General features: G+C 75.1%; 61 protein-coding genes (1 of these 61 only partly in view). 22 read left to right on the plus strand and 39 right to left on the minus strand.

Annotated elements, in window-relative coordinates; all coding sequences use genetic code 11:
* Both HLA93_RS10450 and HLA93_RS10455 read right to left on the minus strand, forming a co-directional pair.
* Nucleotides 1-203, minus strand: a 203-nt coding sequence (locus tag HLA93_RS10450) for a hypothetical protein (protein WP_439957978.1), incomplete at its 3' end; no start/stop codon positions are given.
* Between the two features lie 162 nt (nucleotides 204-365).
* On the minus strand, nucleotides 366-914 hold the full coding sequence (locus tag HLA93_RS10455) for an AAA family ATPase (RefSeq protein ID WP_222194342.1): 549 nt from the start codon (nucleotides 912-914) through the stop codon (nucleotides 366-368).
* Nucleotides 915-986: 72 nt separating this feature from the next.
* Between HLA93_RS10455 and HLA93_RS10460 the strand changes: the two genes are divergently transcribed.
* On the plus strand, nucleotides 987-1,856 hold the full coding sequence (locus HLA93_RS10460) for an aminoglycoside phosphotransferase family protein (protein ID WP_222194343.1): 870 nt from the start codon (nucleotides 987-989) through the stop codon (nucleotides 1,854-1,856).
* Here HLA93_RS10460 and HLA93_RS10465 read toward each other — a convergent pair.
* On the minus strand, nucleotides 1,853-2,569 hold the full coding sequence (locus HLA93_RS10465) for a demethylmenaquinone methyltransferase (protein ID WP_222194344.1): 717 nt from the start codon (nucleotides 2,567-2,569) through the stop codon (nucleotides 1,853-1,855). The genes HLA93_RS10460 and HLA93_RS10465 overlap by 4 nt on opposite strands.
* Before the next feature lie 38 nt (nucleotides 2,570-2,607).
* On the opposite strand from HLA93_RS10465, the gene HLA93_RS10470 reads away from it, so the two are divergent.
* Together HLA93_RS10470 and HLA93_RS21510 are read left to right on the plus strand one after the other, a co-directional pair.
* Nucleotides 2,608-3,879, plus strand: a complete 1,272-nt coding sequence (locus HLA93_RS10470) for an isochorismate synthase (RefSeq protein WP_222194345.1) — start codon at nucleotides 2,608-2,610, stop codon at nucleotides 3,877-3,879.
* 133 nt (nucleotides 3,880-4,012) lie between these two features.
* A complete protein-coding gene (locus HLA93_RS21510) occupies nucleotides 4,013-6,691 on the plus strand; it encodes a putative bifunctional diguanylate cyclase/phosphodiesterase (protein WP_222194346.1) in 2,679 nt (892 codons plus the stop codon).
* Here the strand turns inward: HLA93_RS21510 and menD are convergent.
* Entirely contained in the window at nucleotides 6,688-8,472 is a 1,785-nt protein-coding gene (menD, locus tag HLA93_RS10480; protein WP_222194347.1) for a 2-succinyl-5-enolpyruvyl-6-hydroxy-3-cyclohexene-1-carboxylic-acid synthase, read from the minus strand. The genes HLA93_RS21510 and menD overlap by 4 nt on opposite strands.
* Nucleotides 8,469-9,428, minus strand: coding sequence for an o-succinylbenzoate synthase (locus HLA93_RS10485; protein WP_308128052.1), 960 nt, complete (start codon nucleotides 9,426-9,428; stop codon nucleotides 8,469-8,471). Before HLA93_RS10485 ends, menD begins: the two co-directional genes overlap by 4 nt.
* Before the next feature lie 115 nt (nucleotides 9,429-9,543).
* Between HLA93_RS10485 and HLA93_RS10490 the strand changes: the two genes are divergently transcribed.
* The 4 genes from HLA93_RS10490 to HLA93_RS10505 are packed head-to-tail and all read left to right on the plus strand — an operon-like array spanning nucleotide 9,544 to nucleotide 12,864.
* Entirely contained in the window at nucleotides 9,544-10,239 is a 696-nt protein-coding gene (locus HLA93_RS10490) for a CDP-alcohol phosphatidyltransferase family protein (protein WP_222194348.1), read from the plus strand.
* A complete protein-coding gene (locus HLA93_RS10495; RefSeq protein ID WP_222194349.1) occupies nucleotides 10,232-10,789 on the plus strand; it encodes a hypothetical protein in 558 nt (185 codons plus the stop codon). Before HLA93_RS10490 ends, HLA93_RS10495 begins: the two co-directional genes overlap by 8 nt.
* 48 nt (nucleotides 10,790-10,837) lie before the next feature.
* On the plus strand, nucleotides 10,838-11,995 hold the full coding sequence (gene menE / locus HLA93_RS10500; protein WP_308128053.1) for an o-succinylbenzoate--CoA ligase: 1,158 nt from the start codon (nucleotides 10,838-10,840) through the stop codon (nucleotides 11,993-11,995).
* Nucleotides 11,995-12,864: a 1,4-dihydroxy-2-naphthoate polyprenyltransferase gene (locus HLA93_RS10505; RefSeq protein ID WP_222194350.1), complete on the plus strand. Its 870-nt coding sequence runs from the start codon at nucleotides 11,995-11,997 to the stop codon at nucleotides 12,862-12,864. Before menE ends, HLA93_RS10505 begins: the two co-directional genes overlap by 1 nt.
* 60 nt (nucleotides 12,865-12,924) lie before the next feature.
* On the opposite strand, the gene HLA93_RS20930 is transcribed toward HLA93_RS10505, so the two are convergent.
* Both HLA93_RS20930 and HLA93_RS21515 read right to left on the minus strand, forming a co-directional pair.
* Nucleotides 12,925-13,263, minus strand: coding sequence for a DUF4229 domain-containing protein (locus HLA93_RS20930; protein ID WP_222194351.1), 339 nt, complete (start codon nucleotides 13,261-13,263; stop codon nucleotides 12,925-12,927).
* Nucleotides 13,256-13,684, minus strand: a complete 429-nt coding sequence (locus tag HLA93_RS21515; RefSeq protein WP_222194352.1) for an Lrp/AsnC family transcriptional regulator — start codon at nucleotides 13,682-13,684, stop codon at nucleotides 13,256-13,258. Before HLA93_RS21515 ends, HLA93_RS20930 begins: the two co-directional genes overlap by 8 nt.
* Nucleotides 13,685-13,813: 129 nt before the next feature.
* Between HLA93_RS21515 and HLA93_RS10520 the strand changes: the two genes are divergently transcribed.
* Nucleotides 13,814-14,071, plus strand: a complete 258-nt coding sequence (locus HLA93_RS10520; protein WP_308128054.1) for a hypothetical protein — start codon at nucleotides 13,814-13,816, stop codon at nucleotides 14,069-14,071.
* Between the two features lie 171 nt (nucleotides 14,072-14,242).
* On the opposite strand, the gene HLA93_RS10525 is transcribed toward HLA93_RS10520, so the two are convergent.
* The 15 genes from HLA93_RS10525 to HLA93_RS10595 all read right to left on the minus strand — a co-directional run bounded on the left by HLA93_RS10525 (nucleotide 14,243) and on the right by HLA93_RS10595 (nucleotide 29,008).
* A complete protein-coding gene (locus HLA93_RS10525) occupies nucleotides 14,243-14,584 on the minus strand; it encodes a hypothetical protein (protein WP_222194353.1) in 342 nt (113 codons plus the stop codon).
* A gap of 135 nt (nucleotides 14,585-14,719) precedes the next feature.
* A complete protein-coding gene (gene ccsB / locus HLA93_RS10530; RefSeq protein ID WP_222194354.1) occupies nucleotides 14,720-15,691 on the minus strand; it encodes a c-type cytochrome biogenesis protein CcsB in 972 nt (323 codons plus the stop codon).
* Nucleotides 15,688-17,310 carry a cytochrome c biogenesis protein ResB gene (resB, locus tag HLA93_RS10535; RefSeq protein ID WP_222194355.1) on the minus strand — a complete coding sequence of 541 codons (1,623 nt, stop codon included), beginning with the start codon at nucleotides 17,308-17,310 and terminating at the stop codon, nucleotides 15,688-15,690. The genes ccsB and resB overlap by 4 nt, the downstream gene beginning before the upstream one ends.
* Nucleotides 17,307-18,140: a cytochrome c biogenesis CcdA family protein gene (locus HLA93_RS10540; protein WP_222194356.1), complete on the minus strand. Its 834-nt coding sequence runs from the start codon at nucleotides 18,138-18,140 to the stop codon at nucleotides 17,307-17,309. Before HLA93_RS10540 ends, resB begins: the two co-directional genes overlap by 4 nt.
* A gap of 3 nt (nucleotides 18,141-18,143) precedes the next feature.
* Nucleotides 18,144-18,719, minus strand: coding sequence for a TlpA family protein disulfide reductase (locus HLA93_RS10545; protein WP_308128055.1), 576 nt, complete (start codon nucleotides 18,717-18,719; stop codon nucleotides 18,144-18,146).
* The gene (locus HLA93_RS10550) at nucleotides 18,712-19,347 is read right to left on the minus strand and encodes a histidine phosphatase family protein (RefSeq protein WP_222194357.1); all 636 of its coding nucleotides are present in this window, start codon (nucleotides 19,345-19,347) and stop codon (nucleotides 18,712-18,714) included. Before HLA93_RS10550 ends, HLA93_RS10545 begins: the two co-directional genes overlap by 8 nt.
* Nucleotides 19,344-20,711, minus strand: coding sequence for a glutamate-1-semialdehyde 2,1-aminomutase (gene hemL / locus HLA93_RS10555; protein ID WP_222194358.1), 1,368 nt, complete (start codon nucleotides 20,709-20,711; stop codon nucleotides 19,344-19,346). Before hemL ends, HLA93_RS10550 begins: the two co-directional genes overlap by 4 nt.
* A complete protein-coding gene (locus tag HLA93_RS10560; RefSeq protein WP_222194359.1) occupies nucleotides 20,708-21,220 on the minus strand; it encodes a hypothetical protein in 513 nt (170 codons plus the stop codon). Before HLA93_RS10560 ends, hemL begins: the two co-directional genes overlap by 4 nt.
* A 13-nt stretch (nucleotides 21,221-21,233) precedes the next feature.
* The gene (gene hemB / locus HLA93_RS10565) at nucleotides 21,234-22,232 is read right to left on the minus strand and encodes a porphobilinogen synthase (protein WP_222194360.1); all 999 of its coding nucleotides are present in this window, start codon (nucleotides 22,230-22,232) and stop codon (nucleotides 21,234-21,236) included.
* Nucleotides 22,229-23,788 (minus strand): uroporphyrinogen-III synthase, encoded by a 1,560-nt coding sequence (locus tag HLA93_RS10570; protein ID WP_222194361.1) that lies wholly within the window; start codon nucleotides 23,786-23,788, stop codon nucleotides 22,229-22,231. The genes hemB and HLA93_RS10570 overlap by 4 nt, the downstream gene beginning before the upstream one ends.
* A gap of 115 nt (nucleotides 23,789-23,903) precedes the next feature.
* Entirely contained in the window at nucleotides 23,904-24,842 is a 939-nt protein-coding gene (gene hemC / locus HLA93_RS10575; protein WP_222194362.1) for a hydroxymethylbilane synthase, read from the minus strand.
* On the minus strand, nucleotides 24,839-26,245 hold the full coding sequence (locus HLA93_RS10580) for a glutamyl-tRNA reductase (RefSeq protein WP_222194363.1): 1,407 nt from the start codon (nucleotides 26,243-26,245) through the stop codon (nucleotides 24,839-24,841). The genes hemC and HLA93_RS10580 overlap by 4 nt, the downstream gene beginning before the upstream one ends.
* A complete protein-coding gene (locus HLA93_RS10585) occupies nucleotides 26,242-26,934 on the minus strand; it encodes a redox-sensing transcriptional repressor Rex (protein WP_222194364.1) in 693 nt (230 codons plus the stop codon). The genes HLA93_RS10580 and HLA93_RS10585 overlap by 4 nt, the downstream gene beginning before the upstream one ends.
* Before the next feature lie 207 nt (nucleotides 26,935-27,141).
* On the minus strand, nucleotides 27,142-27,396 hold the full coding sequence (locus tag HLA93_RS10590) for a glutaredoxin family protein (protein ID WP_222194365.1): 255 nt from the start codon (nucleotides 27,394-27,396) through the stop codon (nucleotides 27,142-27,144).
* Nucleotides 27,389-29,008, minus strand: a complete 1,620-nt coding sequence (locus HLA93_RS10595; RefSeq protein WP_308128056.1) for an AMP-binding protein — start codon at nucleotides 29,006-29,008, stop codon at nucleotides 27,389-27,391. Before HLA93_RS10595 ends, HLA93_RS10590 begins: the two co-directional genes overlap by 8 nt.
* A gap of 360 nt (nucleotides 29,009-29,368) precedes the next feature.
* On the opposite strand from HLA93_RS10595, the gene HLA93_RS10600 reads away from it, so the two are divergent.
* The 3 genes from HLA93_RS10600 to HLA93_RS10610 all read left to right on the plus strand — a co-directional run bounded on the left by HLA93_RS10600 (nucleotide 29,369) and on the right by HLA93_RS10610 (nucleotide 31,265).
* Nucleotides 29,369-29,944, plus strand: coding sequence for a sigma-70 family RNA polymerase sigma factor (locus tag HLA93_RS10600; protein ID WP_246626399.1), 576 nt, complete (start codon nucleotides 29,369-29,371; stop codon nucleotides 29,942-29,944).
* Between the two features lie 104 nt (nucleotides 29,945-30,048).
* Complete coding sequence (locus tag HLA93_RS10605; protein ID WP_222194368.1) at nucleotides 30,049-30,960, plus strand: HAD family hydrolase; 912 nt, start codon at nucleotides 30,049-30,051, stop codon at nucleotides 30,958-30,960.
* A 17-nt stretch (nucleotides 30,961-30,977) separates the two neighbouring features.
* Nucleotides 30,978-31,265 carry a hypothetical protein gene (locus HLA93_RS10610; protein ID WP_222194369.1) on the plus strand — a complete coding sequence of 96 codons (288 nt, stop codon included), beginning with the start codon at nucleotides 30,978-30,980 and terminating at the stop codon, nucleotides 31,263-31,265.
* A gap of 5 nt (nucleotides 31,266-31,270) precedes the next feature.
* Here the strand turns inward: HLA93_RS10610 and HLA93_RS10615 are convergent, their stop codons facing one another.
* From HLA93_RS10615 to proC, 5 genes are all read right to left on the minus strand, one after another.
* Nucleotides 31,271-32,176, minus strand: coding sequence for a lysophospholipid acyltransferase family protein (locus HLA93_RS10615; RefSeq protein WP_222194370.1), 906 nt, complete (start codon nucleotides 32,174-32,176; stop codon nucleotides 31,271-31,273).
* Nucleotides 32,169-33,287: an NAD-dependent epimerase/dehydratase family protein gene (locus tag HLA93_RS10620; RefSeq protein WP_222194371.1), complete on the minus strand. Its 1,119-nt coding sequence runs from the start codon at nucleotides 33,285-33,287 to the stop codon at nucleotides 32,169-32,171. The genes HLA93_RS10615 and HLA93_RS10620 overlap by 8 nt, the downstream gene beginning before the upstream one ends.
* A gap of 10 nt (nucleotides 33,288-33,297) precedes the next feature.
* Nucleotides 33,298-33,396 (minus strand): 30S ribosomal protein bS22, encoded by a 99-nt coding sequence (locus HLA93_RS10625; protein WP_012854759.1) that lies wholly within the window; start codon nucleotides 33,394-33,396, stop codon nucleotides 33,298-33,300.
* A 269-nt stretch (nucleotides 33,397-33,665) separates the two neighbouring features.
* Nucleotides 33,666-34,004, minus strand: a complete 339-nt coding sequence (locus tag HLA93_RS22520; RefSeq protein WP_281425289.1) for a helix-turn-helix domain-containing protein — start codon at nucleotides 34,002-34,004, stop codon at nucleotides 33,666-33,668.
* Between the two features lie 360 nt (nucleotides 34,005-34,364).
* Nucleotides 34,365-35,198: a pyrroline-5-carboxylate reductase gene (gene proC / locus HLA93_RS10635; protein WP_222194372.1), complete on the minus strand. Its 834-nt coding sequence runs from the start codon at nucleotides 35,196-35,198 to the stop codon at nucleotides 34,365-34,367.
* A 58-nt stretch (nucleotides 35,199-35,256) separates the two neighbouring features.
* Between proC and HLA93_RS10640 the strand changes: the two genes are divergently transcribed.
* Nucleotides 35,257-35,802 (plus strand): type 1 glutamine amidotransferase domain-containing protein, encoded by a 546-nt coding sequence (locus tag HLA93_RS10640; RefSeq protein WP_222194373.1) that lies wholly within the window; start codon nucleotides 35,257-35,259, stop codon nucleotides 35,800-35,802.
* Nucleotides 35,803-35,817: 15 nt separating this feature from the next.
* On the opposite strand, the gene HLA93_RS10645 is transcribed toward HLA93_RS10640, so the two are convergent.
* Nucleotides 35,818-36,834 carry a hypothetical protein gene (locus HLA93_RS10645; protein ID WP_222194374.1) on the minus strand — a complete coding sequence of 339 codons (1,017 nt, stop codon included), beginning with the start codon at nucleotides 36,832-36,834 and terminating at the stop codon, nucleotides 35,818-35,820.
* Entirely contained in the window at nucleotides 36,834-37,778 is a 945-nt protein-coding gene (locus tag HLA93_RS10650) for a Ppx/GppA phosphatase family protein (protein WP_222194375.1), read from the minus strand. The genes HLA93_RS10645 and HLA93_RS10650 overlap by 1 nt, the downstream gene beginning before the upstream one ends.
* 39 nt (nucleotides 37,779-37,817) lie before the next feature.
* Between HLA93_RS10650 and HLA93_RS10655 the strand changes: the two genes are divergently transcribed.
* The gene (locus HLA93_RS10655) at nucleotides 37,818-38,657 is read left to right on the plus strand and encodes a hypothetical protein (protein WP_222194376.1); all 840 of its coding nucleotides are present in this window, start codon (nucleotides 37,818-37,820) and stop codon (nucleotides 38,655-38,657) included.
* Here the strand turns inward: HLA93_RS10655 and HLA93_RS10660 are convergent.
* Nucleotides 38,553-39,635: a helix-turn-helix domain-containing protein gene (locus HLA93_RS10660; RefSeq protein WP_222194377.1), complete on the minus strand. Its 1,083-nt coding sequence runs from the start codon at nucleotides 39,633-39,635 to the stop codon at nucleotides 38,553-38,555. The two genes, HLA93_RS10655 and HLA93_RS10660, sit on opposite strands and share 105 nt — an antisense overlap.
* An 81-nt stretch (nucleotides 39,636-39,716) precedes the next feature.
* Here HLA93_RS10660 and HLA93_RS10665 point away from each other — a divergent pair, with 81 nt between their 5' ends.
* Nucleotides 39,717-39,968 carry a hypothetical protein gene (locus HLA93_RS10665; RefSeq protein ID WP_222194378.1) on the plus strand — a complete coding sequence of 84 codons (252 nt, stop codon included), beginning with the start codon at nucleotides 39,717-39,719 and terminating at the stop codon, nucleotides 39,966-39,968.
* Nucleotides 39,969-39,978: 10 nt separating this feature from the next.
* Nucleotides 39,979-40,197 (plus strand): DUF3072 domain-containing protein, encoded by a 219-nt coding sequence (locus HLA93_RS10670; protein WP_222194379.1) that lies wholly within the window; start codon nucleotides 39,979-39,981, stop codon nucleotides 40,195-40,197.
* Nucleotides 40,198-40,436: 239 nt separating this feature from the next.
* Here HLA93_RS10670 and HLA93_RS10675 read toward each other — a convergent pair whose 3' ends face one another.
* Entirely contained in the window at nucleotides 40,437-41,117 is a 681-nt protein-coding gene (locus HLA93_RS10675; RefSeq protein WP_222194380.1) for a response regulator transcription factor, read from the minus strand.
* Nucleotides 41,114-42,433, minus strand: coding sequence for a sensor histidine kinase (locus tag HLA93_RS10680; protein ID WP_246626400.1), 1,320 nt, complete (start codon nucleotides 42,431-42,433; stop codon nucleotides 41,114-41,116). Before HLA93_RS10680 ends, HLA93_RS10675 begins: the two co-directional genes overlap by 4 nt.
* 227 nt (nucleotides 42,434-42,660) lie before the next feature.
* Between HLA93_RS10680 and phoU the strand changes: the two genes are divergently transcribed.
* Entirely contained in the window at nucleotides 42,661-43,323 is a 663-nt protein-coding gene (gene phoU / locus HLA93_RS10685; protein ID WP_222194381.1) for a phosphate signaling complex protein PhoU, read from the plus strand.
* 83 nt (nucleotides 43,324-43,406) lie between these two features.
* Here the strand turns inward: phoU and HLA93_RS10690 are convergent, their stop codons facing one another.
* The 5 genes from HLA93_RS10690 to mshA form a co-directional block, all read right to left on the minus strand.
* The gene (locus HLA93_RS10690) at nucleotides 43,407-44,171 is read right to left on the minus strand and encodes a phosphoglyceromutase (protein WP_222194382.1); all 765 of its coding nucleotides are present in this window, start codon (nucleotides 44,169-44,171) and stop codon (nucleotides 43,407-43,409) included.
* Nucleotides 44,172-44,228: 57 nt separating this feature from the next.
* The gene (locus tag HLA93_RS10695; protein ID WP_222194383.1) at nucleotides 44,229-45,491 is read right to left on the minus strand and encodes an aminotransferase class I/II-fold pyridoxal phosphate-dependent enzyme; all 1,263 of its coding nucleotides are present in this window, start codon (nucleotides 45,489-45,491) and stop codon (nucleotides 44,229-44,231) included.
* 238 nt (nucleotides 45,492-45,729) lie between these two features.
* Nucleotides 45,730-47,292, minus strand: a complete 1,563-nt coding sequence (locus HLA93_RS10700) for an MFS transporter (RefSeq protein ID WP_222194384.1) — start codon at nucleotides 47,290-47,292, stop codon at nucleotides 45,730-45,732.
* Nucleotides 47,289-47,813 carry a YbjN domain-containing protein gene (locus HLA93_RS10705; RefSeq protein ID WP_222194385.1) on the minus strand — a complete coding sequence of 175 codons (525 nt, stop codon included), beginning with the start codon at nucleotides 47,811-47,813 and terminating at the stop codon, nucleotides 47,289-47,291. Before HLA93_RS10705 ends, HLA93_RS10700 begins: the two co-directional genes overlap by 4 nt.
* Nucleotides 47,810-49,180 (minus strand): D-inositol-3-phosphate glycosyltransferase, encoded by a 1,371-nt coding sequence (gene mshA / locus HLA93_RS10710; protein ID WP_308128057.1) that lies wholly within the window; start codon nucleotides 49,178-49,180, stop codon nucleotides 47,810-47,812. Before mshA ends, HLA93_RS10705 begins: the two co-directional genes overlap by 4 nt.
* Before the next feature lie 118 nt (nucleotides 49,181-49,298).
* Between mshA and HLA93_RS10715 the strand changes: the two genes are divergently transcribed.
* The 3 genes from HLA93_RS10715 to HLA93_RS10725 all read left to right on the plus strand — a co-directional run bounded on the left by HLA93_RS10715 (nucleotide 49,299) and on the right by HLA93_RS10725 (nucleotide 51,260).
* Entirely contained in the window at nucleotides 49,299-50,096 is a 798-nt protein-coding gene (locus tag HLA93_RS10715) for an SDR family oxidoreductase (protein WP_222194386.1), read from the plus strand.
* 224 nt (nucleotides 50,097-50,320) lie between these two features.
* Nucleotides 50,321-50,794 carry a GNAT family N-acetyltransferase gene (locus HLA93_RS10720; RefSeq protein ID WP_222194387.1) on the plus strand — a complete coding sequence of 158 codons (474 nt, stop codon included), beginning with the start codon at nucleotides 50,321-50,323 and terminating at the stop codon, nucleotides 50,792-50,794.
* 16 nt (nucleotides 50,795-50,810) lie between these two features.
* Nucleotides 50,811-51,260: a DUF3995 domain-containing protein gene (locus HLA93_RS10725; RefSeq protein WP_246626452.1), complete on the plus strand. Its 450-nt coding sequence runs from the start codon at nucleotides 50,811-50,813 to the stop codon at nucleotides 51,258-51,260.
* A 4-nt stretch (nucleotides 51,261-51,264) separates the two neighbouring features.
* On the opposite strand, the gene HLA93_RS10730 is transcribed toward HLA93_RS10725, so the two are convergent.
* Nucleotides 51,265-51,549 carry a hypothetical protein gene (locus HLA93_RS10730; RefSeq protein ID WP_222194389.1) on the minus strand — a complete coding sequence of 95 codons (285 nt, stop codon included), beginning with the start codon at nucleotides 51,547-51,549 and terminating at the stop codon, nucleotides 51,265-51,267.
* Entirely contained in the window at nucleotides 51,546-52,580 is a 1,035-nt protein-coding gene (locus HLA93_RS10735; RefSeq protein WP_222194390.1) for a UDP-N-acetylmuramate dehydrogenase, read from the minus strand. Before HLA93_RS10735 ends, HLA93_RS10730 begins: the two co-directional genes overlap by 4 nt.
* A gap of 40 nt (nucleotides 52,581-52,620) precedes the next feature.
* Here HLA93_RS10735 and HLA93_RS10740 point away from each other — a divergent pair, with 40 nt between their 5' ends.
* The 3 genes from HLA93_RS10740 to HLA93_RS10750 all read left to right on the plus strand — a co-directional run.
* The gene (locus tag HLA93_RS10740; RefSeq protein ID WP_222194391.1) at nucleotides 52,621-53,466 is read left to right on the plus strand and encodes a class I SAM-dependent methyltransferase; all 846 of its coding nucleotides are present in this window, start codon (nucleotides 52,621-52,623) and stop codon (nucleotides 53,464-53,466) included.
* 339 nt (nucleotides 53,467-53,805) lie between these two features.
* The gene (locus HLA93_RS10745; protein WP_222194392.1) at nucleotides 53,806-54,666 is read left to right on the plus strand and encodes a hypothetical protein; all 861 of its coding nucleotides are present in this window, start codon (nucleotides 53,806-53,808) and stop codon (nucleotides 54,664-54,666) included.
* Between the two features lie 442 nt (nucleotides 54,667-55,108).
* On the plus strand, nucleotides 55,109-55,188 hold the 5' portion of the coding sequence (locus HLA93_RS10750) for a spermidine synthase (protein WP_308128058.1). The gene runs 781 nt beyond the window's last position; 80 of the gene's 861 nt are visible here — the first part of the coding sequence; it begins with the start codon at nucleotides 55,109-55,111; its stop codon lies off the right edge, out of view.

Raw genomic sequence — 55,188 nt, forward strand, 5'->3', positions numbered from 1 at the left:
GGCGAACGCTCGGGCAACCAGCCCACCACCCCGTGCCCGGGCTGACCCTCGGTCAGGTCCGACTCCACCGGCCGACGGGCCGCCAGCTCCGCGACCACCGCCGCCTCGTACGCGGCCAACTGCGCCCGCACATCCGCGATCGACGCCAGCTCACCCGCCAGACCCGCATCGGAGAAACCCGCCGGCTCCAGCAACTCCGCCAACCGGCTACGCCGACACCTCACCCCCGCCGGCAGCGGCGGCACCGGGTCAGGCACCGACCGGCGGGCACGCGACACCGTCACCCCCACCCCGAACCCACCGGCCTCGAACACACCCCGAACCTACGGACGGGGTACGACAGTTCCGGCTGGTCGAGGCGGCAGTCAGCCCGCCTCGACCGCGGCGATCAGGTCCCGGTACGCACCGTCGACGTCACCCGCGGTCGTGCGGACCACGCGTGCGTGCGGCCGGCGTTCGAGCAGACCCGTCAGGAGGTCGTACATCGCTCCCAGCCCGGCGTCACCACCCGCCATCGCCGCCGCCTCACGATGATGTGCGGCGAGCGCAGCGTCGGACGAACGGGCGTGGAAGCGAGCGATCGCGTTGACCCGAGAGTCGAGCAACACGACCTCCACGAAGGGGACCGCCAGCTCCGCCGCGGTCCGTTCCAGTTCCTCGATGAACGGCTCGCGACCTAGGAACTGGGGCACCACCACGTCGAACCCGGCGCGCACGTGCTCGGAGATGGCGGCGACGGCGACTCTGCGGGCCAGCACTCCGGACTCCGCGGCGTTCTCCTGCCAGCGCCCCAGCAGCCGCCGCACCACGTCGACGTCCAGGGACAGCGCGAGCGGGTGGTCATCGAGGTAGCGACGAGCGAGTGTGGACTTGCCGATGCCCGGCGGCCCGTTGACCAGCACCAGTCTCGGCACAGCGGTGAGCGTAGTCAGCAGACCCCCGGAAACTGGTGGCTGCGCAGCGGGGTGAGCGTGCACCGTGGCGGCGTGGACATCGACGCCGCGCTGGTCCGGCGCCTGCTCGCCGCCCAGTTCCCCGCGTGGGCCGGCCTGCCGGTGGAGCCGGTCGAGCCGGGTGGCTGGGACAACCGCACGTTCCGGCTCGGCGCCGAGATGCTCGTCCGGCTGCCCAGCGCGGAGCCCTACGCCACGCAGGTGCGCAAGGAGCAGCAGTGGCTGCCCCGACTGGCCACGCACCTGCCACTGCCGATCCCCGTCCCGCTCGGCCAGGGCACCCCGGGAGACGGCTTCCCGTGGCCGTGGTCGGTGTACCGCTGGCTGGACGGCGAGGACGCGGCCGCCGCCCCGGTGGCCGACCCGGTCACGTTCGCCGCCGACCTCGCCGGCTTCCTCACCGCCCTGCAGGACGTCGACCCCACCGGCGGCCCGCCGGCCGGACCGCAGAGCTGGCTCCGCGGGGGACCGCTCACCGGGTACGACGCGCAGACCCGCGAGGCGATCGAGGTGCTCGGCGACGCGATCGACGGGGCGGCCGCTGCCGCGCTCTGGGCCGACGCCCTGTCGACCTCCTGGGACCGGCCACCGCGCTGGTTCCACGGCGACGTCGCGGCCGGCAACCTGCTGGTGCGCGACGGGCGACTGGCCGCCGTGCTGGACTTCGGCACCTGCGGGGTCGGCGACCCGGCGTGTGACCTGGTGATCGCCTGGACGCTGTTCGGCGGCGAGAGCCGGGCGGCGTTCCGCGCCGGCCTCGCCCTGGACGACGACACCTGGGCCCGCGGCCGCGGGTGGGCACTGTGGAAGGCCCTGATCGTGCGCGCCGGGCTGGTCGGGACGAACGCGGTCGAGCAGAGGGGGGCCGCCGCCACTCTGGCGGCGGTGTTGACCGAGGGCTAGAGACGCGTGCCGCGGTGCAGCGCGACGACGCCACCGGTCAGGTCACGCCACTCGACGCCACCCCAGCCGGCACCCTGCAGCCAGCGCGCCAGCTCCGGCTGCGGTGGCCACGCCCGGATCGACTCGGCCAGGTAGACGTAGGCCTCGGGGTTGCTGCTCACCGCCCGGGCGATCTGCGGCAGCGCACGCATCAGGTACTCGGTGTAGACGGTGCGGAACGGCCGCCACACCGGGCTGGAGAACTCGCAGACCACCAGCGTCCCGCCGGGCCGGGTCACGCGGGCGAACTCGCGCAGCGCCGCCTGCGGGTCGGCCACGTTGCGCAGGCCGAAGGAGATGACCACGCCGTCCACGCTCTGGTCGGCCAGCGGCAGCGCCATCGCGTCCCCGGCGACCTTGGGCACCGGGCGTGAGGCGCCGGCCCGCAGCATGCCCTGGGAGAAGTCGCAGGCGATCGCGTGCACCCCGCCGGCGGCGAGCTCCACGGTGGAGACGGCGGTGCCGGCCGCGACGTCCAGCACGGTGGAGCCGGGACGGGCGCCGAGCGCCTCGCGGGTGGCCCGCCGCCAGCCGGCGTCCAGGCCGCCGGAGAGCACGGTGTTGGTCAGGTCGTACCGACCGGCGACCCGGTCGAACATCGCCGCGACCTCGGCCGGCCGCTTGTCCAGCCCGGCCCGCACCCCCGCCGTCTCAGGTCCTCCACCGGTCGCCACGTCGGCGACGCTACCTGCGCCCCTCCTACCCTGGAGCAGTGACCACGGCAGCCCTCAGCACCACCGCTGGCAAGGCCGCCGTCACCACCACCCCGCTCGGCACCCGCCGTACCCCGCTGCTCACCCTCCTCCCCCGGGACGGCGCGCTGGCCTGGGTGCGCCGCGGCGAGGGCCTGGTCGCCTGGGGCGAGGCCGACCGGCTGGAGGTCACCGGGCCCGGCGCACTGGCCGAGGCCGCCGCCTGGTGGGCCGACCGGTGCGCCCGCACCGTCGTCGACGACCCGCTGGGCGTCCCCGGCTCCGGGCCGGTGGTGTTCGGCTCCATCGCCTTCGACACCGTGGCCGGGACGTCGGTGTTCGTCGTCCCGGAGGTCGTGGTCGGCCGGCGCGACGGGCAGACCTGGGTGACCGTCACCGGGGACGCCGACGACCACCACGCGGTGGTGGAGACCTCGCCGCAGCACGCCGCCACCTCGATCGGCCGGCTGGCCTACGCCGACGGCGCCCTGGACCCGATGGCCTGGTGCGGGGCCGTGGCCACCGCGGTCGCCCGGATCGGCGCCGGCGAGCTGGACAAGGTGGTGCTCGCCCGCGACCTGCTGGTCACCGCCGACCGCCCGCTCGACCCCCGCCGGCTGCTGCTCCGGCTGGCCGAGCGCTTCCCCGACACCTGGACCTTCGCCGTCGACGGCCTGCTCGGCGCCACCCCCGAGCTGCTGCTGCGGCGCACCGGCCGCGACATCGACTCCCGGGTGCTCGCCGGCACCGCCCCCCGCGGCGCCGGCGCCGCGGACGACCGGCTGGCCGCCGACCTGCAGGCCTCGGCCAAGGACCACGCCGAGCACGCCTACGCCGTCGACTCGCTGGCCGACGCGCTCCGCCCGTACGTCGACGAGCTGGTCGTGCCCGCCCAGCCGGAGGTGCTGACGCTGCCCAACGTGCGGCACCTGGCCAGCGACGTCCGCGGCCGGCAGCGGGACGGCGACGCCGCCGGGCTGCTCGAGCTGGTCGGCGCCGTGCACCCGACCGCCGCGGTCTGCGGCAGCCCGCGGGCCACGGCAGCCCGGGTGATCGGCGAGCTGGAGGGGATGGACCGCGGGCGGTACGCCGGTCCGGTCGGCTGGCTGGACTCCCGCGGGGACGGCGAGTTCGGCCTGGCGCTGCGCTGCGCGGAGCTGACCGGCGCGGAGGGCGGCCGGCAGGCCCGGCTGTTCGCCGGGTGCGGGATCGTCGCCGGCTCCGACCCGATCGCGGAGCTGGCCGAGACCCAGGCCAAGCTCGCCGCCTTCCAGGCCGCACTGGAGGACTGAGCCGCACTGCAGGACTGAGCCGTCTCCCCCGGACGGGGGGCACCGACCGCCGGATGACCCGGTCAGGTGAAGACAGCGCGCCGATGTTCCGAAACGCTCCAGGTCAGCATCATCGATCCGGGGGACGCAGCACATGGGCAGCTGGACGGCGCAGCACCGCGGCAGGCTCGTCGCCGCTGCATGGCTGCTGCTCGCCGCCGTCCTGGTGTCACTGGTCGTCATGACCGACGGGACGACGTTCGCCGCGGTCACCTACCAGGTCCTCACCATCGGGGCCGCCGTCGCCGCCTGGGTCGGCGTCCGGCGCCGCTCGGCCGGCCGCGCCGGCCGCTGGTTCGCCGCCACCGTCACCCTCAACGCCGTCGGCGACGTGGTCTGGCAGGTGCAGTCCTGGGTCGTGGGCAGCGCGCCGGACGTGTCGCTGGGCGACCCGGCCTACCTCGCGTCCTACGTCGCGCTGGGCGTCGCGCTGACCCTGCACGCCCGGGACGACGACGCCAGCGACCGCGTCCGCTTCCACTCGCTGCTCGACGGCGCCGCCGTGCTCGTGGTCGCCCTGCTCGTCGTCTGGCAGAGCTCGGTGCAGTCGACCCTGGCCGACGACGCCCTGCCCCTGGCCACCAAGATCGCCTGGGCGGCGTACCCGGTGCTGGACGCGGTGGCCCTCGGGCTCGTCGTCCGTGGGGTGGTGCTGCGCTCCCAGCTCACCCGGTCCGCCCTGCTGCTGGGCCTCGGCACGGCGGCCTGGCTGGGCTCGGACATGGCGTGGCTGCTGCTGGCCTCCGCGGAGACCGTCAGCGGCTGGCTGGACGCCGGCTGGCTGGTCGGGGCGGTGCTGCTGGCGGCCGTGCCGTGGGCCTCGCGGCCGGACCCCGCGGTGCGCCACCGGGAGCCCTCGGACGCGGTCGTCGGGCGGGTCCGGATGACGCTGGCCTTCCTGCCGCTGCTGGTGCCCGGCGCCTTCGAGTTCCGGGCGTGGCTCAGCGGCGCCGACATCGACCCGGTCCCCGGCCTGCTGGCCACCTGCTCGCTGACCGTGCTCATGGTCGTCCGCGCCCAGCGGCTGCTCTCCGACAGCGCCCGGGCCCGGGCCGAGGTCGACTCCCAGGCCCGGCGCTACGAGGCGCTGGCCGTCAACTCCTCGGACGCGGTGGTGGTCGTCGACGTCGCGGGCCGGCTCACCGCCGACTCCACCACGCTCACCGACCTGCTCGGCCGGCCGGCGTCGGCCGGGTGCTCGCTGCCCGATCTGCTGGGTGGGCTGGGCATCGACCCGGCCGACGTGCGCGCCGTGCTGGACCGGGCCTGCTCGGTCCCGGGTGAGCCGGTGGAGCTGGAGCTGCGCGGTGGGCACCCCCGCGGCGGGGTGGTGTGGCTGGGCGGCCGGGCGGTGGACCTGCTCACCGACCCGGACGTCGGCGGGATCGTGGTCGGCGTCTACGACATCACCGGCCGCAAGGAGGCCGAGCAGGAGCTGGCCCACCAGGCCTTCTACGACGGCCTGACCGGGCTGGCCAACCGCTCGCTGTTCCTGGACCACACCGAGCAGGCGCTGCGCCGGGCCGGCCGCAACGGCACCGCGCCGATCGTGCTCTGCCTGGACCTCGACGGGTTCAAGGACGTCAACGACAGCCTCGGCCACCTGGCCGGCGACGAGCTGCTCCGGACGGTCGCCGGCCGGCTGCTCGGCGTGGTCCGGGCCGCGGACACCGTGTCCCGGCTGGGCGGCGACGAGTTCGCCGTCCTCGTCGACGACACCCGGGGCGGGCTGCCCGCCGCCGCGTCGCTGGCCGAACGACTGCTGCAGGTGATCGGCGAGCCGGTGGACCTGGGCGGCCACCGGGTGACCGTGGGCGCGAGCATCGGCATCGTGGCCGCCGAGCCCGAGGCGACCCCGCTGTCGCTGTTCCGGGACGCCGACATCGCCATGTACCGGGCCAAGGCCGCCGGCCGCGCCACCTGGGTCGTGTTCGACCCCGAGATGCGCGCCGCCGCCCTGGAACGGATCGAGCTGGAGCGGGAGCTCGGCGGGGCGCTGGCGGCCGGGCAGCTGCGGCTGGTCTACCAGCCGGTCGTGGACCTGCAGACCGAGCGGGTCGTCGGGTTCGAGGCGCTGCTGCGCTGGCAGCACCCCACGCTCGGCGCGATCGGGCCGGACCGGTTCGTCCCGGTCGCCGAGGACTCCGGGCACATCGTGCCGATCGGCCGCTGGGTGCTGGCCGAGGCCACCCGCACCGCCGCCCGGTGGCAGCGCGCCCACCCCGGGTCGCCGCCGCTGTCCATGGCGGTGAACGTCTCCGCCCGCCAGCTGGCCGGCGGCACGCTGGTGCACCAGGTCGCCGAGGCGCTGACCGGCAGCGGCATCGCGCCGTCCTCGCTGGTGCTGGAGGTGACCGAGACGGCGCTGGTCACCGACCCGGACGCGGTGGCCGAGCGGCTGGCGGAGCTGCGTGCCCTGGGCACCCGGCTGGCGCTGGACGACTTCGGCACCGGCTACTCGTCGCTGAGCTACCTGCGCCAGTTCGACGTGGACGTGCTCAAGATCGACCGGTCGTTCGTCAGCCTGCTCGACGAGGCCGGCGCCGACGCGGCGATCGTGCACGGCCTGGTCCAGCTGGGCCGGACGCTGGGGCTGGAGGTCGTCGCCGAGGGCGTGGAGACCGGCACCCAGCGCGACCTGCTGCGCGCCGAGCGCTGCGACCTGGCCCAGGGCTGGCTGTTCGCCAAGCCGCTGGAGGCCGCGGAGGCCGAGCTGCTGCTCCTGTCCCAGGCGACCCCGGCGACCGGCCCGCGCCCGCTGGCCCAGAGCTAGGGCTGCGAGGCCGCGAGCGCCTCCGCGGCGGCGGCGCGCAGCCGCACCGCGAGCGCTGCCTCGGCCGCGGCGTCGGTGCGGACGACGACCACCCGCGGCCCACCCGCGCCGAGGGCGGCCACCAGCTGCGCGGCGTCGCTCACCGCGGTCGCCGCCCAGCCCAGCGAGCGGGCCACCGCCACCAGGTCGCGGCCGTGCGGCGTGCCGAACACCCGCTGGTAGGAGGCCGCGTACTGCGGCTGCCCCGGCTCCAGCTGGGCGAAGATGCCACCCCCGTCGTTGTCCGGCACGACGATCGTGAGGTCCGGGCGCGGTTCACCGGACCCGGGCAGCAGCCCGGTCAGGTCGTGCAGGAACGTCAGGTCGCCCATCAGCGCGAACGCCGGGCCACCGCCGGCGCCCTGGTGGGCCAGCGCCGCACCGACCGCGGTGGAGATCGTGCCGTCGATCCCGGCGACGCCCCGGTTGGCCAGCACGGTCAGCCCCGGGCGGGGGACGGCGAGCCGGTCGACGTCGCGCACCGGGGTGGAGGAGCCGAGCACCAGCAGCGCCCCGGCGGGCAGCGTGGCGACCAGGTCGCGGGCCAGCCGGGCCGCGGTCAGCCCGCGGCCGACGTGCTCGTCGAGCTCGGCGTCCACCGCTCGCCCCACCCGCGCGGCCGCATCCGCCCAAGCCGCGGCCCAGCCCCCGGCCACAGAACCGGCGGCCGGTCGCGGACCCACCTCGCGCAGCGCCAGCCCCGGGTCGAGCTGGGCGCTGCCGACCACGGTGCTGCCCCGCCCCGGGTCGGCCCAGCGCGGGGTCGGCCCGTAGGTCTCCACGGTCACCGCCGGATCGCCCAGGAGTGCGTTGACCGGCCGGGAGAGGGTGGGCCGGCCGACGACCACGACCCGGTCCGGGCGGTGCGCGGCCAGCCAGTCAGCCGCGCCCAGCAGCAGCGCCGGTCCGCGGAGCGCACCGGCGGCACCCCAGGCGCCGCTGCTCGGCTCGGCCAGCACCGGCCAGCCGCGCTGGTCGGCGACGACGGCCGCGGCCCGGCCGACCGCCGACGGCGCATCCCCGGCGACCAGCAGGGTGCGGACGCCACCGGCCGGGTCGACGCCGGTCAGCGGCGCCCGCCGCAGCCCGCCGCCGTCGGGGACGGCTCCGGTCCACGGCGCCCCGCCCGGCCGGCCGGCGAACTCCCCCGCGGGCAGCGCCGGCCGGGCGCCGGGCGCGGTGTCGTCGGGCATCAGCGGCTCGCGCAGCGCCAGGTTCAGGTGCACCGGGCCCGGGTCACCGGAGAGCTCGCCGCGGGCGATCAGCAGCGCCTTGGCCACCACCGAGCGCCAGTAGCGGTTCTGCGCGGCCTCCCGGCCGGGCTCGGGCACCCCGACGTCCAGCGCCCAGCGCACCGCGCCGCCGTAGAGGCCGACCTGGTCGATCGTCTGGTTCGCACCGGTGGCGCGCAGCTCCGGCGGCCGGTCGGCGGTCAGCGCGAGCAGCGGCACGCCGCTCTCGTGCGCCTCCAGCACGGCCGCGTGCAGGTGCGCGGTCGCCGTCCCGGAGGTGGTGAGCACCGGCACCGGCCGGCCGGTGGCCTTGGCCAGCCCCAGCGCCAGGAAGGACGCCGTCCGCTCGTCGATCCGCACGTGCAGCCGCAGCCGGCCGGCCACCTCGGCGTCGGCGAGCGCCAGCGCGACCGGCGCCGAGCGGGAGCCGGGTGCGACGACCGCGTCGGTGACGCCGCCGCGGACCAGCTCGTCGACCAGCACCCGGGCGAAGGCGGTGCTCGGGTTCACCGGGCCTGCACCGCCGCCAGCCGGGTGCGCCAGCGCTGCTGGGTGTCTGGGTCGGCGGGCACCTCGGCCAGCCGGTCGGGCACCGGGCGCACCACCGGCAGGGCCCCGTCGACCGGCAGCAGCGGCTCGCTGGTCACGTCGCCGGTGAGCAGCGCCACCGTGGCCAGGCCGCAGGCGAACGGCAGCTCCGGCAGCGCCGCGGCCAGCGCGACCCCGGCGGCGATCCCGACCGAGCTCTCCAGCGCCGAGGAGACCACGCAGGGCAGCCCGTGCGCCTCGGCCACCGCGAGGGCGGCCCGCACCCCACCGAGCGGCTGCACCTTGAGCACCACCACGTCGGCGGCCCCCCGCAGGTCGACCCGGAGCGGGTCGGCGGCGCGGCGGACCACCTCGTCGGCAGCGATCCGGACGTCGACCCGCCGGCGCACCGCGACCAGCTCCTCGACGGTCGCGCAGGGCTGCTCGACGTACTCCAGGCCCACCCGGTCGAGGGCCGTGATCCGGCGGACGGCGGTGTCGACGTCCCAGGCGGTGTTCGCGTCGACCCGGATCGCACCGTCGGGCCCGAGCGCGTCCCGGACCGCCTCGACCCGCGCCTCGTCCTCGGCCTCGGACTGCCCCGGCTCGGCGACCTTCACCTTCGCGGTGCGGCAGCCCGAGGCCGTCACGATCGCGTGCGCCTGCTGCGGCCCCACCGCCGGCACCGTCACGTTCACCGGCACCGCCGCCCGCACCGGGTCGGGCCAGCCGAGGACGGCGGCCTCGTGCGCGCTGCGCCACCAGCGGCGGCTCTCGTCGACGTCGTAGTCCCAGAAGGGAGAGAACTCCCCCCAGCCGGCGGGACCCTGCACCAGCACGCCGTCGCGCACGTCCAGGCCGCGGAAGCGGGTGCGCATCGGCACCGACCAGACGTGCGCTGCCAGCGGGCCGGCGGCGTCGGACGGGGCGGTGACCACGGATGACAGCCTAGGCGCGGTCCGGCGAACACCCGGCCACGCTGCTGGTGCACCGACCGGGCGCCGCCTAGCGTGCAGTCCGCGCCGTCCGGCGCCCGAGAACCCGGAGGTCCCCGTGGCCCACTCGACGGCTCCACGGACCGTCCCCGCCGACCGCACCCCGCGCGGTCCCGGGCTGCCAGTGCGCTGCGGCGTCCGCGGGTGCGGCTGCGAGGACCCGCGGCAGCTGCTCAACGCTGCCAACGCCGTCACCGTCGTCCGCACGGTCGCCTCGCTGGCACTGGTGGCCACCGCCGCCGTCCAGCACTCCTGGCCCTGGCTGCTGGCCGGCTACCTCACCTATTGGATCGGCGACTCCGCGGACGGCAACATCGCCCGCTGGCGGGACCAGGAGACCCGCTTCGGCGCCGTGTTCGACGTCGTCTGCGACCGGATCAACTGCGTGAGCTGCGCGGTCGTGTTCCTCCAGTTCGTCGACGCCCCCTGGCCGATCGCGGTGTTCCTGTTCCAGTTCGTGGTGGTCGACCTGCCGTTGACCCTGCTGCCGATGCGCTGGCCGGTGCTCTCGCCGAACTACTTCTTCCTGATCGACCGGCTCTCGTACACGCTCAACTGGCACGTGGTCGCGAAGGTCACCAACACCACCCTGCTGATCACCCTGCTGGTCGTGCTGCCCGACCACCAGTGGGTGGCCCTGGTCGCCGCCTCGACCGTGCTGGTGGTCAAGATCTGGTCGCTGGGCCGGGTGCTGCGCCTGCAGGTCCCCCAGGACACCCCGCACGTGCCGCAGGGCGCCGCCACCAGTGCTTGACGCCGGCACGATCGGCCTGATCGCGCTCGGCCTGGTGGTCGGCGCGGTCTCCGCCGTCACCCCGTTCCTGCCGGTCGAGGCCTACGTGATCGGCCTGGCGGTCGCCGAGTCCCCTCCCGTGGCGGTCGCCGGCGCCGTCGCCGCGGCGATCGGCCAGACCGTGGGCAAGGTCGTGCTCTTCACCGCCGCCCGCGGGGCGGCCACCTCGAGGTGGTCGCAGAAGTTGCGCGACCGTGGCGCGAAGGAGGCCGCGGAGATCGCCGCCGCCGAGGAGGCCGGCGAGGCCCCACCGGGCGGGCCGGTGAAGCGGGCGCTGCGGCCGGTGGGCCGGTGGCTCAAGCGGGTCAACGCCGTCGGCATCCGGCTGCTGTCCGGCCGCTCGGGGCCCGGCGTCGTGCTGCTCAGCGGGTCGGTCGGCATCCCGCCGCTGCTGGCGATCGCCTTCTACGCCGGCACCTCGAAGATGAGCCTGCGGGCCTTCGTCGTCACCTGCCTGGCGGGGCGCACCATCCGCTTCGTCGTCCTGGCCCTGGTGCCCGACCTCTTCTGAGCAGTGCCCGGCCTGTTCCGAGCACCGGCCGCCGTAGCCTGACTCCTCGTGCACCGGCAGCTGACCCTCGTGGCCGCGCCGCCGCCCGAGGCGGCCGCGGCGGTGCTGACCACCGTCTGGCCGGCGCTGCGCCACGCCCTGGACGGCGGTGCACCGTTGGCCGTGCTGCCCGCCGGCAGCGGCCCGGCCGACGCCGCCCGCGCCGTGCTGGCACCGGACGACCCACTGGAGCCCGGCACCGACCTGGTCGTGGTGACCTCCGGGTCGACCGGGACGGGCAAGGGCGTGCTGCTCTCCGCCACCGCGCTGCGGGCCTCGGCGACCGCCACCCTCGACCGGCTGGGCGGGCCGGGCAGCTGGCTGCTGGCGCTGCCCACCTCGGCGATCGGCGGGCTGCAGGTCCTGGTGCGCAGCGCGCTGGCCGGCCGGGAGCCCGTCGTCCTCACCCGGGGATCGACGCTGGCCGACGCCGTCGCCCGGCTGCCGGGCGGCGACCGCCGGTACACCGCGCTGGTGCCCACCCAGCTGCGCCGGTACCTCACCGACGAGCCGGAGGTGCTGGCGTCGTTCGACGGCGTGCTGGTCGGCGGCGCCGCCACCGACCCGGGCCTGCTGGCCGACGCCCGGGCCGCCGGGGTGCAGGTGCGCACCACCTACGGGATGAGCGAGACCGCCGGCGGCTGCGTCTACGACGGCGTGCCCCTGGCCGGGGTCGCCGTGCGGGTGGCCGAGGGCGTCGAGCTGGCCGGCCCGGTGCTGGCGCACGGCTACCGCCGCGACCCGGCCGGCACCGCCGCCGCGTTCGTCGACGGCTGGTTCCGCACCCGCGACGCCGGCTCGCTGGACGGCGACCGGCTCACCGTGCACGGCCGGCTGGACGACGTGCTGATCAGCGGCGGGGTCAACGTCGCCCCGCAGGCGGTCGAGGCGGTGCTGCGCGAGCACCCCACGGTCGCCGACGCGGTGGTCACCGGCCTGCCCGACCCGGAGTGGGGTCAGCGGGTGGTGGCGGCGGTCGTCGCCGCCCCCGGCGCGGTGCCCGAGCTGGCCGAGCTGCGGCCGTGGGTGGCCGCCCGCCTCGGGGCTGCCTCCGCGCCCCGGGAGCTGGTGTTCGTCGACGCCGTCCCGACCCTGCACACCGGCAAGCCCGACCGCCGGGCGGTCGCGGCCCAGATCATCGAACGCACGCCGAAGGGAACCGACTGATGGCCACCCCCGCCCAGTGGCTGGAGGGGGCGCGCCCCCGCACGCTGCCCGCCGCGCTCGCCCCGGTGCTCGTCGGGACCGGCGCCGCTGCCGCGCTCGACGGCTTCCGGCTGCTGCCGGCGCTGCTCGCGCTGGTCGTCGCCCTGTCGCTGCAGGTCGCGGTGAACTACGCCAACGACTACTCCGACGGCAAGCGCGGCACCGACGCCGACCGGGTCGGCCCGATGCGGCTGGTCGGCTCGGGGGCGGCCAGTCCGCGGCAGGTGCTGGTCGCGGCGCTGCTGTCCTTCGCGGTGGCGGGCCTGGCGGGGCTGGCGCTGGCGGCGGTGTCCAGCTGGTGGCTGGTCGCGGTGGGCGCGGTGAGCATCCTGGCCGCCTGGACCTACACCGGCGGGCCGATCCCCTACGGCTACCGGGCGCTGGGCGAGGTCTTCGTCTTCGTCTTCTTCGGCCTGGTCGCCGTGGTCGGGACGACGTTCGCCCAGACCGAGTCGCTGGACGGGCTGGCGTTCGCCGCCGCGGTGCCGATCGGGCTGTGCTCGGTGGCGCTGCTGGTGGTCAACAACCTGCGCGACGTGCACGGGGACGCCGCCGTCGGCAAGCGCACCCTGGCGGTGCTGCTCGGCGAGGCCCGCACCCGGCTGGCCTACACCGGGCTGCTGGTCGTCGCCTTCGCCGTCGTGGTCGCCATCGGGGTCACCCGGCCCTGGGCGCTGCTCGGGCTGCTGGCGGCCCCGCTGGCGGTGCCGCCGGTGCGCACCGTCCTCGGCGGTGGCCGGGGCCCGGTGCTTATCGGCGCGCTCAAGGCCACCGGTCAGCTCACCCTGGCCACCGGCGTGCTGCTCGGCCTGGGCCTCGCCCTGAGCTGACGAGGGCCCCCGCTGCCCCCACCGCTCGCAGGCGCGCGGCGGGCCTCTGCGGCGGGGCCGTCAGTCGGGGTCGGTGCCGCGGAGTTCGGCGCGCAGCGCCTCCTTGCGCTGGGCGCGGAGCACCAGGGCGTTGGTCAGCTGCTGGCGCACCCGGCCGAGGGCCAGGTAGGAGACCGGCATCGCCAGCAGCACGCCGAACAGGAAGCCGGGGGTGCCGGGCAGCCCGAGCACCCACAGCAGCGCGATCAGCGCGGCGGCGATGGCCAGTCGGCCCAGGGTGTAGAGCAGCAGCCACTGCACCACCTTCGGCTCGCCCGACGCCGCGCCCGCGGGCGCGGTGGCCCCGGTCGCGTTGGCCCCAGTCGCGTTGCTCTGCGGTGTGCTGTCCTGCTCAGCCACGACGGCCCTCCCACTTGGTCGAGAGGACGACGGTGGTGCGGGTGCGCGCCACCCCTCTGATCCGGTTCAACGCGCTGATGGTGTCCTCGAGTGCCCGGATGTCGGGGACCCGGACCTTGAGCACGTAGCCCTCGCTCCCGGCGACCCGCCAGCAGTCCTCGACCGAGGGCAGCTCGCCCAGGGCCTCCTCGAGGCCGGTGTCGTCGACCTGGTCGCTCTCGATCACGCCGACCAGGGCGGTGACCCCGAGCCCCACCGCGGCCGGGTCGACGACCGCGCGGTAGCCGGTGATGACCCCGCCGGCCTCCAGCTTGCCGATCCGCTCGTGCACCGAGGGCGCCGACAGCCCGACCTGCCGCGCCAGCTCGGCGTAGCTGGCCCGGCCGTTGGCCCGCAGCAGGCTGATCAACTGCTCGTCCACCGCGTCGATGACGGCCTCCGGTCCTGGTGTCGGGTGCCCCGCGACGCCGGGTCGAGGCGGCGCTGGGACGGGGTCCGGCCCCCGCGGGGCGAGATCACCGGGTCCGAGTATCGCCGCGGTCGTACATTGGTGGGCGATGAGGGGGGTGGCCTGATGGTCTTCCTGGTGATGCTGGTGATCGCGGTGGCCGTGGTCGTGCTGGTGATGCGGGCGGCGTCCGCGCAAGGCGGCGGTCCCGGGGGTGTCGACCGGCCCGGTCGCCCGCCGCGGCCGACGCGCCCGCCCCGTGGGCAGGGCCCCACCCGGCCGGTCGCGCCGGACGACGACCCGGAGTTCCTCCGCGAGCTCGAACGGCGCACGCGCCGGGACGACGGCAGCCTGAGCTGACCTGCGGCCCCCTGACGGGCCGCTCCCGACGGACGACGAGCCGTCAGCCCTGCGTGGGCTGACGGCTCGTGGCGTCTCGGGGTCCTGCTGTGCGCACGCTGTGCCGGCTCGGTGGCCTGCTGGTCGTGCCGCGCGGAGCCGCCCAGGCACGCGGCGGCTGTTCCGCATCGACTACGCGGCGGTGGTCTCCTGCGCCGGGTCGGCTGCCGCCGGGGTGCCGCCGCCGAAGAGGCGTCGCCAGCCGAGCTTGCGCCGAGCGGGACGAGGCTCGCTGTCGGCCGGCTGGTCCGCCGCCGAGTCGGTGGCACCCTCGGTGCCGGCGGGCCAGCCGAGGCCGGTGCCGTCGCCCGGTTCACCCGGCCAGCCGAGGCCGCCCTGCTGCCCGTCGGCCGCCCGGGGGGCACCGGCGAGGTGCCTCGGCTCCTCCGGCGTGTCGGCGGTCGGCCGCTGCTGCAGCGCGGCGGCGACGAGCGGGTGCACACCGGCCCCGTCGTCGGCGGCGTGCCTACCCACGGTGATCCCCACGGCGCTCAGTCATGCGGCCAGGATGCCACGATCCGCGACCGGCGGGCGGACTCAGGACGTACCGCACGGTGCCGTTTCACCCGAACGTGACCGTGAGTGAGCGGAGCGGGTCGCCCGGTCGGGTCAGCTGACCCCGCCGTAGCTGTGCAGCCCGGTGGAGACCAGGTTGACGAACAGCAGGTTGAAGATCATCACGACCAGCCCGACCACGTTCACCCACGCCGACGGGCGGCCGCGCCACCCCGACGTCGTCCGGGCGTGCAGGTAGGCGGCGTAGACGACCCAGGCGATGAAGGCCCAGGTCTCCTTCGGGTCCCAGCCCCAGAACCGGCCCCAGGCGCTCTCCGCCCAGATCGCCCCGGCGATGACGGCGAAGGTCCAGATCGGGAAGCCGAACACCGCGGTGCGGTGTGCGGTGCGGTCCAGCGCCGCAGCCGTGGGCAGCCGGTCCAGCAGCGAGGAGCCGCCGGCGACCTCCCCGGTGGCGACGCGCTCGTCGTGCCGGGAGCGCAGCAGGTACAGCAGGCTGGCGATGCCGCTGACGAAGAAGATGCCGAAGCCCAGCGTGGCGGTGCTGACGTGCACGGCCAGCCAGGACGAGCGCAGCGCGGCGACCAGCGGGCCGGTCTCGACGTAGAGGAACAGCCCGATGAGCACCATCGCGAGCACCACGGGGCCGAGCACGAACACACCGATGTGCCGCAGCGCCGGCGCCCGGACGGCGAGCACGCCGTAGGCGACGACCGCGACCAGCACGACCGCGGTGGAGAACTCGTACATGTTGCCCCAGGGCAGCCGGTCGGCCGCCAGCCCGCGGCAGACCAGCACCGCGGTGTGGGTGAGCGCGCCCAGCCCGGTGAGGACCATCGCCACCAGGCCCAGCCGGCGAGCGCGGGCGGGCTCCCCAGCGGTGCCGTCCGGGCCGCCGGCCGGTGCCGCGTCCAGCCCCCCGGTCCCGGCAGCGACGAGCTCGCGGTTGCGCGCGGGGCGGCCGAAGGCCAGCTCGGCGCAGAAGGCGACCACCGCGAGGGAGTACAGCGCGACGGTGATGGAGAAGAACGTGTCGGACAGCGTGGCCAGCGACTCGTCGATCACGACGGCGGTGCCTCCTCGGCGGACGGGCTGGATGCGGGAGTGCGAGCCGCCAGGGCGGTGCGCAGGTCGTCGGTGAGCGCGGTGAACCGCGGTCCGGTGTCGGCGCTGCCCCGGGTCAGCGAGCCGATCGACAGCACGGTACCCCCGCCGTCGGGCGCCGGGCCGACGCGGGCGAAGACCCGCTCGCGGCGCACCAGCAGCATGCCCAGCAGCCCGACCAGCACGGCGATCGCCGCACCGAGCACCCACACCTGGCCGGGGTCGTGGGACACCTGCAGCGCGGCGAACTGCTGGTAGCCGCTGAAGGTGACCACGGTGCCGTCGGGCAGCGTCAGCGACTCCCCCACCACGAGGTTGGCCCGGGCCTGCTCGGTCAGCGAGCCCCGGTCGATCAGCCGCTGGTCCAGCGAGTAGACCGACTGCGCCAGACCGGAGTCCAGGCCCAGGTAGCCGGTGTAGACGATGATGCCGACCTGCGGGTCCAGCGGTCGCGGGTCGACCGAGGTGACCACCCCGGCCTGCAGCACCCCGGTGGGTGCGAAGAAGCCCTCGATGGCCAGCTGGTCGGTGCGGCCCGCGCCCAGGTCGGGGAGCTTCAGCACGCCCTGGCTGAGCATGGTGCCCTGGTCGGCGGGGAGGAACGGCGCGGACAGGTCGGAGAACGTCGTCCCGTCGGGCAGGGTGACGGTGAACTCCGGGCTGTAGCCGTGCCCGGTGACGTACACCCGGTCGCCGTCGATCCGCAGCGGGTCGTTGACGCCGATCGTGGTGTCCACCGGGTCACCGCCGTCCAGCTCGTAGCTGAGGTCGGCGGTGTAGGAGGCCGCGGTGAGGTCCTCCTCGTACTCCGCCTGGAAGTCGGCCAGGTCGACGCAGAGCGGGGAGAGCTCGGCGCTGTCGACCAGCGGGCCGGCGGAGTAGGTGTCGTACTGCTGGAAGGCGTTGCAGAAGCCCTGGCCCTCGGTGACCAGGATGCTGCCCTCGTAGCCCCACATCTTCCCGCCGGCCAGGCCCAGCAGCAGGGCCAGCAGGGACAGGTGGAAGAGCACGTTGCCGGTCTCGCGCAGGTAGCCCTTCTCCGCGGAGACCTCGGGACCGGACCTGCCGTCGCGGCGCGCGACGCGGAACCGGCGGACCCGCAGCTCCTCCTCCACCACGTCCAGCGCGGCCGGACCGGCCAGCGCGCTGGGCAGCTCCGCGTGCTCGGGCAGCCGGTGCAGGTGGCGGGGGGCCACCGGCGGCGGCGCGGTCAGCGAGCGCCCGTGCTCGAGCGCGCGGGGCAGCACGCAGCCGATCAGCGAGATGAACAGCAGCAGGTAGATCGCGGCGAACCAGGGCGAGCTGAACACGTCGAACAGGAACAGCCGGTCCAGCCACGGGGCCAGCGTCGGGTGGTCGGCGAAGTACTGGGTGACGTTGCTCTGGGACAGCGAGCGCTGCGGCAGCAGCGAGCCCGGGATCGACGCGACGGCGAGCAGGAAGAGCAGCACCAGGGCGGTGCGCATCGCGGTGAGCTGCCTCCACCAGCGCAACAGCCGGGCCAGCACCCGGCGGCCGGGTGAGGGCGGGGGCGGCGGAGTGGGCGGCGCGGCCGGGCGGGGCGGCGCGGTGGTGGTCACAGGAAGGACTCCCCCAGCCCCGAGGCGCCGATCCAGGAGCGCAGCCACTGCATCATCTCGGTCCAGGCACCGGTCACCAGCAGCAGCCCGACGCCGATGAGCACGAAGCCGCCGACCCGGGTCACCGCGCGGGCGTTGCGGCGCAGGAACGACATCGCCCCGACCGCCCAGCGGGCGCCCAGCGCGACCAGCACGAACGGCACGCCCAGGCCCAGGCAGTACGCGAGGCCCAGGAACGCACCGCGCCCCACCGTCGCCTCGCTGAAGGCCAGGTTCTGCACGGCGGCCAGCGTCGGGCCCAGGCACGGCGTCCAGCCCAGGCCGAAGACGACGCCCAGCAGCGGGGCACCGGCCAGGCCCACCGCGGGCCGCGCAGTGAGCCGGGCGGTGCGCTGCAGGAACGGCAACCAGCCCAGGAAGCCGAGCCCGACGACGATGGTGACCAGGCCCATCGCCCGGGTGATCACGTCGTTGTGCTCGAGCAACAGCCGCCCCAGCCCACCGACGGCGCTGCTGATCGCCACGAACACGACGGTGAAGCCGAGCACGAACAGCGATGCGCCGAGCACCATCCGGCCGCGGGGCGCGCGCTCGTCGACCGGCCGGACGGCGGTGGCCACGCTCGCCCCGCCGCCGGCGGCCGGGACGTCGGGAGCCGGGGTGGTCGCGCGGGTGCCGCTGCCGACCAGGCCGGTGACGTAGGACAGGTAGCCGGGCACCAGCGGCAGCACGCAGGGCGAGGCGAAGCTGATCAGCCCGGCGAGCGCGGCGACGGCGGCCGCGACCAGCAGCGGGCCGTCACCGATCAGCTCCTTGATCGCGTCGACCACGGCTCAGGCCTCCTCGGTGAGCGCGGCGATCACCGATCGCAGGTCGTCCTGGCGCACCTCACCGGTGTACACCGCCGCGACCCGGCTGTCCCGGTCCAGCACGATCGTCGAGGGGATGGCGTTGGCCGGGTAGTCGCGGAAGGCCAGCGCCACCTCACCGCGCGGGTCGTGGAGCGAGGGGAAGGTGATCGCCTTGCTGTCCAGGAAGGCCTGGGCCAGCTGCTCGCTGTCCTTGACGTTCAGGCCGAGGAACTGGACACCGTCGTCCTGCACGTCGGCGTAGACCTCCTGGAACTCCGGCGACTCCACCCGGCAGGGCGCGCACCAGGAACCCCAGAAGTTCAGCACCGCCACGTTGCCGGCCAGCTCACCGGAGTCGTAGTCCCCACCGCCGAGCAGCGTGCCGGAGAACTGCGGCGCGCTCTCCCGCTCGGCCTCGGGGATCACCTCGCCGTCCGGGGTCGCCGCGACGAAGCGGAACTCGCCGCCGTTGTTCACGTCCACCGCGTCGCCGCCGGTGGAGCACCCGGTGACCAGCAGTGCCGCGGTGCCCAGCGCCGCGGCCAGCCGGCTACGCACCGGGCACCGCGTCGGGGTCGGTCGCGCCGGCCGGCTCCGCGTAGCCGATCCGCACCAGCCGGTCGCCGTCGTAGGTGAGCGAGGTGACGCTGGCCAGGCCGCACTCACGCCGGCGCGGGTCGTGCAGGTAGCGGCGGCCCTCCAGGTGCAGCCGCACCGTCCAGATCGGCAGCTGGTGGCTCACGCAGACGGCGGCGTGCCCGCGGGCGGCGTCCCGGGCGGTGGTGATCGCCCCGAGCATCCGGGCGGCGATCTCGCGGTACGGCTCGCCCCAGGACGGCGTCCACGGGTTGCGCAGCCGCCACCAGTTGGCCGGGTGGCGCAGCGCCCCGTCACCGACGCCGAAGGTCTTGCCCTCGAAGGAGTTGCCCGCCTCGATCAGCCGCTCGTCGGTGGCGATCTCCAGGCCCAGCGTGTCGGCGATCGGCCGCGCGGTCTGCTGGGCGCGCTCCAGCGGGCTGGCCACCAGGTGCGTGACGTCCCGGTCGGCGAACCAGGCGGCCGCGGTGCGGGCCATGCCCTCGCCGGCCTCGCTCAGCCGGTAGCCGGGCAGCCGGCCGTAGAGCACGCCGGCGGGGTTGTGCACCTCGCCGTGCCGCATCAGGTGGACGACGGTCGTCTCGGTCACGGCTGGAGCTCCTGGGCGTCGGTGGAGACCGGGGACGGCGCGGAGCCACCGGCGGCGGCCGCGGCGGCCTGTGCCGCGGCGGGCAGCGCGGCGAGCACGTGCTCCACCGCCTCGTCGTCCAGCGCGGCGCTGACGAACCACGCCTCGAACGCCGAGGGCGGCAGGTACACCCCACGGGCGAGCATGGCGTGGAAGAAGGCGGTGTGCGCCGCGACGTCCTGGGTGCGGGCGTCGGCGTAGTCGCGGACCTGCCGCTCGTCGGGCACGAAGAACACCGAGAACATCGACCCGGCCTGCTGCACCCGGTGCGGCACCCCGGCGGAGAACAGCGCCGCGCTGGCCGCACCGCGCAGCGTGGCGGCGACCTGGTCGCAGTGCGCGTAGACGTCCTCGGTGCACAACCGCAGGGTGGTCAGCCCGGCGGCGACGGCGACCGGGTTCCCGGCGAGCGTGCCTGCTTGGTAGACCGGGCCGGCCGGGGCCAGCTGGTCCATCACCTCGGCGCGGCCGCCGAAGGCCGCGGCCGGCATGCCACCGCCCATGACCTTGCCGAAGGTGAACAGGTCGGCGTCCACCGGGTCCAGGCCGTACCAGCCGGCGGCGGACACCCGGAAGCCGGTCATCACCTCGTCGACCAGCAGCAGCGCGCCGTGCGCGGCGGTGATCCGGCGGAGCTGGCCGTTGAAGCCGTCCAGCGGCGGGACGACGCCCATGTTGCCCGGCGCGGCCTCGGTGACCACGCAGGCGATCTGGTCACCGCGTTCGGCGAACACCGCCTCGACCGCGGCGACGTCGTTGTAGGGCAGCACGATCGTGTCCGCGGCCGCCCCGGTGGTGACGCCGGGGGTGTCCGGCAGCCCGAGCGTGGCCACACCCGACCCGGCCGAGGCCAGCAGCGCGTCGACGTGGCCGTGGTAGCAGCCGGCGAACTTCACGATCAGCGGACGCCCGGTGTACCCACGGGCCAGCCGCACCGCCGACAGGACCGCCTCGGTGCCGGAGTTGACCAGCCGGACCCGCTCGACCGGGGCCACCCGGCCGGCGATCTCCTCGGCCAGCTCGGCCTCGGCGGCGGTGGGCGTGCCGAAGGTGAACCCGTTGCGGGCCGCGGCGGTGACGGCGGCGACCACCTCGGGGTGCGCGTGGCCCAGGATCATCGGTCCCCAGGAGGCGACCAGGTCCACGTAGCGGCGGCCGTCGGCGTCGGTCAGCCACGGGCCGGACCCCGAGGCCATGAACCGTGGGGTGCCCCCGACGGCGCGGAACGCCCGCACCGGCGAGTTGACCCCGCCCGGTGTCACCCGGCCGGCCCGTTCGAACAGCTCTGCCGACACCGGGGCCTCGTACGGGTAGGGCTCAGTCACGGTGCCACTCTCCCAGGCCTGCCTGTGTCCGCGCCGCCCGCGGGGTGGGCTGTGAGCAGCGCCTCGCTCAGCTGCGCCGGCGCCCGGGTCGGGACGAGCACCGTCGTCCCGTCGGTGCGCCGCAGCGGCAGCCCGGCGCGGCCCCGCGGCAGCGACCAGCCGCCGCCGAGCACGGGGGCACCGGCGTCCACACCGGCCGCGCCGCCCCGGACCGCGCGCAGGTGCCCGGCGTCCACCTCGGTGAGCGGCAGCCGCTCCCGGCCGACGCGCAGGACCGCGTCGGGGCCGCGCCCCTCCACCCGGACGGTCCACGCCCGGCGGGCCGCCAGGCAGCCGGCGGCCACCAGGCCCAGCACGAGCACCACGAGGGCGCCGACCACCAGGGCCGGCACACCGAGGACGAGCACCCCCGCGGCCAGCACCGCGAGGACGGCCGCGGTCAGCCAGAACGGCCGCCACGAGCCCCCGGGCTCGGCGAAGCGCACGCCGCCCGGGAGCTCGTCGTCCATCAGCGGGAGCTGCTCAGCGCAGCCAGCGGGCGGCCTCGACCGCCCAGTAGGTGAGCACCGAGCCCGCGCCCGCCCGGCGGATCGCGGTGAGCGTCTCGAGGATCGCCCGCTCCCGGTCGATCCAGCCGTTCGCCGCGGCCGCCTCCACCATCGCGTACTCGCCGCTGACCTGGTAGGCGCTGACCGGGACGTCGACGGCGTCGGCGACCCGGGCGACGATGTCCAGGTAGGGCCCGGCCGGCTTGACCATCACCGCGTCGGCGCCCTCGGCGAGGTCCTGGGCGACCTCGCGCAGCGCCTCGTCGGTGTTCGGCGGGTCCATCTGGTAGGTCGAGCGGTCACCGAACTGCGGCGCCCCCTCGGCCGCCTCGCGGAAGGGGCCGTAGAAGCCGGAGGCGTACTTGGCGGCGTAGGCCAGGATCGGCGTCTCGGTGAACGCGGCGCTGTCCAGCCCGGCACGGATCGCCGCCACCTGGCCGTCCATCATCCCGCTGGGGGCGATCACGTGCGCCCCGGCCTGGGCCTGGGCGATCGCCACGGCGGCGTAGCGGTCCAGCGTCGGGTCGTTGTCCACGACCCCCGCGGGGGTGACGACGCCGCAGTGCCCGTGATCGGTGTACTCGCACAGGCACAGGTCGGCCATCAGCACCAGCTCGTCGCCGAGGTCGGCGCGCAGCTGCTGCAGGGCGACGTTGACGATCCCGTCAGCGGCGTCGGCCTGCGAGCCGACGGCGTCCTTCTCCGCCGGGATGCCGAACAGCATCAGCCCGCTGATCCCCGCCTCGGCCGCCTCGGCGGCGGCCTTCCGCAGCGAGTCCAGGGTGTGCTGGACGACACCGGGCATCGAGGTGATCGGCACCGGCTCGGCGATGTCCTGCTTGACGAACACCGGCAGGACCAGGTCGGCCGGCGCGACCCGGGTCTGCGCCGTCCACCGGCGCATCGCCGAGGTCGACCGCAGCCGGCGGCCCCGGGCGAAGCCCGGGTTCGCCCCACCCTGGCCGGAGGTCACTTGGACTCCCCGGCCTCCGCCTCGGCCCGCCGGGCCTGGGCGAACTCCGCCAGCGCGTCGACCAGCGGCCCGACGGCCGCCGTCTCCGGCTGGACGTCGACCCGCAGGCCGAACTCGGTGGCGCTGGCCGCGGTGGCCGGGCCGATCACCGAGACGACGGTGCGGGCGTGCGGCTTGCCGGCGATGCCGACCAGGTTGCGCACCGTGGAGGACGAGGTGAAGCAGACGGCGTCGAAGCCACCCCCCTTGATCGCCTCGCGCACCGCGGCCGGCGGCGGCGCCGCCCGGACGGTGCGGTAGGCGGTGACGTCGTCGATCTCCCAGCCGCGCTCCTTGAGGCCCGCGGCGAGGGTCTCGGTGGCGATGTCGGCGCGGGGCAGCAGCACCCGGTCGATCGGGTCGAACACGTCGTCGTAGGGCGGGAAGTCGGCCAGCAGGCCCTCGCTGGACTGCTCGCCGCTGGGCACCAGCTCGGGCACGATGCCGAACTCACGCACCGCGTCGGCGGTCTGCTGCCCGACGCAGGCGACCTTGACCCCGGCGAAGGCGCGCGCGTCCAGGCCGAGCTCGGTGAACTTCTCCCGCACCGCGCGGACGGCGTTGGTGGAGGTGAAGACGATCCAGCCGTAGCGACCGGTGACCAGGCCCTTCACGGCGCGGTCCATCTGGGCCGGGCTGCGCGGGGGCTCCACGGCGATGGTCGGCACCTCGACCGGCACGGCGCCGTAGGCGCGCAGCCGCTCGCTCATGTCGCCGGCCTGCTCCTTGGTGCGCGGAACCAGCACCCGCCAGCCGAACAGCGGCCGGCTCTCCCACCAGGAGAGCTTGGCGCGCTTGTCGACGGCCGAGCCCACGGTGACCACGACCGCCCCGCTCAGGGAGTCCAGCCCGGCGCTCTTCTCGGCGACCGCGGAGAGCTTGGCGGCGACGCTCTTCTGCGCCGTCCCGGTGCCCTCGGTGGTGACCAGCACCGGCGTGCTGCCGGACAGGCCACCCTCGATCAGGCCGGCCGCCGTGCCGGCCAGCTGCTCGGCGTCGGCCTGCAGCACCAGCGGGCTGCCGGTGCCGGTCGCGGCGGCGGCCAGCGCCGCCAGGTCGACGGCGGCGTCGACCGGGCGCAGGTCGGCGTGCACCGAACCGGCGCCCAGCGGCACCCCGGCGTAGGCCGGCACGGCGGTGCCGACGGCGACGCCGGGGACGACGTCGAACGGCACGCTGGTGCGGGTGACGGCCAGCGCCTCCTTCACCACGGCGTCGCTGGTGAAGGGGTCACCGGCGATCAGCCGGACGACGACGTTGCCGTTCTTGGCCGCGGCGACCGCACCCTTGGCGACGTCGGTCGGCTCGCCGCTGACGGTGGTCAGCTCCAGGTCCGGGTGGGCCTCCTGCAGCGCCTCGCGCACGGCGGCGGAGACGTCCGGGTCGGCCAGCACCGTGTCGGCGCCGGCGATCGCGGCGCTGGCCCGGGCGGTCAGCAGCTCCGGGTCACCGGGCCCGGCGCCGACGAAGACGACCGTGCCCTTCCCGTTGCCGTTCTGCTTGCGTGAGCGCGTCATCGCGTGCTCCTGTTCCTGCCCCGAGTGGGGGTCGCTGCGGGTGGTACGGGACGAGTGGGGCGGGCGGCGCACCGGGCGCCGGCCGCTGGGGGGGCGCTCATCGGCCCAACGGAGTTCATCGGCCCAGCGCCATCAGGGTGGCGGCGCCGCGGTCGAGCAGCTCCTCGGCGAGCCGGCGGCCCAGCGCCTCGGCCTCGACGGCGGGCCCGGTGGCCGAGCCCCGGACGCCGTCGCTGCCGTCGATCGCGGTGACCGAGGCGCGCAGGTACAGCTCGGCGGTGCCGTCCTCGCCCTCGGCCAGCTCGGCGTGCGCGGCCACCGGAGCACTGCAGCCGGCCTCCAGCGCGGCGAGCACCGAACGCTCGGCGGCGACGCAGGCGCGCGCGGACGGGTCGTCGAGGGCGGCCAGCAGGTCCCGGACCCGGGCGTCGTCGGTGCGGCACTCGACGGCGAGCGCGCCCTGGGCGGGGGCCGGGAGCACCTGGATCGGGTCGAGCACCTCGGTGACCGCCGCCATCCGGTCCAGCCGGGCCAGCCCGGCCCGGGCCAGCACGACGGCGTCCAGCTCACCGGAGGTGACCTTGCCCATCCGGGTGTCCACGTTGCCGCGGATCGGCACGACGTCCAGCCCGAGCCCGAGGGCCCGCAGCTGCGCCATCCGGCGCGGTGCGCCGGTGCCCACCCGGGAGCCGGGGGGCAGCTCGCCGAGGGTCAGGCCGTCGCGGGCCACCAGCACGTCGCGCGGGTCCTGCCGCGGCGGGACGGCGGCGATCGTGAGCCCCGGAGCGGCCGCGGTCGGGAGGTCCTTGAAGCTGTGCACGGCCAGGTCGACGGTGTGCGCGTTGAGCGCGTCGCGTAGGGCACTGACGAAGACGCCGGTGCCGCCGAGCTGGCTGATCGCCTCGGTCGAGCGGTCGCCGAAGGTGCTGACGTGCACCAGCTCCACGGACACGCCGCTGGCCGCGGTGAGCGCGTCGGCGACGTGCTGGGACTGGGTGAGCGCCAGCTGGCTGGCCCGGGTGCCCAGCCGCAACGGGGCCTGCGCGGCGGTCACGTGGCACCGCCGGCGCGACCGTCGCGGGAGGCGTCGATCCGCGGGTCGAGCGCCGACAGCGGCGTACCGGCCGGCAGCTGCGGGTCGACGGTCACGGCGTCGGAGAGAGTGGCCCGGTCGCCGTCCAGGCCGAGGCCGAAGAGGGCGCGCAGGGCGTCGGCGTAGTCGGTGCCGCCGGGGGCAGCGGCCAGCTCCTTGACCCGCACGGTGGGCTCGTGCAGCAGCTTGTCCACCACCCGGCGCACGGTGCGGGCGATCTCGCTGCGGGCCTTGGCGTCCAGGTCCGGCAGCCGGGTGGACAGCCGCAGCAGCTCGGCGTCGACCACCTCGGCGGCCTGGCTGCGCAGCGCGGAGACGGTGGGGGCCACCGCGGCGGCCTGCCGCTCCGCCCGCAGCAGGGAGGTCTCCAGCTCGACCAGGGCGTGCGCGGCCGCGATGTCGTCGGCGGCCACCGAGCCCTCGACCGGCCGGCCGGGGTGCGCGGCGCGCTCACCCTGCAGCATCGCCAGGTCGACCACGTGCACGCCGGGCAGCGCGGCGACGCCCGGGTCGACGTCCCGGGGCAGCGCGAGGTCCACGATCGCCAGCGGCCGGCCGTCGCGGGCGGCCAGCGCGGCACTGACCACGTCGGTGCCGATGACCGTGCCGGTGGCGCCGGTGCAGGTGACCAGCACGTCGGCCGCGGCGAGCTCCCGCGGCAGCTGCTCCAGGTCGGCCTGCCGGCCGCCGATGGCCTCGGCGAGCCGGGCGGCGCTGGCCGGCGTCCGGCTGCTGACCGTGACCGCGGCACCACGCCGGGCCAGCGTGGTCGCGGCGAGCGCGCCCATCGACCCGGCGCCGACGACCAGCACGGGGCGGCCGGACAGCTCACCGAGTGTCTCGGTCACCCGGTCCAGTGCGACCGAGACCAGGGACGCCCCGGCCCGGTCGATGCCGGTCTCGGCGTGCACCCGCTTGCCGACCCGCAGCGCCCGCTGGGCGATCGGGTGCAGCTCGCGGCCGACCGTGCCCTCATCCTGGGCCAGCGCGTAGGCCGCCCGGAGCTGGCCGAGCACCTGGGTCTCGCCCACGACCATCGAGTCCAGGCCCGCGGCGACGGTGCACAGGTGCCCGATCGCCTGGTCCTCGTAGTAGACGGTGACGTACGGGGAGAGCTCCTCCACCGTGGCCCCGGCGTGCCGGGCGAGCACCCGGCTGACGTCGGTGACCCCGCCGTGGAAACGGTCGACCTCGGCGAAGACCTCGATGCGGTTGCAGGTGGCCAGCACGATGGCCTCGCTGACGTGGTCGCTGTCGACCAGCTCGTGCAGCGTCTTGACCTTGTCGTCACCGGTCATGCTCACCTGCTCGAGCAGGGACACCGGTGCGGTCTGGTGGCTGATGCCGACGGCGAGCAGGCTCATCGGACACCCCCCTGGGCAGTGGCCCGCACCGGGGCGAGCACCGGCGGGGCGCCGTCCCGCTGCTGGTCCAGGAACGCCAGCACCTGCAGCTCCACGGAGAGGTCCACCTTCCGGACGTCGACCCCGGCGGGGACCGACAACGCCACCGGCGCGAAGTTCAAGATGCTCCTCACCCCGGCCGCGACCAGGCGGTCACAGACCGTCTGGGCCACGTCGGCCGGTGTCGTGATGACCCCGATGGTCGCCTGCGTCTCGGCGACGAGGCCCTCCAGCTCGGCCACCGGGCGGACGGTCAGCCCGCCCACCTGGTGCCCGACCGTGGCCGGGTCGGTGTCGAGCAGGCCGACGAACTGGAAGCCACGGCTGGCGAACCCGCTGTAGTCGGCCAGCGCCGACCCCAGCCGGCCGATGCCGACCAGCACGCAGGCCCGGGAACGCTCCCCGCCGAGTGCCTCGGTCAGCCGGTCCCGCAGGCCCGCGACGGAGTACCCGACGCCGCGCACCCCGCACGGACCCAGGTAGGACAGGTCCTTGCGCAGGCCGGCGGGGTTCACCCCGGCCGCGGAGGCCAGCTCCCCGGAGGAGACGTGACTGCGACCGCCGTCGGCGAGGCCGGCCAGCACCCGCAGGTACACGGCCAGCCGGGCGACGGTGGCCTCCGGGATGATCCGGGGCCGCGACTCGGGCACGGGCAGACTCCACAGCGATCCGACCGCGACCGGCGGGAGCCGGGGACGATCGGGGGGACTTCAGGGCAGACGGGCGCGTCGGCGCCCGGCGAACGCCACGGTAACCGCTTGTGAACGCCTGAACAAAGTCGCCGACCGCGTCTGCGCAGGTCGCCGGGGTTGGTTGTGGTGAGGACCACCCCGCCCCGCACCCGTACGGGTGGCCGATCAGCTCGGGCCGGGCACCCCGAGGTCACGCCGCAGCCGGACGACGTCGACGGTGAAGTGGCTGTGCTCCCGGCCGTCCAGCAGCACCACCGGCACCCGGTCGCCGTACTCGACGCGCAGCTCCACGTCGGCGTCGACGTCCACCAGCTCGACGCCCAGGCCCGCCTCCCCGCCGATCCGGGTCAGCGTCTCCGCGGCGACGACGCACAGGTGGCAGCCCTCACGGGTCAGCAGCTGCAGCCGGGGCTCAGGCACCGCCGTCCTCCGTACCGGCCGCGGCGGCGGCCCGCTCCAGTCCCAGCTCGCGCAGCCGGGCCCGGCTGACCTTGCCGGCAAGCGAGTGCGGCAGCTCGGGCACGAAGTGCACGGCGACCGGCACCTTGAACCGGGCCAGCGACCGGCCGGCGTGCTCCCGCAGCTCGGCCTCGGTGACCTCTGCCCCCGGCGCCCGGACGACGACCGCGTGCACCGCCTCCCCGGTCCGCTGGTCCGGCACGCCGATCACCGCGCTCTCCGCGATGCCCGGGTGCTCGGCCAGCACCCGCTCGACCTCGCCGGGGTAGACGTTGAAGCCGCTGACCAGCACCAGGTCACGCCGCCGGTCGACCAGCTTGAGGTCGCCCGCGGCGTCCCGGTAGGCGATGTCCCCGGTGAGCAGCCAGCCCTCGTCGTCCGGGCCGTCGGCGCCGTCGGGCCAGTAGCCGCTGAACAGGTTGGGGCCGCGGACGCTGATCTCCCCGGCCTCGTCCTCGCCGTCGCCGTCCTCGTCGGTGAACGGGTCGCCGAACACGTCGCCGCGCACCCGGCTGCCGGGGTCCGGCCCGGCGGTCGGCCCGCCGGCGGTGTCCCGCAGCACGAGCTCGACGCCGGGCAGCGGCCCGCCGATGCACTCGGGCTTGGCCCGGCCGGTGGCCAGGGTGCTGGCCAGCACGGGCGCCGCCTCGGTGAGGCCGTAGCCCTCCCAGACCGTCACCGCGGCGCGGGTGCGCATCGCCTCGAACAGCGCCCCGGGCATTGGCGCGGCGCCGCAGCTGGCGGTGCGCACGGCGGCGAAGCCGCGCCGCAGCACGGCGTCGCTGCCGGCGGCGTCGGCCAGCGCCAGCCAGGCCGCGTACATCGGCGGGGCCCCGGGCACCGCGCTGACCTCCTCGGCCGCCATCAGCGCGAGGGTCGCGGCCGGGTCGAACTCCTGGACGACGACGGCGCAGGCCGCAGTGGCCGCCACCAGGCCCCAGCCGCTGTTGAAGCCGTAGACGTGGAACAGCGGCAGCACGAGCAGCACCCGGTCCCCGGCGCGCACCGGCGGCGGGTCGAGGGCGAGCAGCTGCCGCTGGTTGGCCAGCAGCGCGGCGTGGGTGAGCATGGCGCCGCGGGGGCGGCCGGTCGTGCCGCTGGTGTAGGCCAGCAGGGCGAGCGCCGCGGGGTCGTCGGGGTCCTCCGGAGCCGGGCCGTCGGCCGCGGGCGGGCCGACGGCCACCGGGACGCCGGCCAGCTCCGGCCGGGCCTGCGCCACCACGAACAGCCGGGCCCCGGAGTCGGTGAGCAGGTGCTCGACCTCGGGGTCGGTGAAGGCGGTGTTGACCGGCACGACGACCAGCCCGGCGCGCAGCGCCCCCATCACCGCGACCACCCAGTCGGCGCCGTTGGGCAGCTGCACGGCGACCCGGTCGCCGGCGGCCAGGCCCCGGGCGGCGTACCCGGCAGCGGAGCGGTCGACCAGCTCGTCCACCTCCGACCAGGTCAGCCGCCGGTCGCCGGCCACCAGGGCCGGGGAGCTGCCCGCCGTCCGCGCCGCCCGCCGGACCAGCGCGGAGAAGGAACGCACCTCGGTCTCCGGCACGCCGTCCGGCACCTCGTCGACCGGCACGGGGACCTCCGCAGGGCATCGGCCGTCTCGGACGGCGGGAACGTGGACGCAGCGGCACGATGGTGTCATCCGAGCTTGCGCGCCGCAGCCGTCCCACTCGTGCGCCCGGGCGGCAGGGACCGGACCGGCTGCCTCGGCGAGGCAGGAGGAGGTGCCGCCGGCATGAACCGACCCCGCCCTGCGGTCGACACCGCTGCGCCGCCTCCGGCGCCGACCGCGACCCGTCCGGCGTGCCGTCCGCGCCTGGGTCCCCTCCCGCGTCCAGCCGCCGACGACGGCGCCCCTCCGGAGGCTCGTGCTCTGCTGCCTCCCAGGCAGCAGAGCACGAGCTCGCGCGGAGGCCTGGTCCCGGTCGACCGGATGCCGGTCGACGTGCCCGCCACCGCTGGACAGCTGGACGTCTGGGAGCAGGTCCGCCGGGCCCAGGCCGGCGACGCCGAGGGGTTCGGCCGGCTCTACGACCGCTACTCCGGGGTCGTCTTCCGCTACCTGCTCCCCCGGGTGCACGACCGGGCGACCGCGGAGGACCTCACCAGCGAGACCTTCGTGCGCGCGTTCCGCCGCATCGACTCGCTGTCCTTCCAGGGCCGCGACGTCGGCGCGTGGCTGGTGACCATCGCCCGCAACCTCGTGCTGGACCACCTGAAGAGCGGCCGGTACCGGCTGGAGGTCAGCACCGCCGACATGCGGGAGGTCGACCGGGCCACCGACGGCACGGAGGACGCCGTGCTGCGCAGGCTGGCCTCCGCCGAGGTGCTCGCCGGGGTGCGGCAGCTGTCCGCCGACCAGCGCGAGTGCCTGGTGCTGCGCTTCCTGCAGGGGCTGTCCGTGGCCGAGACGGCAGCCGCGATGGGCCGCAAGGACGGTGCGGTCAAGGCGCTGCAGCACCGGGCGGTGCGCCGGCTGGCGGCGCTCCTGCCCGACGGCCTCCGGTGACCGGGCCGCCACGCACCAAGGTCGGGCCGACCGACGGCCGGCGGGCGGACCGGCGACGCTAGGGTCGCCAACGACGAGGAGCAGACGCACGGAGGTGGTCCGGAGTGGTCCGAGTGCCGTTCCGGGGCCGTGCTGCCTCCGCGCCCGCCGAGCTCGAGGACGAGGAGGCGCGCGCCCTCGTCGCCGGGGCTGCCTCCGCGGCCGCCGCGGAGACCGAGCCCACCACCCCGGCGCCGGACCGCACCGCCGCGGCGTTCTTCGACGTCGACAACACGATGATGATGGGCGCCTCGCTGTTCTGGTTCGCCCGCGGACTCGCCGCCCGCAAGTACTTCACCTCCCGGGACGTGGCCTCGTTCGTCTGGCAGCAGGCCAAGTTCCGGATCGCCGGCAGCGAGAGCGCGTCCGACATGCACACCGTGCGGGACAACGCGCTGGCCTTCGTCGCCGGCCGCGAGGTGCAGGAGATCATCGACGCCGGCGAGGAGATCTACGACGAGCTGATGGCCGACCGCATCTGGTCGGGCACCCGCAACCTCGCCCAGCAGCACCTGGACGCCGGCCAGCGGGTCTGGCTGGTCACCGCCACCCCCGTCGAGCTGGCCTCGATCATCGCCCACCGCCTCGGCCTGACCGGCGCGCTGGGCACCGTCTCCGAGATCGTCGACGGCCGCTACACCGGCCGGCTGGTCGGCGAGATGATGCACGGGGAGTCCAAGGCCCAGGCGGTGCGGGCCCTGGCCGAGCGGGAAGGCCTCGACCTGACCCGCTGCACCGCCTACAGCGACTCCACCAACGACCTGCCGATGCTCACCCTGGTGGGCTCCGCGGTCGCGGTGAACCCCGACTCCGAGCTGCGCGCCGTGGCCCGCTCACGCGGCTGGACCGTGAAGGACTTCCGCACCGGCCGCAAGGCCGCCCGGATCGGCGTCCCGACCGTCGGCGCGGCCGCGGTCTCCGGCGGCCTCGTCGGCGGCCTCATCTCACTGCGCCGCCGCAACCGCTGGCCGTTCTGAACCGGGACGCCGACCCCGTGGCCCAGCTGCAGTGGATGTCACCGGAGCAGTACCTGGCGCGGCTGATGTGGGAGCTGGGCATCGTCCCCACGGAGGCCGCCGGTCTCCGGATCTGCGCGACCGAGGGGTTCGACCGCGACGCGGTGCGCCGGACGACGCAGGCGCTCGCGCTGGTGCGGGAACAGCTGTCCGACCACTGGCGGCGCGACGGCGACGGGACGCTGGCCGAGGCGCTGGACCGAGCGGCCGCCGACCAGTGGGCCCGGTCGGGGCTCGGGCTCCCCCCGACGCCCGACCCGGGCTGAGACCGTCAGCTGAAGACGCTGCGGCGCTGCAGGAGGAGCCGGTAGAGCGAGTGCTGGATGGTCTCGCGCACCTGGTCGGTCAGGTTGAACACGGTCATCGGATCGTCCGCGGCCGCGGGGCCGTAGGACGCCGTCTCGATCGGCTCGCCGAAGGCGATGAACCACTTCGACGGCAGCGGGACCGCACCCAGCGGGCCCAGCAGCGGGAAGGTCGGGGTGATCGGGAAGTACGGCAGGCCGAGCAGCCGGGCAGCCGTGCGGGCGTTGCCGATCATCGGGTAGATCTCCTCGGCGCCGACGATCGCGCACGGCACGATCGGGGTGCCGGTGCGCAGGGCGGCGCTGACGAAGCCCCCGCGGCCGAACCGCTGCAGGGTGTACCGCTCGTGGAACGGCTTGCCGACGCCCTTGAAGCCCTCCGGGAAGACGCCCACCACCTCACCGCTGGACAGCAACCGCTCGGCGTCCTCGTTGCAGGCCAGGGTCACGCCGAGCTTGCGCGCCAGCGACCCGATGAAGGGCACCTGGAACACCAGGTCGGCGCCGAGCAGCCGCAGCCGGCGGGCCGACGGGTGCTCGTCGTGCAGGGCCACTGTGGCCATCAGCGCGTCGACCGGCACGGTGCCCGAGTGGTTGGCCACCACCAGGGCACCGCCGACGTCGGGCACGTGCTCCAGCCCCTGGGTCTCCACCCGGAACCAGCGGTGGAACCAGGGGCGCAGCCCGGGCAGCAGGACGTGGTCGGTCAGGTCGGGGTCGAAGCCGAACTCGTCGGTGTCGTACTCCCCGGTCAGCCGGCGCCGCAGGAACTCCAGCCCACCCGCCAGCTGCTCGTCCCAGCTGGGTTCGGCCTGCGGCGGGGTCGGCTGCTCGTCGTCCGGGCGCAGCGGGATCACCCGGGCCTCAGGCATCGCGCACCGCCCGCAGGCCCGGCACCGGGGGCGCCGCGCGGCGCCGGTCGCCGAGCAGGCCCTGGACGGCGGTGATGCCACCGGCGACCCGGCCGACGGCCGAGCGGGCGGTGCCGGTCACCTCGGCGACCAGCTGGGGATCGACCACAGGAGGCACGGTACGGGCGTAGTCGGCCAGCGCCTCGCCGGTGGTGTACCGCGGGCGGTAGCCGAACTCCTCGCGCAGCACGCGGGTGTCCACGACCCGGCCGAAGTTCAGGAAGCGCATCTGCTCCGGTGACCAGTCGACCAGGGCGCCGCGGCGGGTGAGCCGGCCCAGTGAGCCCATCGCGACCTCCGGGACCGGGAGCGCCACCCGGCCGAGCCGGCGGATCGCCTGGGAGAGCAGCACGGTGCCCGCGGCTCCCACGTTCACCGTGCCGACGAAGTCACCCATGGCTGCCTGCCGGAGCACCGCCACGGCGTCGTCCTCGTGCAGCAGCTGGACCCGGGCGTCGTAGCCGAGGGCCGTGGGCACCACCGGCATGCGCAGGAAACCGGAGAGCAGCGAGTCGATCCGCGGGCCGATGAGGTTGGTGAAGCGCAGCACCGCCACCCCGACGTCGGGCCGGTGACGGGCGAAGGAGCGGACGTAGCTCTCGATGTCGAGGCTGTCCTTGGCGAAGCCACCGCCGGGCACGCGACGGGCCTGCATCGTCTCGGTGAAGACGGCCGGGTCGCGGGAGCTGGCGCCGTAGACCGCGCTGGTGCTCTTGAGCACCAGCCGGCGGACCTGCGGCGACCGCTGGCAGGCAGCCAGCAGCTGCATGGTGCCGATGACGTTGAGCTCCTTCATCGACACCCGCCCCCCGGCGCCGGCCGGGGTGGCGCTGATGTTCATGTGGACGACGGTGTCCACCGACGCCGACTCGATCACCTTCCCGATCAACGGGCTGCGGATGTCGGCGCGGACGAACTCGGTGCGTCCGAGGCGGCGGAGCACCTCGGGGGCCGGGGGGACGGTGTCCACCCCGATGACCCGGTCGATCGCCGGGTCGGCGGCGAGCTCGGCCGCCAGCGCGCCGCCCAGCCACCGGCTCACGCCGGTGACGAGGACGACCGCGGGCGGCACGAGCGTCAGCTCACTTCTTGTTGCGCCGCTGCACGCGGGTCTTCTTGAGGAGCTTGCGGTGCTTCTTCTTCGCCATCCGCTTGCGGCGCTTCTTGATGACCGAACCCATGTCCTGCTCCCGACGTCGTGTCCGCCCGGCGTCCGGGGAGCGTGACCGGGGTGGTCAGACAGCTCCGTGGTCCGGGTACCGGGCGAGTGATCTGCTCGTGCGCGGCCGCCCCGGTGGAGGGGCAGAACCGCTCAGCGCCCGAGCCTACCCGGCGGACCACCGACGAGCCGGGACGGCCGCCCTGCGGGCCCCCATCGGGGGCACCACCTCGGCGGCCGGCGCCCGCTGCAGGGTCCCGCCGCGAGCGGCGGGGGCAGCGGGGTGCCTGCTCAGGCGATGTCGGTGTAGGCGTCGCGCAGGTAGTCGTGCACGGCCCGCTCCGGGACGCGGAAGGAGCGGCCGACGCGGACGGCGGAGAGCTCGCCACCGTGGACGAGGCGGTAGACGGTCATCTTCGAGACGCGCATCAGGGCGGCGACCTCGGCGACGGTCAGGAAGGCGACGGCGGCGCGGGGGGCCGGGACGGCGGCCGGACGGCCGACCGGCATGGCGGCCGGGTGGGCCGCGGGCACCGGGCGGGACAGGGCGGCGGCGTTGATGGGGCGACCCATCGGACGCGGGGCCGGGACCCCCGGGCGGGTGGTCTGGATGGTGGCGCGCTGGGGCATGGTCACGTCGTTCGTCTCCGGTCTCAGCGCTCCCGCGGCCACCGGCTTCCCCACCGGCGGGCGTGTCACGTTCGCGCTGGAATGACCATATGGGGGCCGGAGTGACAGAAGCGATGGGTGAAACGGACAGGCGGACCGGTCCGTCCTGGGCACAAGTGGACAGAGACACCCTGTGACACACCAGTAACGGCGTGTTGTCCCCAAGTCGACTGGTCCGCCCAGCCCTCGATCCACAGGAAACTGTGGAAAACCACAGGCTTGTGATTCACCTGTGCACCTCTGGGACGGAGCGACACCAGCTCTCAAGGCGCGTCGGCTGCACTGCGCGCCCACCCGGTGACCGGATCGGGATGGCGTGGGTCAGCCGTCGGCGCGGCCGAGCTCGACCGAGCGGCGGTGCGCGGCCTCGATCGCCGCGATCAGCGCCGCCCGGACACCGTGCCGTTCCAGCTCACGGACGGCGGCGATCGTCGTCCCCCCGGGGCTGGTCACGGCCTCCCGCAGCTGCACCGGGTGCTCCCCGGAGTCGCGGAGCATCACCGCCGAGCCGTAGGCGGTCTGCACGATCAGGTCGGCCGCCAGGTCGCGCGGCAGGCCGAGCAGGATGCCGGCGTCGATCATCGCCTCGACCAGGAAGAAGAAGTAGGCCGGACCACTGCCGGACAGAGCCGTCACGGCGTCCTGCTGGCTCTCCGGCACCCGCCGGACCTCCCCCACCGGCGCCAGCAGGGCCTCCGCCGCGTCCAGGTGCTCCTCGGTGGCGTGCGCACCGGCCGACAGCACGCTCATGCCGGCCTCCACGAGGGCCGGGGTGTTCGGCATGACCCGGACCACCGGCGTCCCGGTGGGCAGGAAGCCCTCGATCCGGCCGGTCGGCACCCCTGCTGCCACCGAGACCACCAGGTGGTCGGTGGTCACGTGCGGCGCCAGCAGCTCCAGCAGCGCGTCGATGTCCTGCGGCTTGACCGCCAGCAGCAGCACGCGGGCGCGGGCCGCGGCCCCCGCGAGGTCGGCGGTGCCCACCCCGTGCCGGGCCGCCAGCTCCGCGGCCCGCTGCGGGTTCCGCTCGACCACCAGCACGCCCTCGCCGGTGCCGGCCTGGCGCACCAGACCGGCGAGCAGCGCCTCACCGATCTTGCCGCCGCCGATGATGGCCAGCTGGGCGCCCGAGTCGCCGCGTCCCGCAGTGATCATGCCCGCGACGGTAGTGCCCGCCCGTGTGTGCCGCGGGCCGGCGGGGTAGGCGCCGGCCATGTCCGGAGAACTGAACGGCAAGCGGGTGGCGGTGCTCGCCACGGACGGCGTGGAGCAGGTCGAGCTCGACCAGCCGTGGCAGGCCCTGGTCGACGCGGGGGCCCAGCCGGAGCTGATCGGCCTGGCCGCCGGGACCATCACCGCCTACGACCACATCGACAAGGGCGACACCAAGGACGTCGACGTGGCCCTGTCCGACGCAGACCCGTCGTCCTACGACGCGCTGGTGCTGCCCGGCGGGGTGATCAACGGCGACTTCGTGCGGGCCGATCCGGCCGCCGTCTCCTTCGTGAAGGCCTTCTTCGACGCCGGCAAGCCGGTGGCGGCGATCTGTCACGCACCGTGGGTGCTCGTCGAGGCCGACGTCGTCCGTGGCCGCCGGATGACCTCCTGGCCCTCGCTGCAGACCGACCTGCGCAACGCCGGGGCGCAGTGGGTCGACGAGGAGGTCGTCGTCGACGGCAACCTCACCACCAGCCGCAAGCCCGACGACCTGCCGGCCTTCGGGCGCACCCTGGTCGAGCAGTTCGCCGCGGCCGGCTGACGCCGGACGTCCCGGTCAGCCGGCCGCGAGCAGGCCGGCGGCCGGGGCGATCACCAGCACGGTCGCGGCCAGCAGCAGCACCGCGAGCAGCTGCACCCCCAGCGGCCCCTGCCCCTGGCGCTTCCGCCAGGCCGCCACGCCCGCGATCAGCCCGGTGATGGTCAGGGGCGCGGCCACCAGGGCGCCGTAGGGCACCAGTTCCCACAGCACGGTGAAGAGGAAGTAGACGCCGACCCCGACGGCCAGGGCGACCACCAGCTCCCCGACGAACCGCGCCCACGCGAGCACGCCGTCCCGGCCGGTGAGCGGCTCGGGCTCCGCCGTGCCGGCCGCCGCCTGTGCGGTGACGACCGGGATGGGGCCGGTGACCGGGTGCTCGGCGGCCTGGCGGGCCCGGGCAGCCGCCTCCGCCGCCTTCGACTGCGGGGTGGCCCGCGGCGCGGCGGCCGACGACGAGCCCGTGCTGGGCGAGCCGGCCGGGATCGCCGACGTCGACGGCCCCTGGCCGTACAGCGCGGACGCCGGGTCGTTGTCGCTCTTGCGGCGGGCCGGCACGACCGGCGGGGGCGCGGCGTCGCCACGCGAGCCGACCGGTCCGGTGCCGGACAACGGCCCCGGCCCGGCCGGCGCAGGCTGCGGTGCGGCGGCCGGTGCGCGGGGCGGCGTGGGCGTGCGGGGCGGGGCGTCCGGGCTGGCCAGCCCGGCAGCGGGGCGCCAGGCGGGTTCCGGCGCCGGGGTCCACACCGGCTGCGAGCGACCGGGGGCCGGCGTGGCGGCGGGGCCACGCGCGGCCCCGCCGGGGGCACGCGGCGCCGCACGCGGCGCCTGCGGTGCGGGGTCGGCGCGACCGGTGTCGACGCGGGCGTTGCGTCCGGTGGTGGGGACGCGGGCGTTGCGGCCGGTCACCGACGGGTCCTCGCCGGTCTTGCGCCGCCGGCCCGGGCGGGTGCCCAGCTCGCTCTCCAGCCCGTGCTCGCGCAGGATCTCCGCCAGCGAGCGGACGCTGTACTCCCCTGAGTCAGGCTGCGACATCAGGCCCCCTCCAGCTGGTCCAGGCGGCGCAGGATGACTCCCTCACGCAGCGCCCACGGGCAGATCCGCACGCACGGTACGTCCACCGCCCGCATCGCGGCCTGCGCCACGACGGCACCGGCCGGCACCTGGTGCGCCCGCTGGACGGAAACGCCCTGCAGTTCGGCCAGTGCGGAGGACTCGATCCGCGAGACGAAGCCGAGCACCTGGGACAGCCCGGTGTCGGTCAGCTCGCGGGGGGCGCGCAGCCCGGCGGCGGACGGCGCGGCGCCGGCCAGCCGGGCGAGGGTGCGGAACGTCTTGGAGGTCGCGGCGACCAGGTCGGGGTCGCCGGCGCCGCGCAGCTCCTTGCCGACCGGGGCCAGCAGCTCGGCGGCGTACCGGTCGAGGTCGGCGAGCGCGGCCAGGTCCGGGCGCCCGCCCGTCTCGGCGCGGGGCAGGAACCGGCGGGTCATCCGCCCGGCCCCCAGCGGCACCGACAGGGCGACGTCGGGGTCCTCGTCCACGCCGGTGGCCAGCTCCAGCGACCCACCGCCGATGTCGAGCACCAGCAGCCGGCCGGCACTCCAGCCGAACCAGCGGCGCACCGCCAGGAAGGTCAGCCGCGCCTCGTCCTCCCCGGAGAGGACCTGCAGGTCCACCCCGGTCTGCTCCCGCACCCGGCGGAGCACCGCGGCGCCGTTGTCGGCCTCCCGGATCGCCGAGGTCACGAACGCCATCAGCTCGTCGCAGCGCCGCTCGGCCGCCTGCTGGCGGGCCCGCTGCACCGCGTTGAGCAGGGACTTCTCCCCCGCCTTGGACAGCTTTCCGTCCGGTCCGATCTGCTCGGCCAGGCGCAGCACGGAGCGGTCGTCGTGCATGGGCGTCGGGTGCGCGCCGCGGTGCGCGTCCACCACCACCAGGTGCACGGTGTTCGAGCCGACGTCCAGCACCCCGAGTCGCATGCCCGAGAGTCTGCCGGGTCGGGCGCCTACGCTGCGCCGGTGGACCCGAGCGCGCCCGCCGACCCCCCGTCCGAGGTCGGCCTGGACTTCCCCCGTGAGTGGGTCGAGTTCCTCGACCCGGCCGACCCCGAGCACCTCGTCCGGGCCGACCTGACCTGGCTGACCAGCGCCTGGACCTGCGTGTTCGGTCGCGGCTGCGCCGGTGTGGTGGCCGGCCGCGCCGAGGACGGCTGCTGCAACCACGGGGCCTTCTTCACCGACACCGACGACCTGGACCGGGTGGAGGCCGCGGTGGCCGACCTCACCCCGGCCGACTGGCAGCGTCACCCGGGAACGGCGGTCGGCCGCGACGACTGGACCGAGCCGGACACGCTGACCGAGCCGGCGCCGGGCGAGACCGCCGAGCAGGCACTGCGCACGCGCGTGGTCGACGGGGCCTGCGTCTTCCTCAACCGGCCGGGCCACCCGGCCGGCGCCGGCTGCGCGCTGCACGCCATGGCGCTGCGGCAGGGCCGGCACCCGCTGGAGACCAAGCCGGACGTCTGCTGGCAGCTGCCGGTGCGCCGGGAGCAGGAGTGGGTCGACCGCCCGGACGAGACGCGGGTGCTGGTCTCCACGATCGGTGAGTTCGACCGCCGCGGCTGGGGGCCGGGCGGGCACGACCTGCACTGGTGGTGCACCGGCTCGCCGACCGCCCACGTCGCCGCCGAGCCACTGGTGGAGACCTACGGTCCGGAGCTCACCGAGCTGCTGGGCCCGGCCGCCTACGCCGAGCTACGCCGGCTGACCGAGGCCCGCCTCGACGCCGGGCTGGTCGCCCCACACCCCGCCAGCCCCCGGCCGGTGCCCGTGGAGCTGCACCGGCGCCGTCCCGACTGAGCCGGTCGTCCGAGCAGCCCGGAAGGTCTGCCGGTAGGCGCGCGGGGAGACCCCGCGCCGCCGGGCGAACTGCTCGCGCAGCCCGGCGGCGGTGCCGAAGCCGACCAGCCGGGCGATCTCCTCGACGGGGGCGTCACTGCCCTCCAGCAGCGCCTCTGCAGCGGCCAGCCGCTGCCCGAGCAGCCAGGCGTGCGGCGTCGTCCCGGTGGTGGCCTTGAACCGCCGGGCGAAGCTGCGGGGGCTCATCAGCGCCCGCCGGGCGAGCAGGTCGACGGTGAGCTCCTCCGCCAGGTGCGCCCGCGCCCACTCCAGGACGGCGCCGAGCAGGTCGTCCTCGCAGCGGGCGACCGGGGCGTCGATGAACTGGGCCTGCCCGCCGTCCCGGTGCGGGGGCACGACCATGTCCCGGGCCAGTGCGTTGGCCGCGGCCGCGCCCCACTCGCGCCGGACCAGGTGCAGCAGCGTGTCGACACCGGCGGCGGTGCCCGCACCGGTGATCAGCCGCCCGCAGTCGACGTAGAGGACGGCGGGGTCGACCGTCACCGCGGGGAAGCGGGCGGCCAGCTCGCCGGCGTAGCGCCAGTGGGTGGTGGCTCGGCAGCCGTCCAGCAGGCCGGCGTGGGCGAGGACGAACGCCCCGGTGCACTGGCTGACGATGATCGCGCCACGGTCCTGGGCGGTGCGCAGTGCGGCGACCAGCTCCGGCGACGGCACGCGGTCGTACAGCTCCCAGGCGGTGAGGGTGACGATGTCGGACCGGGCCAGCCGGTCCAGCCCCTCGTCGACCAGCAGCCGGAGCCCGGTGTCGGTGCGCACCTGTCCGGGGTGCTCGGTGACCAGGGCGAAGTCGAACCGCGGCAGGCCCATCGCCGTCCGGTCGTAGCCGAAGACCTCGCTGGTCACGCCGAGGCCGAAGCTGCCCACCACGCCGTCGGCGACGACCGCACTGACCACCAGGGGCCGGTCCGCTGTGTCCATGGACACAGGATGGCAGAGCCGTGGCGGTCGCGGTCAGTTCTGCCACTCGTCGGTGCCGTCCGGCCCGAGCACGCTCCCCTCATGTTGCTGATCACCTGCCCCGTGACCCGGACCGACGAGCTGGTCGCCCACCGGCGCATCAGGTCGGTCGTCAACCACCCGACGCACATCGCGGTGACCCTGGAGTGCCCGGCCTGTGGGAACACCCACGTGGTGCGCACCGGCCGCCGCTGGGAGGCCGCCCGGGCCCGCGCCGGTGCCGCATCCCGGTCCGCCGCACAGGCCTCGATCGCCGACGCCGCCCGAGCTGCGCGCACCGGCGTCCCGGCGTAGCTTCGAACACATGAGCGAAGCGAACAACACCGGCCCGGACAGCCCGCAGAGCACCGAGAAGGACCCCTCGGACTGGGTCACCGGCGGTGAGCCGGCCACCGGCGCGCAGAAGAGCTACCTGAACACCCTGGCCCGCGAGGCCCAGGAGGACGTCCCCGACGACATCAGCAAGGCCGACGCCTCCAAGAAGATCGACGAGCTCCAGGAAGAGACCGGCCGCGGCCAGTAGCCGCCAGCCTCGAAGGGCGGCCACGTCACCACGGTCGCCTGAGAGCCGGGACACCGGAGACCACCGGTGGTCATGCCGGACGGCGGGCCCGCAGGGTCCACCTCCGGCATGACGGGGCCCGCCGCAGGCGGTCGCGCCGGATGGCGGGCCCGCAGGGTCCACCTCCGGCGCGACGGGAGCGGCTCAACTCAAGGCGAGTCGGCTCCTGGCCGCGGTGCGATCCGGAGGATCGCCATCTGTCACGCCTCGAACTTGTAGCCCAGGCCGCGGACAGTGACCAGGTAGCGCGGGTTGGCCGGGTCGGGCTCGAGCTTGGCGCGCAGCCGCTTGACGTGCACGTCGAGGGTCTTGGTGTCCCCGACGTAGTCCGCCCCCCAGACCCGGTCGATCAGCTGGCCGCGGGTGAGCACCCGGCCGGCGTTGCGCAGCAGCAGCTCGAGCAGGTCGAACTCCTTGAGCGGCAGCGAGATCGGCTCGCCGTCCACGGCGACCACGTGCCGGTCGACGTCCAGCCGCACCGGGCCGGCCGCCAGGGTCGCCTCCGCGGACGGTTCGGCGTCGGTGCCGCGCCGCAGCACGGCCCGGATGCGGGCGACGAGCTCCCGCGCGGAGTAGGGCTTGGTGACGTAGTCGTCGGCTCCCAGCTCCAGGCCGACGACCTTGTCGATCTCGGCGTCCTTGGCCGTCAGCATGATGATCGGCACGGAGCTCTTGGCACGCAGCGACCGGCAGACCTCGGTGCCCGACAGCCCGGGCAGCATGAGGTCCAGCAGCACGATGTCGGCCCCGGCCCGGTCGAACTCGACGAGCGCGTCCGTCCCGGTGGCGGCGACGACGGTGTCGTAGCCCTCCCGCCGCAACATGTAGGACAGCGCGTCGGAGAAGGACTCCTCGTCCTCCACCACGAGCACTCGGGTCATGACCGTCCTCTCTGCAGGGCCCCGGAGGGCCCGTCATCGGCCCCGGCGGGGCCCTCGTCGGTTGTCTGGCGGCTGTGCAGCGGCGGGACCGGCGGCCGCTCGGGGGCACCTTCGTCCAGTGCTTCCTCGCCGGCCGCGAGCGGGATCCGCAGGGTGAAGGTCGAGCCGAGGCCCTCCTCGCTCCACACGGTCACGGCGCCACCGTGGTTGCTGGCCACGTGCTTGACGATCGCCAGGCCGAGCCCGGTGCCCCCGGTGGCACTGGCCCGGGACTGGTCGACCCGGTAGAAGCGCTCGAAGACCCGCGAGCGGTCCTGGCGCGGGATGCCGATGCCGGAGTCGGTCACGGCGATCTCGGCGAAGCCCGACCGGGCCCGGGCGCCGACGGCGATCGTGGTGCCCCCGGGGCTGTAGGCGACGGCGTTGGCCAGCAGGTTGGTCAGCGCGGTGGCCAGCTGTGCCTCCACCCCGCGGACGACGAGGCCGGGCTGGGCGGCGACGGCGAGCTGGATGTCCTTGGCGGCGGCCGCGGCGCGGGTGCGGTCGACCGCCTCGCCGACCACGGTGCCGACGGCGACCGGCACGAGCTCGGGCAGCGGCTCGGCGCCCTGCAGCCGGGAGAGGTCGATCAGCTCGCGCACCAGCCGGGCCAGCCGGTCGGCCTCGTGCTGCATCCGCGTGGCGAAGCGCTGCACCGTCTCGGGGTCGTCGGCGGCTCCCTCGACGGCCTCGGCGAGCAGTGCGAGCGCGCCGACCGGCGTCTTCAGCTCGTGCCCGACGTTGGCGACGAAGTCCCGGCGGACCGCCTCGACCCGGCGGGCCTCGGTGACGTCCTGCAGCACGAGGGCGACCGGGCCCGGGGAACCGACCGGGCCGCTGCCCAGCCGGATGCCGTGCACGCCGACCATCCGCGGGCCGCTGCCGACCAGGTCGCCGGGGAGGGAGACGTCGGCGCGCCGACTGCCGGCGGACTGCACGTCGCGGGCGACCTCGACCAGGTCGGGCACCAGCAGCCGGTCGCCGCGCAGGATCCCCAGCGCCCGGGCGGAGGGGTTGGCGAGCAGGACGCCCTCGTCGGGGCCGATGAGGACGACGGCCGGGTCCATCAGGTCGACGAGCCGGCGGCTGAGCACCTCGTCGGAGTCACCGCGCGGCGCACCACGCTCGTCGGGGGTGGCCTCGCGCGGGCCGGCGGTGCCACGGACCCGGGCGCGCAGCGACGGCACGGCCAGTGCCACCGACGTCGTCAGCAGCAGGCCGATCACCAGGCCCACCAGCAGGGCGACCACCGGGTCCACGACGCCGATGCTAGACATCGATGGTCCGCTGACCAGCCTGTCGAGCGACCGTCACCCGGTCGGGGCGGGACTGTTCACCGGCCTGCACCTGCCCGTTCACCTGGCGGCTGCCTGTGCCCGGCGCGCGGGTCTCTACCCTCGTTGCTACACGTGTCGCGCGCGTCGGGCGAGGTCCCGGACGTGCTGCGGGGACGGCGTCGCCCCCGGGCACCGCCCTGGACGCGGCGACAGGACGAGGAGAGGCCATGCTGCGCGAGAGCTACCGCGAGGAACTGGACGACATCAACGCCTGCCTGGTGGAGATGGCGAACTCGGTCGGGTCGGCGATGAGCACGGCGACCACCGCCCTGCTGGACGCCGACGTGGCCCTGGCCGACCTGGTGATCGCCGGCGACGAGCGGATCGACGCCGTCCGGGAGAGCATCGAGGAGCGTTGCTTCACCCTGCTGGCCCGCCAGCAGCCGGTCGCCACCGACCTGCGCGCCATCACCACCGCGATGCGGATCGTGGGTGACCTGGAGCGGATGGGCGACCTCGCCGAGCACATCGCGAAGGTGGCCCGGATGCGCTTCCCGGAGCACGCGGTGCCGCAGGAGGTCCGGCCGATCTTCCTGGACGCCGGCCACGTGGCGGAGGGCCTGGTCACCAAGGCCGGCACGATCATCGCCAAGCGGGACGTCGAGGCGGCCGTCGAGCTGGAGGCCGAGGACGACCTGATGGACCAGCTGCACAAGCAGCTGTTCCGCGAGCTGCTGCTGCCCACCTGGGGCCACGGCATCGAGGCCGCCATCGACGTCACCCTGCTGGGCCGCTACTACGAGCGCTTCGCCGACCACGCGGTCAGCGTCGCGCGCCGGGTGGTCTACCTGGTGACCGGCGAGAAGACCATGGTCGCCTCGCAGGACTGAGCACCTGCACGACGAGGGCCCCGGGAGCTGTGCTCCCGGGGCCCTCGTCGTCCGGCCTCGTGGCAGGGCCACGAGGCCTTCGACTACTTCTTGCCCTGGTTCTTGACCGCCTCGATGGCCGCGGCCGCGGCGGCGGGGTCGAGGTACTGCCCCCCCGGGGTGACCGGGCGCAGGTCGGCGTCGAGGTCGTAGCGCAGCGGGACGCCGGTGGGGATGTTCAGCCCGACGACCTCGTCCTCGCCCATGTCGTCGAGGTGCTTCACCAGCGCGCGCAGGCTGTTGCCGTGCGCGGCGACCAGCACCGTCCGGCCGGCGCGCAGGTCCGGGACGATCGCGTCGTACCAGTACGGCAGCATCCGGGTGACGACGTCGGCGAGGCACTCGGTGGCCGGGCGGGCCTCCGGCGGCAGGAAGACGTACCGGGGGTCGGCGTCCTGGCTGTACTGGCTGCCGGCCTCGATCGGCGGCGGCGGGGTGGCGTAGCTGCGCCGCCAGGTCATGAACTGCTCCTCGCCGTACTCGGCGAGGGTGGCGGCCTTGTCCTTGCCCTGCAGGGCCCCGTAGTGGCGCTCGTTGAGCCGCCAGGAGCGCCGCACCGGGATCCACTGCCGGTCGGCGGCGGCCAGGGCCAGCTCGGCGGTGGTGATGGCCCGCTTGAGCAGGGAGGTGTGCAGCACGTCGGGCAGCAGGTCGTGCTCGACGAGCAGCTGCCCGCCGCGGGCCGCCTCGGCCCGGCCCTTCTCCGACAGCTGGACGTCCACCCAGCCGGTGAACAGGTTGGCCTTGTTCCACTCGCTCTCGCCGTGACGGAGCAGGATGAGGGTCCCGGTGGGGGTCGCGTCGGTCACGACGCCATCCTGCCCGACCGGCACCGGACGGGTGGCGACGGGCGGTCCGGCGACCCGTCAGGCCATCGCGTCGGCCCGCTGGGGCGTGCGCACCCGGCGGACGGCGTCGGCCACCAGCTCACCGGCCCGGCGCAGCTGTTCCTCGGTGTGGGTGGCCATGACCGCCAGGCGCAGCACCCCCTGACCGCGCGGGACCGCGGGGTAGCCGACGGCGTTGGTGTAGACGCCGGCCTCGTGGGCGGCCGCCCACGCCGCCCGGGTGTCCTCGTCCTCGCCGGTGCGGACGGCGATGACCGCGCCCTTGCCCGGCAGGGGCGCGGCACCGTGCTCGGTGAGCACCCGGCGCAGCAGGTCGCCGTTGTCCCGCAGCCGCTGCATCCGCTCCGGCTCGCGGCGGAGCACCCGCAGCGAGGCGAGCGCCGCGGCGACGGCCGCCGGGTCGTTGGCCGCGCTGAACACGTAGGGCATGGCCGAGGCCCGGATGCCGTCGGCGATGGCCCGGGAGGTCATCACCGCGCCGCCCACGCTGGCCAGCGCCTTGCTGAACGCCACGGTGATCGCGTCGACCCGGTCGAGCACCCCGGCCGCCTCGGCGGCGCCCCGCCCGTGCGCGCCGAGCACGCCCAGGCCGTGGGCCTCGTCGACGACCAGGCGGGCCGAGAAGCGCCGGCAGAGGCCGGCGATCGCCGCCAGCGGCGCGGACTCGCCGCTCATCGAGTAGACGCCGTCGACGACCACGACCGCGCCGACCTCGGGGTCCAGCCGGTTCAGCCGGCGCTCGAGCGAGGCGACCGAGTTGTGGGTGAACCGCAGCACGGTGCCCCGGCTGGCCGCCGCGGCGGCGTGCAGGCTGGCGTGCGCGTGGGCGTCGACGAGCAGCGCGTCGCCGGCGGCCCCGGCGGTGGAGAGCATCGCGACGTTGGCGTTGACCCCGGCGGAGGCGAGCACCGCGTCCTCGGTGCCGAAGTGCTCGGCGAGCTCCCGCTCCAGGGTCAGGTGCAGCCGGGTGGTGCCGTTGAGGATCCGGCTGCCGGCGGCGCTGGTGCCGTACTGCCGCAGTGCGCTGACCGCGGCCTCGACGACCTGCGGGTCGCCCGCCAGGCCCAGGTAGTTGTTGGTGCCCAGGTTGATCCGCGCCCGGCCGTCGTCGAAGACGGTGACCGGCTCCGGCGCCCCGGCGGTGGGGACCGAGTGCGTGGCCATCCCCTCGCGGGTGTGCCGCCGCATCATCTCGGCCCGGCTGCACTCCAGCAGGGGCGCGAAGGCGTCCCGGCGGACGACCTGGGCAGGGACCGGTCGGACCGGTGCGACGTCGAGCACGGCAGCTCCTCCACTGTCGGCGCGTGGATCGCAGCCGTTCGAGGTCTGACCCTGGCGGTCGACACGCTGCGTGGTCAACAGCTGTCACGCAGTTCGGTCGAGGGTCACTCGACCAGGCGTGGGGCCGGTCACTCCTCGACGCATGGTGACGCGCCCGGTGCGCACGGGGCCCCGCTCGGGTGACACCCGGCGGGGACGTGGCGCGGCCGGCCGGCGGTCCTCGCGGCCGGCGGGGCGATCAGCCGGTGGTGCGGCGCCGGCCCGGCAGCCAGACCAGGACGACGACCGCGGCCACCACCGCGCACCCGGCGGTGCCCACCGCGGTCAGGTGCATCGCCCCGACGAAGGCCTCCCGGGCCGGGTCGACCACCGCGGCGGCCGCGGTGGCGCCGTCCCCGCCGGCGGCCTCGGCCCGCTCGACCGCCACCAGCGTCCCCACGATCGACTCGCTGGCCTGCTCCCGCGCGCCGGCCGGCAGCGCGTCGACGTCGTCCCCGAGGCGGCTGGCGTAGGCGCCGGCCAGCACCGAGCCGAGGATCGCCACCCCGAGGGCCCCACCCACCTGCCGGACGGCGTTGTTCACCGCCGCACCCGCCCCGGCCTTCTCCCGCGGGACGACCGACATGATCGACTCGGTCGCCGGGGCCATCACCGAGCCCATCCCGATGCCCTGCAGTGCGAGGTCGGCGAGCACCAGCCAGAGCGGGGCGTCGGCGTCCAGCAGCTGGATGCCGGCGAAGGACAGCGCGATGAGGGTGAAGCCGAACGCGCAGACGGCCTTGGCGCCGAACCGCTCGGCCAGCGCGGAGGTGCGCGGCGCCATCAGCGCGATGCCCAGCGCCACGGGCACGAGCGAGGCCCCGCTCTGCAGCGGCGAGTACCCGCGCACGCCCTGCAGGTAGTAGACGAGGTAGAACGTGGCGCCCTGCAGGGCGAAGAAGTTCAGCGCCAGCGCCCCGGCCGCGGCGGAGAACGCGGGGTTGCGGAACAGCGAGACGTCCAGCGCCGGGTGGGTGGTGCGCCGCTGCCACCAGACGAAGACGGCCAGCAGTGCGACGCCGGCGGCCAGCGGTCCCCAGGTCTGCGGCTCACCCCAGCCCTCCGAGCCCCCGCGGATGATGCCGTAGACCAGCCCGACCAGTGCGGCGATCGACAGCAGCACGCCGGGGACGTCGAGCCGGCCCGGGTCGGGGTCCTTGGACTCCGGGACGACGGTCAGGATGCCCAGGATGCCGACGGCTGCGACCGGGACGCCGAGCAGGAAGACCGCGCCCCACCAGAAGTGCTCGAGCACCAGCCCACCGGCCAGCGGGCCGCCGGCCACGGCGAGACCGGAGGCGCCGGCCCACAGCCCGATCGCCTTCCCGCGCTCACCGGCCGGGAAGACGTTGGTGATCACCGCGAGGGTGGCCGGCTGCACGGCGGCGCCGCCGACGCCCATCAGCGCGCGCCAGCCGATCAGCTCCAGCGCCGAGCCGCTGAACGCCGCGAGCACCGAGCCGACGGCGAAGATGCTCAGCCCGGCGAGCAGCACCTTGCGCCGGCCGATCCGGTCGCCGATCACGCCCCAGCTGAACAGCAGGCCGGCGAACACCAGGATGTAGGAGTCGATGGCCCACTGCAGCTCGCCCTGGGTCGCGTCCAGCTCGCGCTGCAGGGTGGGCAGCGCGACGTTCAGGATCGTGTTGCCCATGATCACCATGAGCAGGCAGACGATCATCGTGCCGAGCACCCACCAGCGGCGCTCGTAGCCGGTGGGGAGCGTCGCGACGTCCGAGGCCGAGTGCTCGGCGGTGCTCACCCCTGCGGGTCCCGGGGCCGCCGTTCCGGGTCGGCGAAGGCGGCGAAGGCCTCCAGGTTGCGCAGCGACTCCCCGCGCTTGACCCGCCAGTCCCACTCGCGGCGGATCGAGGTGCCGAAGCCGATCTCCAGCATGGTGTTGAAGTGCTCGTCGGCGTAGGTGAGCACCGCGCCCAGCAGCCGGTCGATCTCCTCCGGCGTCACCATCGCGTGCCCGAGCCGGCCGGTCAGGTAGACGTCGCCGACGGTGTCGATCGAGTAGGCCACCCCGTACATCCGGGCGTTGTGCTGCAGCAGCCAGGCCCACAGCTGCTCACGGTTCTCGTCGGGCTGCCGGCAGACGAAGGCCTCCACCCGGAAGCCGTGCTCCCCCACCGTCAGCCCGACCAGGGTCCGGAGCTTCTTGACCCCGGGCAGGGTGACGACGAAGCGGCCGAGCCCCGGGTGCTCGTACTCCAGCTCGGCGGCGCGCAGCGTCTCCTCGACGACGGCGTCGAGCTCGGCGACGCTGCGCTCGCTCATCGGGCTCGCAGCCCCACCGGCGAGCGGAACCTGCTCTCGGTGCGGCCCCGGGGCGCGGCCGCCCGCATCTCGGCCATCGCGGCGGCGTAGGCGTCGACCAGGGAGTCGGTGGTGCGGTCCCAGCTGAACGCGGCGGCGTGCCGGCGGGCGCCGGCGGCCAGCAGCTCGCGGCGGGCCAGCACCCGGCGGATCGCCGCGGCGTAGTCCTCCGGGTCCCGGCCGGACACCAGCAGCCCGGACACCCCGTCGTCCACCGCGGTGGGCAGGCCACCGACGGCGGCGGCCACCACCGGTGTGCCGCAGGCCTGGGCCTCCAGCGCGACCAGGCCGAAGGACTCGTTGTGGCTCGGGACGACGGTGACGTCGGCGGCCCGGTAGTGGTCGGCGAGCTGCGCCGGCGCCTGCGGCGGCAGGAACCGGACGACGTCGGCGACGCCCAGGCTGACGGCCAGCTCCTGCAGCCGCTGCGGCTCCGCCAGCCCGGACCCGCTCGGGGCGCCGACGACGAGCACCTCCAGCCGCGCCCGCAGCGCCGGCTCGGCGGCCAGCATCCGGGCCGCGGCGTGCAGCAGCATCTCCGGCGCCTTGAGCGGCTGGATCCGGCCGACGAACAGCAGGACGACGGCGTCCGCGGCGACCCCGACCCGCTCGCGGGCCTGGCGCCGGTCACCGGGGCGGAAGCACTGCAGGTCGACTCCGGGCGGGATGACCAGGGTGCGGCGCGCGTCGGCGTCGTAGAAGTCGACCAGCTGCCGGGCCTCCTCGGCGGTGTTGGCCACCAGCCGGTCGGCCTCGGCGACCACCTGCTCCTCGCCGATCACCCGGGCGCGCGGCTCGGGGGCGTCGCCCTCGGCGAGTGCGGCGTTCTTCACCTTGGCCAGGGTGTGCGCGGAGTGCACCAGCGGCACGCCCCAGCGGTCCCGGGCCAGCCAGCCGACCTGCCCGGACAGCCAGTAGTGCGAGTGGACGACGTCGAAGTGCCCCGGGTCGTGCTGGGCCTCCTCGCGCAGCACCGCCGCGGTGAAGGCGCACATCTGGGCGGGCAGCTCGTCCTTGCCCAGCCCCTCGAACGGGCCGGCGCTGACGTGCCGCACGGTGACCCCGGGGGTCATCTCGACCACCGGCGGCTGGTCACTGGAGGTGGCGCGGGTGAACACGTCCACCGCGATGCCCCGGGCGGCCAGCCGGCGGGAGACCTCGACGACGTAGACGTTCATCCCGCCGGCATCCCCGGCCCCGGGCTGCTCCAGCGGGCTGGTGTGCACCGAGAGGGTCGCCACCCGGCGCGGCAGCAGCGGGGCCAGCGGCTCGGGGACCGGGCCCGCGCGCCACGGCGTGGGCCGGCGCGGGGAACGTCGAGCGGGCACGGAGCTCCTCCCGCTCGGGCACGTCGCGGGGCCCGCGCGGGCCCGCAGTGGCTGGTGTGGCACCCGATGGCGGGCACCCTGTCGTCCTCTCAGTCTGCAACAGCGCCAGGATGGGCACATGTCCAGCCCCGTCGCCCCGTCGTCCGCCTCCTCGTCCGGCACCACCCCGTTCGCCGGGCAGGACCGCGTCGCCGTCGTCACCGGCGCCTCCAGCGGGATCGGCGCCGCCACCGCCGAGCGGCTGGCCGCCGAGGGCTTCGACGTCGTCCTGGCCGCCCGCCGGATCGACCGGCTCACCGAGCTCGCCGAGCGGATCGGCGGCCGGGCGGTGCAGCTGGACGTCACCGACCCGGCCTCGGTGGCCGCGCTGGCCGCCGGGCTGGACCGGGTGGACGTGCTGGTCAACAACGCCGGCGGCGCCTTCGACACCAACCCGGTGGCCGACGCCGACCTGGACTCCTGGGAGCGGACCTACGACGTCAACGTGCTGGGCACGGTGCGGGTCACCAAGGCGCTGCTGCCGGCGCTGCGGGCCTCGGGCGCCGGCGACCTGGTGTTCGTCGGCTCGACCGCCGGCCTGGTCAGCTACGAGGGCGGCGCCAGCTACACCGCGGCCAAGCACGGGGTGCACACGCTGGTCGAGACGCTGCGGCTGGAGCTCGTGGCCGAGCCGGTCCGGGTGGTCGAGATCGCACCCGGCATGGTGAAGACCGAGGAGTTCTCGCTGAACCGCACCCGGTCGCAGGAGAAGGCCGACGCCGTCTACCGCGGGGTGCGCGAGCCGCTGGTCGCCGCCGACGTCGCCGACTGCATCGCCTGGGCGGTGACCCGACCGCACCACGTCAACGTCGACCTGCTCGTCGTCCGGCCCCGCGCCCAGGCCGCCCAGCACAAGGTGCACCGCGAGTCGGACTGAAGAAGGACCCCGTCCTCCCCACCCCTCGCGAGCCCGGGCGGTACCCGGAACGGGGCCGGGCGGCGGTTCGTGCTCACCGTGCCGGCGGTGCGCCGCACGTCCTCCAGGGCTGACCGCCCGCATCGAGACGCGCCCCACCGCTGGGACCGAGTACCTCGACCCAGCAACCGGCCGCAGCTCGCCGCCTCTTCAATCCGGACGGCCCCGTCCGACATGATCTCGGGGTGCCCGCTGCCGAGGTGTCGATCCGTCCCGCCGTCCCCGCCGACCACCAGGCGGTGCAGGCGCTGGCCGGCGAGCTGACCGCCGGCATGGCGCCGTGGCGACCGGCAGCCGGGGTCGCCGCCGCGGCCGCGGGCTGGGTCACCGACGCCTGCCGGGCCGCTGAGGACGAGCACCACGTGCTGTTGGTGGCGTGCACCCCCGCCGACGAGGTCGTCGGCTTCGCCGGGGCGAGTGCGCGCCGGCACTTCAGCGGTGAGCGGGAGGCCTACCTGGGCGAACTCGTCGTGGCCCCGTCCGCGCGCCGGCGCGGCGTCGCCGAGCAGCTCGTCACGGGCGTCGAGGCCTGGGCCCGGTCCCGCGGTCTGCACCGGGTCACCCTGGACACCGGCACGGCCAACCAGCCGGCCCGGGAGCTCTACGCCCGGCTGGGCTACGCCGAGGAGCAGGTCACCCTGACCCGGGCCCTGGGATGACCGGCGTCCGGCCGTGATGCGCTGGGGTTGGGTCGCGGCCGGCTGGGCCGCCGCCTTCGCCGTCCTGCACGTCTTCTGGGCGCTGGGCGGTTCCGTCGGCCTGGCCAGCTCGGCGGGCGACCGGCTCGCCGCCGAGCGCCCCGGCTGGTTCGTGGCCGGCGGGCTGTGGGGCGTGGCCGCGCTCCTGCTCATCGCTGCCGGCCTGGCGGTCGCCCTGGCCCGGGGCCGTCGCCGGCGACTGCTCGTCCTGGCCGGCGCGGCGATCGGCCTGCTCCTGCTGCTGCGCGGGCTCGGGATCGAGATGCTGCTGCTGGCCGGGGCCTACGCCGGCAACGCCGCGATGAGCGACGCCCAGCGGCACTGGTCCCTGGTGCTGTGGAACCCCTGGTTCCTGCTCGGTGGGATGGCCTTCCTGCTGGCGGCCCGGAGCACGGCGCGATCAACCACCGACACGACGCCGGCGTGACCGTTCAGTCCGGCTGGCCGGCGTGCCGGTGCAGCAGCTCGTACGCGCGGGTGACGCGGGTGGGGTCGGCGGAGGTACCGCTGCGCTCGAACAGCGCCTGCGCGTCGGTGACCTCGTCGGGGGTGGCAGTGCCGGAGTTGAGCACCCGGGAGATCAGGCCGGCGAGCGCCGCGTCAGCCTCCACGCGGGCCATCCAGCCGGTCAGCTGTGCGGGGTCCGCCGGCATCGGGGCCGGCGTGCGCAGCGCGTCGTAGAGGGCACCCAGCTGCAGCGACTCGTCCGGCCTCACGGGCGCACCGCCGTGGGCTCCGGCACCAGCGTGACGCCGAACTGCTCCCGCACCGCGGCCACCACCCGGTCGGCGAAGGCCATCAGCTCAGCGGCGGTGGCGCCCGGCTCGGTGGTCAACGCGAGGCTGTGCCGCGACGACGTCCCGACCTTGCCGGCGCGGGTGCCCCGGCCGTGGCCGGAGTGCTGCACCAGCCAGGCGGCGCTGAGCTTGACCTGCGCCGCGCCGTCCGCGCCGATCCCGGCCGGCCAGGACGGGCACTCGGGGACCGCGGTGCCGACCGGCACGACCGGGTTGGTGAAGAACGACCCGGCGCTGCGGGAGTCGGGGTCGGCCGGGTCCCAGACCATGCCCTTGCCGCGGCGCAGCGCCAGGACGGCGTCCCGCACCGCGGCCAGCGGCGCGGTGTCCCCCAGCTCGACACCCAGCGACCTCGCCAGCTCGGCGTAGCTGACCGGGCTGGACTGCGCCGACGCCCGCAGCGCGAAGGTCACCGCGAGGACGACGTACGCCCCGGGCTGCTGCTTGAGCCGGCTGTCCCGGTAGGCGAACCCCAGCTCGGCGGGGCCGAACACCCGCTCCACCCCGGCCGCCCGGTCGTACACGGTGACCTGCGTGATCAGCGCCGCGACCTCCTGGCCGTAGGCGCCGACGTTCTGCACCGGCGTCGCCCCGGTCGAGCCAGGGATCCCCGACAGCGCTTCCATGCCGGCCAGCTGCGCCTCGACGGTGTGCGCCACCAGGTCGTCCCAGGGCTCGCCGGCCTCGACCTCGAGCTCGACACCCTCGGCGGTGTCGGTGCGGGTGATGCCGCGGCTGCGCACCAGCACGACGTCGCCGGGCCAGCCGGCGTCCGGGGCGACGATGTTCGAGCCCCCGCCGAGCACCAGCAGCGGAGTGCCGGCCTCGTCGGCCTCGCGGACCGCGGCGACCAGCTCCGCGCGGGTGGTCACCTCGACCAGCCGGTCTATCGGACCGCCCACCCCGAGGGTGGTCAGGTCCGCCAGTCGGGCGTTCCGGCGTACCTGCACCGCACCACCGTAATCCGCCCGGCGGCTAACCTCGTCCACCGTGAGCGACCACACCCAGCGTGCGTCGCTGCCACCGGTCCGCAAGGCCCCCCGGCTGGCCGCCGGCCGCGCGCGGGCGCTCGGCCTGCCCACCCGGGGCACCACGAACGCCAACCGGCTGCGCCGGGTCGACCGCTGGCTGGTCGCCACCCAGGTCGCCCGGCTGCGGGACGCCGCCCGGCCGCTGGTCGTCGACCTGGGCTACGGCGCCTCGGCGGTCACCACCCTGGAGCTGGTCGACCGGCTGGCCCCGGAGTGCGACCGCCTGGAGGTCGTCGGCCTGGAGATCGACCCGGAGCGGGTGGCCGCCGTGGCCGCCGACCGCGACCCGCCGCGGGTGGACTTCCGGCTCGGCGGGTTCGAGCTGGCCGGTCTGCGGCCGGTGCTGGTGCGGGCGTTCAACGTGCTGCGCCAGTACGACGAGGAGTCCGCCGGCCACGCCTGGGACACGATGCGCGGCGCGCTGGCCCCCGGCGGGCTGCTGGTGGAGGGCACCTGCGACGAGTGGGGACGGCGGGCGAGCTGGGTGGCGCTGGACGAGGACGGCCCGCTCACCCTGACCTTCGCCGCCCGCGTGTCGGACCTGGAGCGCCCCTCCGACCTGGCCGAGCGGCTGCCCAAGGCGCTGATCCACCACAACGTGCCCGGCCAGCCGGTGCACGACTTCCTCCGCGCGTTCGACGCCGCCTGGGCCTCCGCCGCCGGGTTCTCGGCGTTCGGCCCCCGCCAGCGGTGGGCCGCGGCGGTGGAGGGCCTGGCCGCCGACGGCTGGCCGCTGGTCGGGCCGACCCGACGGTGGAAGCACGGCGAGGTCAGCGTCCGCTGGTCCGCCGTGGCGCCTGACTGAACGTCGCCCCGAAAGAGTTCCTGGCCTCCCTATCATCTCGCTGTGGCCGAAAGCGGAGCGATCGAAGACGGCGCCACGGGAGTTCCGCCAGTCGGGTCAGCGAAAGCCCGGGGCAGCAAGGGCGCGCTAGTGCGACTCCGGCGGACACCCCGAAAGCAGACCACGGCCTCGTCGTCCGGATCACGGCGACGCCCGCCGAAGGACCCCGTTGACCTCATCGAGCACCAAGAACGCGCGCGAACACTGCGGCAACAAATACTGCAAAACGCCGTACCGATCACCTCTGCGACCGTACTAGCCTTCGCGATTCTCAAGATTCTATTGGTCGCTCACGCTAACGTGAACACAGCTCTGGCGATCGTCCGCAGCTCCGGTACCGTTCAAATCGTTACCGGCGCCATCGTCTTGGCCGTACCATTCTTGGCTACGGGTCTAAATAATGCTATCGCAATCTGGGCGGGTTCGGACTCCAAGTTCAACAGATACGAGCGACGCCGACTTTGGTGGTTCTACGGACTGTCCCTGTTTTACCTGTCACAAGTGCTTCCCTGGACTCTTACTGCACTCCTTCTGCTATTCTCAGTGTTCTATGTCTTCAGGTGGGTGCGGCGACGACGAAAGGTCGAGTTGGACCTTCTCCCTGCAACCACCGAGGCGGCACCTCGATTCAACCGGCAGCAGTTTCTTGACACTCCACCAGAGGATGCCCAGTTACGCCGACTGTGGAGCGAGTACAAGCTGACGTACGCTTATCTCAAGCAACCACCGTCTGCGCACACAGATCCGAAGACTCACGCCGAGGAGTCGGCAAATTTAACACGACTAGCTGATGAGTACAACGCCAGAGTCGAGGCCATCCAAGCAGCTGGCCGACCCACCATCGACGCGGCGGCAATCGCCCTCTTGGCGACAGTCTTACTCCCCGTCGTGCAACAGTCGATCAACGACAAGGTGTGGTTGCCGGCCGAAGTTGTGACCACCAGTTATCGCGAGCCCATCATTGGATACGTCGTCAGCGAGGCGAATGACTGGACGACACTACTGCGCGAAAGGGATCGAAAAATCGTCTCGATACGAAGCGACTCGATATCCCGTCGCGAAGTATGTCGCGTCGAGAACTCGCAAAGTCAGACCGTGACCATTTACGACCTGATCGGGGAACGCGACCCCGACTACTCGAAATGTCCGACAGAAGACTAGGCACCCCCTTGTATAGTCGAGCAACGAGGGGGACGCGACACCACCCCCACCGGTTATCGGACGCATCGGACGGTGCCAGCGCTCTCGACTCGAGAGTCGGAGCGGACCACAGCGAGGTAAGCCTCACGCTCACAAGCCATCCCACGCGAACGGCAGCGCAAGACAGTGATTTCGACGACGTTATTAATGATCGACCGCGCTCAACATGTGCCTCATGAGATACACAAGCATGGGACGCGCTCGACGATGGACTATGGCTTCGCCATCATGAGTCGCCGCGACCACAGGCATCTCAATGCACTTCCAGGTCTCACCGAAGTGACCGTGGGAACGGCGGATCCGCGATCGCGCCGTCTTAAGCAGCATGGTCGCGAGAAGCACCACCGGGCGCAGCGCCAGCGTGCGCATTGCCGTCGGTGCCGGCCCTCGTGAGCCGGCCCTCGTGAGCCGGCGCGACCGGGGCCACCTGACCGCGCTGCCCGGGCCCACCGAGGTCGCCGGTGGGATGGCGGAGCTGCTGGC

Origin of the sequence: Modestobacter italicus (assembly GCF_019799965.1) — a bacterium.
Classification (GTDB): Bacteria; Actinomycetota; Actinomycetes; order Mycobacteriales; family Geodermatophilaceae; genus Modestobacter; species Modestobacter italicus_A.

Bases quoted from the DNA above. Each gene is read 5' to 3' on its own strand.
- HLA93_RS10570 (WP_222194361.1), bottom strand. From the start codon at position 23,788: ATGACGCGCTCACGCAAGCAGAACGGCAACGGGAAGGGCACGGTCGTC.
- HLA93_RS10650 (WP_222194375.1), bottom strand. From the start codon at position 37,778: ATGCGACTCGGGGTGCTGGACGTCGGCTCGAACACCGTGCACCTGGTG.
- proC (WP_222194372.1), bottom strand. From the start codon at position 35,198: ATGATCACTGCGGGACGCGGCGACTCGGGCGCCCAGCTGGCCATCATC.
- HLA93_RS10665 (WP_222194378.1), top strand. From the start codon at position 39,717: ATGTTGCTGATCACCTGCCCCGTGACCCGGACCGACGAGCTGGTCGCC.
- HLA93_RS10505 (WP_222194350.1), top strand. From the start codon at position 11,995: ATGGCCACCCCCGCCCAGTGGCTGGAGGGGGCGCGCCCCCGCACGCTG.
- HLA93_RS10725 (WP_246626452.1), top strand. From the start codon at position 50,811: ATGCGCTGGGGTTGGGTCGCGGCCGGCTGGGCCGCCGCCTTCGCCGTC.
- phoU (WP_222194381.1), top strand. From the start codon at position 42,661: ATGCTGCGCGAGAGCTACCGCGAGGAACTGGACGACATCAACGCCTGC.
- HLA93_RS21510 (WP_222194346.1), top strand. From the start codon at position 4,013: ATGGGCAGCTGGACGGCGCAGCACCGCGGCAGGCTCGTCGCCGCTGCA.
- HLA93_RS10660 (WP_222194377.1), bottom strand. From the start codon at position 39,635: ATGGACACAGCGGACCGGCCCCTGGTGGTCAGTGCGGTCGTCGCCGAC.
- HLA93_RS10680 (WP_246626400.1), bottom strand. From the start codon at position 42,433: ATGTCTAGCATCGGCGTCGTGGACCCGGTGGTCGCCCTGCTGGTGGGC.
- HLA93_RS10715 (WP_222194386.1), top strand. From the start codon at position 49,299: ATGTCCAGCCCCGTCGCCCCGTCGTCCGCCTCCTCGTCCGGCACCACC.
- HLA93_RS10705 (WP_222194385.1), bottom strand. From the start codon at position 47,813: ATGAGCGAGCGCAGCGTCGCCGAGCTCGACGCCGTCGTCGAGGAGACG.
- HLA93_RS10600 (WP_246626399.1), top strand. From the start codon at position 29,369: ATGCCGGTCGACGTGCCCGCCACCGCTGGACAGCTGGACGTCTGGGAG.
- HLA93_RS10625 (WP_012854759.1), bottom strand. From the start codon at position 33,396: ATGGGTTCGGTCATCAAGAAGCGCCGCAAGCGGATGGCGAAGAAGAAG.
- HLA93_RS10670 (WP_222194379.1), top strand. From the start codon at position 39,979: ATGAGCGAAGCGAACAACACCGGCCCGGACAGCCCGCAGAGCACCGAG.
- HLA93_RS10580 (WP_222194363.1), bottom strand. From the start codon at position 26,245: ATGAGCCTGCTCGCCGTCGGCATCAGCCACCAGACCGCACCGGTGTCC.
- HLA93_RS10560 (WP_222194359.1), bottom strand. From the start codon at position 21,220: ATGGACGACGAGCTCCCGGGCGGCGTGCGCTTCGCCGAGCCCGGGGGC.
- HLA93_RS22520 (WP_281425289.1), bottom strand. From the start codon at position 34,004: ATGCCCCAGCGCGCCACCATCCAGACCACCCGCCCGGGGGTCCCGGCC.
- HLA93_RS10675 (WP_222194380.1), bottom strand. From the start codon at position 41,117: ATGACCCGAGTGCTCGTGGTGGAGGACGAGGAGTCCTTCTCCGACGCG.
- HLA93_RS10645 (WP_222194374.1), bottom strand. From the start codon at position 36,834: ATGTCGCAGCCTGACTCAGGGGAGTACAGCGTCCGCTCGCTGGCGGAG.
- HLA93_RS10640 (WP_222194373.1), top strand. From the start codon at position 35,257: ATGTCCGGAGAACTGAACGGCAAGCGGGTGGCGGTGCTCGCCACGGAC.
- HLA93_RS10615 (WP_222194370.1), bottom strand. From the start codon at position 32,176: ATGCCTGAGGCCCGGGTGATCCCGCTGCGCCCGGACGACGAGCAGCCG.